This window comes from Actinobacillus vicugnae, from assembly GCF_901687125.1.
Taxonomy (GTDB): Bacteria; Pseudomonadota; Gammaproteobacteria; order Enterobacterales; family Pasteurellaceae; genus Actinobacillus; species Actinobacillus vicugnae.
The window spans coordinates 1-57,671 of sequence record NZ_CABFJY010000004.1; the positions used below are offsets into that span (position 1 = coordinate 1).

General features: G+C 38.5%; 45 protein-coding genes and 2 riboswitches (1 of these 47 running past the window's edge). Of the genes, 24 read left to right on the forward strand and 21 right to left on the reverse strand.

Going from position 1 to position 57,671, the window contains the following annotated elements:
- Positions 1-368: 368 nt before the first annotated feature.
- Together recB and F8M47_RS01150 are read right to left on the reverse strand one after the other, a co-directional pair.
- The gene (gene recB, locus F8M47_RS01145; RefSeq protein WP_150538444.1) at positions 369-3,968 is read right to left on the reverse strand and encodes an exodeoxyribonuclease V subunit beta; all 3,600 of its coding nucleotides are present in this window, start codon (positions 3,966-3,968) and stop codon (positions 369-371) included.
- An 11-nt stretch (positions 3,969-3,979) separates the two neighbouring features.
- Entirely contained in the window at positions 3,980-5,371 is a 1,392-nt protein-coding gene (locus F8M47_RS01150) for an MATE family efflux transporter (protein WP_150538389.1), read from the reverse strand.
- A 359-nt stretch (positions 5,372-5,730) separates the two neighbouring features.
- Between F8M47_RS01150 and F8M47_RS12170 the strand changes: the two genes are divergently transcribed.
- Complete coding sequence (locus F8M47_RS12170) at positions 5,731-6,195, forward strand: HAD family hydrolase (RefSeq protein ID WP_244298027.1); 465 nt, start codon at positions 5,731-5,733, stop codon at positions 6,193-6,195.
- A gap of 8 nt (positions 6,196-6,203) precedes the next feature.
- Entirely contained in the window at positions 6,204-6,560 is a 357-nt protein-coding gene (locus F8M47_RS12175) for an HAD family hydrolase (RefSeq protein ID WP_244298029.1), read from the forward strand.
- Between the two features lie 275 nt (positions 6,561-6,835).
- Here F8M47_RS12175 and F8M47_RS01160 read toward each other — a convergent pair whose 3' ends face one another.
- Positions 6,836-8,344 carry a Na+/H+ antiporter NhaC family protein gene (locus tag F8M47_RS01160; RefSeq protein WP_150538390.1) on the reverse strand — a complete coding sequence of 503 codons (1,509 nt, stop codon included), beginning with the start codon at positions 8,342-8,344 and terminating at the stop codon, positions 6,836-6,838.
- A 132-nt stretch (positions 8,345-8,476) separates the two neighbouring features.
- A riboswitch (Lysine riboswitch) is annotated at positions 8,477-8,649 on the reverse strand.
- 257 nt (positions 8,650-8,906) lie between these two features.
- On the opposite strand from F8M47_RS01160, the gene F8M47_RS01165 reads away from it, so the two are divergent.
- The 5 genes from F8M47_RS01165 to F8M47_RS01185 all read left to right on the forward strand — a co-directional run bounded on the left by F8M47_RS01165 (position 8,907) and on the right by F8M47_RS01185 (position 14,554).
- Positions 8,907-9,314 (forward strand): H-NS family histone-like protein, encoded by a 408-nt coding sequence (locus tag F8M47_RS01165; protein WP_150538391.1) that lies wholly within the window; start codon positions 8,907-8,909, stop codon positions 9,312-9,314.
- A gap of 486 nt (positions 9,315-9,800) precedes the next feature.
- Positions 9,801-11,393, forward strand: a complete 1,593-nt coding sequence (locus F8M47_RS01170; RefSeq protein WP_150538392.1) for an L-lactate permease — start codon at positions 9,801-9,803, stop codon at positions 11,391-11,393.
- A 175-nt stretch (positions 11,394-11,568) separates the two neighbouring features.
- Positions 11,569-12,294 (forward strand): (Fe-S)-binding protein, encoded by a 726-nt coding sequence (locus tag F8M47_RS01175; RefSeq protein WP_150538393.1) that lies wholly within the window; start codon positions 11,569-11,571, stop codon positions 12,292-12,294.
- Between the two features lie 13 nt (positions 12,295-12,307).
- Positions 12,308-13,717: a LutB/LldF family L-lactate oxidation iron-sulfur protein gene (locus F8M47_RS01180; RefSeq protein WP_150538394.1), complete on the forward strand. Its 1,410-nt coding sequence runs from the start codon at positions 12,308-12,310 to the stop codon at positions 13,715-13,717.
- Positions 13,718-13,852: 135 nt separating this feature from the next.
- Positions 13,853-14,554: a LutC/YkgG family protein gene (locus F8M47_RS01185; protein ID WP_150538395.1), complete on the forward strand. Its 702-nt coding sequence runs from the start codon at positions 13,853-13,855 to the stop codon at positions 14,552-14,554.
- Positions 14,555-14,620: 66 nt separating this feature from the next.
- On the opposite strand, the gene F8M47_RS01190 is transcribed toward F8M47_RS01185, so the two are convergent.
- From F8M47_RS01190 to folA, 3 genes are all read right to left on the reverse strand, one after another.
- Positions 14,621-15,826: a VasL domain-containing protein gene (locus tag F8M47_RS01190; protein ID WP_167509587.1), complete on the reverse strand. Its 1,206-nt coding sequence runs from the start codon at positions 15,824-15,826 to the stop codon at positions 14,621-14,623.
- 152 nt (positions 15,827-15,978) lie between these two features.
- On the reverse strand, positions 15,979-16,200 hold the full coding sequence (locus tag F8M47_RS01195; protein WP_150538397.1) for a YgjV family protein: 222 nt from the start codon (positions 16,198-16,200) through the stop codon (positions 15,979-15,981).
- Between the two features lie 125 nt (positions 16,201-16,325).
- Positions 16,326-16,814 (reverse strand): type 3 dihydrofolate reductase, encoded by a 489-nt coding sequence (gene folA, locus F8M47_RS01200; protein WP_150538398.1) that lies wholly within the window; start codon positions 16,812-16,814, stop codon positions 16,326-16,328.
- A gap of 124 nt (positions 16,815-16,938) precedes the next feature.
- On the opposite strand from folA, the gene proB reads away from it, so the two are divergent.
- The 6 genes from proB to F8M47_RS01230 all read left to right on the forward strand — a co-directional run bounded on the left by proB (position 16,939) and on the right by F8M47_RS01230 (position 24,566).
- On the forward strand, positions 16,939-18,030 hold the full coding sequence (gene proB / locus F8M47_RS01205; RefSeq protein ID WP_150538399.1) for a glutamate 5-kinase: 1,092 nt from the start codon (positions 16,939-16,941) through the stop codon (positions 18,028-18,030).
- Positions 18,031-18,085: 55 nt separating this feature from the next.
- Entirely contained in the window at positions 18,086-18,862 is a 777-nt protein-coding gene (locus F8M47_RS01210; RefSeq protein WP_150538400.1) for a TSUP family transporter, read from the forward strand.
- Positions 18,863-19,498 (forward strand): endonuclease III, encoded by a 636-nt coding sequence (gene nth, locus F8M47_RS01215; RefSeq protein ID WP_150538401.1) that lies wholly within the window; start codon positions 18,863-18,865, stop codon positions 19,496-19,498.
- 196 nt (positions 19,499-19,694) lie between these two features.
- A complete protein-coding gene (locus F8M47_RS01220; protein WP_150538402.1) occupies positions 19,695-20,999 on the forward strand; it encodes an acetyl-CoA C-acyltransferase in 1,305 nt (434 codons plus the stop codon).
- Positions 21,000-21,009: 10 nt separating this feature from the next.
- Positions 21,010-23,130, forward strand: a complete 2,121-nt coding sequence (locus tag F8M47_RS01225) for a 3-hydroxyacyl-CoA dehydrogenase NAD-binding domain-containing protein (RefSeq protein ID WP_150538403.1) — start codon at positions 21,010-21,012, stop codon at positions 23,128-23,130.
- Between the two features lie 23 nt (positions 23,131-23,153).
- Positions 23,154-24,566, forward strand: a complete 1,413-nt coding sequence (locus tag F8M47_RS01230; RefSeq protein WP_150538404.1) for a YdgA family protein — start codon at positions 23,154-23,156, stop codon at positions 24,564-24,566.
- Positions 24,567-24,655: 89 nt separating this feature from the next.
- Here the strand turns inward: F8M47_RS01230 and ribH are convergent, their stop codons facing one another.
- From ribH to glpA, 7 genes are all read right to left on the reverse strand, one after another.
- Entirely contained in the window at positions 24,656-25,117 is a 462-nt protein-coding gene (gene ribH, locus F8M47_RS01235) for a 6,7-dimethyl-8-ribityllumazine synthase (protein WP_150538405.1), read from the reverse strand.
- A gap of 131 nt (positions 25,118-25,248) precedes the next feature.
- Positions 25,249-26,454: a bifunctional 3,4-dihydroxy-2-butanone-4-phosphate synthase/GTP cyclohydrolase II gene (locus F8M47_RS01240; protein ID WP_150538406.1), complete on the reverse strand. Its 1,206-nt coding sequence runs from the start codon at positions 26,452-26,454 to the stop codon at positions 25,249-25,251.
- Positions 26,455-26,508: 54 nt separating this feature from the next.
- Positions 26,509-27,156 carry a riboflavin synthase gene (gene ribE / locus F8M47_RS01245; protein WP_150538407.1) on the reverse strand — a complete coding sequence of 216 codons (648 nt, stop codon included), beginning with the start codon at positions 27,154-27,156 and terminating at the stop codon, positions 26,509-26,511.
- 16 nt (positions 27,157-27,172) lie between these two features.
- A complete protein-coding gene (ribD, locus tag F8M47_RS01250) occupies positions 27,173-28,258 on the reverse strand; it encodes a bifunctional diaminohydroxyphosphoribosylaminopyrimidine deaminase/5-amino-6-(5-phosphoribosylamino)uracil reductase RibD (RefSeq protein ID WP_150538445.1) in 1,086 nt (361 codons plus the stop codon).
- Positions 28,259-28,409: 151 nt separating this feature from the next.
- Positions 28,410-28,535, reverse strand: a riboswitch (FMN riboswitch).
- 51 nt (positions 28,536-28,586) lie between these two features.
- A complete protein-coding gene (gene glpC / locus F8M47_RS01255) occupies positions 28,587-29,861 on the reverse strand; it encodes an anaerobic glycerol-3-phosphate dehydrogenase subunit GlpC (protein ID WP_150538408.1) in 1,275 nt (424 codons plus the stop codon).
- A complete protein-coding gene (gene glpB, locus F8M47_RS01260; protein WP_150538409.1) occupies positions 29,858-31,144 on the reverse strand; it encodes a glycerol-3-phosphate dehydrogenase subunit GlpB in 1,287 nt (428 codons plus the stop codon). The genes glpC and glpB overlap by 4 nt, the downstream gene beginning before the upstream one ends.
- Positions 31,134-32,819, reverse strand: a complete 1,686-nt coding sequence (gene glpA / locus F8M47_RS01265) for an anaerobic glycerol-3-phosphate dehydrogenase subunit A (RefSeq protein ID WP_150538410.1) — start codon at positions 32,817-32,819, stop codon at positions 31,134-31,136. Before glpA ends, glpB begins: the two co-directional genes overlap by 11 nt.
- A gap of 273 nt (positions 32,820-33,092) precedes the next feature.
- Here glpA and glpQ point away from each other — a divergent pair, with 273 nt between their 5' ends.
- The 3 genes from glpQ to lon all read left to right on the forward strand — a co-directional run bounded on the left by glpQ (position 33,093) and on the right by lon (position 38,388).
- A complete protein-coding gene (gene glpQ, locus F8M47_RS01270) occupies positions 33,093-34,181 on the forward strand; it encodes a glycerophosphodiester phosphodiesterase (protein WP_150538411.1) in 1,089 nt (362 codons plus the stop codon).
- A gap of 201 nt (positions 34,182-34,382) precedes the next feature.
- Positions 34,383-35,828, forward strand: a complete 1,446-nt coding sequence (gene glpT / locus F8M47_RS01275) for a glycerol-3-phosphate transporter (RefSeq protein WP_150538412.1) — start codon at positions 34,383-34,385, stop codon at positions 35,826-35,828.
- Between the two features lie 151 nt (positions 35,829-35,979).
- Positions 35,980-38,388, forward strand: coding sequence for an endopeptidase La (gene lon, locus F8M47_RS01280; protein ID WP_150538413.1), 2,409 nt, complete (start codon positions 35,980-35,982; stop codon positions 38,386-38,388).
- Between the two features lie 52 nt (positions 38,389-38,440).
- On the opposite strand, the gene ispC is transcribed toward lon, so the two are convergent.
- Together ispC and relA are read right to left on the reverse strand one after the other, a co-directional pair.
- Positions 38,441-39,631 carry a 1-deoxy-D-xylulose-5-phosphate reductoisomerase gene (gene ispC, locus F8M47_RS01285; RefSeq protein ID WP_150538414.1) on the reverse strand — a complete coding sequence of 397 codons (1,191 nt, stop codon included), beginning with the start codon at positions 39,629-39,631 and terminating at the stop codon, positions 38,441-38,443.
- Between the two features lie 65 nt (positions 39,632-39,696).
- Positions 39,697-41,904 (reverse strand): GTP diphosphokinase, encoded by a 2,208-nt coding sequence (relA, locus tag F8M47_RS01290; protein ID WP_150538415.1) that lies wholly within the window; start codon positions 41,902-41,904, stop codon positions 39,697-39,699.
- A 275-nt stretch (positions 41,905-42,179) separates the two neighbouring features.
- On the opposite strand from relA, the gene hemA reads away from it, so the two are divergent.
- The 6 genes from hemA (at position 42,180) to rsmA (ending at position 49,228) form a co-directional block, all read left to right on the forward strand.
- Positions 42,180-43,490, forward strand: coding sequence for a glutamyl-tRNA reductase (hemA, locus tag F8M47_RS01295; RefSeq protein WP_150538416.1), 1,311 nt, complete (start codon positions 42,180-42,182; stop codon positions 43,488-43,490).
- Between the two features lie 156 nt (positions 43,491-43,646).
- The gene (gene der, locus F8M47_RS01300; RefSeq protein ID WP_150538417.1) at positions 43,647-45,164 is read left to right on the forward strand and encodes a ribosome biogenesis GTPase Der; all 1,518 of its coding nucleotides are present in this window, start codon (positions 43,647-43,649) and stop codon (positions 45,162-45,164) included.
- A 134-nt stretch (positions 45,165-45,298) separates the two neighbouring features.
- Positions 45,299-46,729 carry a bifunctional D-glycero-beta-D-manno-heptose-7-phosphate kinase/D-glycero-beta-D-manno-heptose 1-phosphate adenylyltransferase HldE gene (gene hldE, locus F8M47_RS01305; RefSeq protein WP_150538418.1) on the forward strand — a complete coding sequence of 477 codons (1,431 nt, stop codon included), beginning with the start codon at positions 45,299-45,301 and terminating at the stop codon, positions 46,727-46,729.
- An 8-nt stretch (positions 46,730-46,737) separates the two neighbouring features.
- Positions 46,738-47,277 carry a bifunctional pyr operon transcriptional regulator/uracil phosphoribosyltransferase PyrR gene (pyrR, locus tag F8M47_RS01310; RefSeq protein ID WP_150538419.1) on the forward strand — a complete coding sequence of 180 codons (540 nt, stop codon included), beginning with the start codon at positions 46,738-46,740 and terminating at the stop codon, positions 47,275-47,277.
- An 83-nt stretch (positions 47,278-47,360) separates the two neighbouring features.
- On the forward strand, positions 47,361-48,305 hold the full coding sequence (locus F8M47_RS01315) for a peptidylprolyl isomerase (protein WP_150538420.1): 945 nt from the start codon (positions 47,361-47,363) through the stop codon (positions 48,303-48,305).
- A gap of 53 nt (positions 48,306-48,358) precedes the next feature.
- Positions 48,359-49,228, forward strand: a complete 870-nt coding sequence (gene rsmA / locus F8M47_RS01320; RefSeq protein ID WP_150538421.1) for a 16S rRNA (adenine(1518)-N(6)/adenine(1519)-N(6))-dimethyltransferase RsmA — start codon at positions 48,359-48,361, stop codon at positions 49,226-49,228.
- Positions 49,229-49,323: 95 nt separating this feature from the next.
- Here the strand turns inward: rsmA and upp are convergent, their stop codons facing one another.
- The 6 genes from upp to leuA form a co-directional block, all read right to left on the reverse strand.
- A complete protein-coding gene (upp, locus tag F8M47_RS01325; RefSeq protein ID WP_150538422.1) occupies positions 49,324-49,950 on the reverse strand; it encodes a uracil phosphoribosyltransferase in 627 nt (208 codons plus the stop codon).
- Between the two features lie 78 nt (positions 49,951-50,028).
- A complete protein-coding gene (fadD, locus tag F8M47_RS01330) occupies positions 50,029-51,714 on the reverse strand; it encodes a long-chain-fatty-acid--CoA ligase FadD (RefSeq protein WP_150538423.1) in 1,686 nt (561 codons plus the stop codon).
- A 10-nt stretch (positions 51,715-51,724) separates the two neighbouring features.
- A complete protein-coding gene (locus F8M47_RS01335; protein ID WP_150538424.1) occupies positions 51,725-52,153 on the reverse strand; it encodes a SoxR reducing system RseC family protein in 429 nt (142 codons plus the stop codon).
- A gap of 209 nt (positions 52,154-52,362) precedes the next feature.
- Positions 52,363-52,992 carry a sigma-E factor negative regulatory protein gene (locus F8M47_RS01340; RefSeq protein WP_150538425.1) on the reverse strand — a complete coding sequence of 210 codons (630 nt, stop codon included), beginning with the start codon at positions 52,990-52,992 and terminating at the stop codon, positions 52,363-52,365.
- Between the two features lie 19 nt (positions 52,993-53,011).
- Positions 53,012-53,590: an RNA polymerase sigma factor RpoE gene (gene rpoE / locus F8M47_RS01345; protein WP_150538426.1), complete on the reverse strand. Its 579-nt coding sequence runs from the start codon at positions 53,588-53,590 to the stop codon at positions 53,012-53,014.
- A 353-nt stretch (positions 53,591-53,943) separates the two neighbouring features.
- Positions 53,944-55,491 (reverse strand): 2-isopropylmalate synthase, encoded by a 1,548-nt coding sequence (gene leuA / locus F8M47_RS01350; RefSeq protein WP_150538427.1) that lies wholly within the window; start codon positions 55,489-55,491, stop codon positions 53,944-53,946.
- A gap of 595 nt (positions 55,492-56,086) precedes the next feature.
- Here leuA and F8M47_RS01355 point away from each other — a divergent pair.
- Positions 56,087-56,902 carry a Cof-type HAD-IIB family hydrolase gene (locus F8M47_RS01355; protein WP_150538428.1) on the forward strand — a complete coding sequence of 272 codons (816 nt, stop codon included), beginning with the start codon at positions 56,087-56,089 and terminating at the stop codon, positions 56,900-56,902.
- 101 nt (positions 56,903-57,003) lie between these two features.
- Positions 57,004-57,671, forward strand: partial view of an efflux RND transporter periplasmic adaptor subunit gene (locus F8M47_RS01360; RefSeq protein WP_150538429.1) — the 5' portion only. The gene runs 514 nt beyond the window's last position; only the first 668 of its 1,182 coding nucleotides appear in the window; its start codon is at positions 57,004-57,006; its stop codon lies off the right edge, out of view.

A 57,671-nucleotide genomic window follows, 5' to 3' on the forward strand; every position in this document is an offset into this window, starting at 1 on the left:
AACTCGCCAGCTCTAATTCTAAACGAAATAACTGTGAAAGCCCTTCTTTTAACACAAAACTCACTACATCAAATTCCGTCTCGCCATTGACCTTGAGGCTGTAGCGGTAATTGGATTGTACTGTCATATTTTTACCTCCTAGAATCAAATTTTAAAGATCCCCCTTGTTTATTGAATATAAACAACAAAATTAAAAATGCAAGCAAATTATATACCTCTCCATGGTTATCATAATTACATTTATATCGCTAAACATTATTTTGAAAACCATACTTATTAATATCCACATTTAAGCAACAAGAGAAGTTTTACTTTCAAAAAAAGAGCGACCAAATGGTAGCCCTTTTAATTAAACAAATCATGAAATGTTAGCCAAATAATTCATTCATTCCATCAATTAATTCCTTGCGAGGTTTATCGAAAAACACACCGCTATTTGGCGTGCCATTCATACCTCGTAAAAATAAATATGCCACGCCCCCAAAATCACGTTCATATTTATATTGCTCACCTAAACGCACTTGTAAATAACGATGTAGCGCTAAAGTATAAAGTAGATATTGTAAATCGTATCGATATTGCCCTATCGCTTTAGCAAGATTTTGTTGGCTGTAATCTTGAGGTAAATAACCTAAGAAATTCGATTTGTAGTCGATCACATAATATTTATCGTCCATTTGCACAATACAATCGACAAAACCACGCACATAGCCTTCTAATTGTGGCAAGTGTAAATCTGCTAATGAGGCAGAAACTGTACCATATTGCTTTAATAGCTTATTTAGGCTTTTCAAACCGCGCTCATTTTTCAAGCGCAAATAAAATTGCCATTCATTTAAACGCTTACTCATCGGAATATCTTTAAGCACAAATTCAGCCTCACCAAATGGGGTAGCAAGTACTTGTTCAAACCATTTTTGTAACGGTTGTTGCCATTGCTCATCTAAATTTAGCTGTTCGCAAATGGCTAAAATTTGCTGAAAATCAACTGCTTGTTGGAAGTCACAATGTTCAAAAAAGTTATGCAAAATATTCCCAACTTTAGTGCTATGTGGGAATTGGTAAGGTGAATAAGCATCTACCTCTTCTGTATTCAATCCAAGAGAATCATCCGCTTCAACAATCATTATTTGTTGATCATAATCTTGTCCCGCATTCTCCAAATTTTTGGGTAAATGGTGTTCCGCATAATTTTGCGCCGCCCATTCGTGCTGTTGATGTAACGTACTAAAACTCGTCACTAAGCCTAGTTGATGAATTTCGCCACTAAAATGACGTGCAGATAACACTTTTAGGCTAACGAGTGTTGGGCGCCAGCTATCATTTGCAATATTTTCGTCTAATTCGACCGCTTGGCATTCAATACCTTTTTGTCGTAAATAAGTTTGGCTATCCCACTCCGCCTTAACCACTTTATCTAAACCAATTTCACCATTACTCAACAAATAATGTAATGCATTCCAACCGCTTTCAAACCATTTTGGCAAAATCAAATTAATTTGAGATTCTGCACGAGTCATTGCGACATAAAGCAAACGCAGATCTTCTGCTAATTCTTCACGATCTAACAAGGTCTGAATCGCTTCCGTTGGCTTACCAAAATACCAATGTGATTGCCCTTGCTCATCACGATAAATTGTTAAATGATTCGCTTTCGCACCTTGGCTTTTTTTGGCAACAAACGGTAACCACACAATCGGATACTGCAAGCCTTTTGAGCCGTGAATGGTTACGATCTTAATCAGTTCTTCTTCGCTTTCTAAGCGCAAAATATGCTCTTCTGCCTGATCGATTTGGCCAAGTTGGCGCTCGTACCAACGCACCAATGCTGACTCATTTTCTAAGCTAGGCATTGCATTTTGCAATAGTTCAGTTAAATGCAATAAATCAGTTAAATGGCGGTCACTTTCCGTTGGATGAGATCGTAAGCGCTCAATAATGCCTTCTTGCATAAACAATTTATGCAACATTGGTAAAATCCCTTGTTGTTGCCAAATTTGTTGATAAGCAATAAATCGCCCAACCTGTTCATCCCATTGCAATTCACTGTTTTTCAGTTGATGGATTTCTGCTGCAGAAAGCCCCCAAAGTGTAGAGCCTAACGCACTCAACAAATAACTTTGATGATAAGGATTCAAACAAGCATACAACACCCATAATAGCTCCTGTGCCATTTCTGATTGATAAACACTTTGCTTTTCAGATAAAAACACCGAACGAATCCCCAGCTCCGCCAAGCTATTTTTGATTAAGGCGGCTTGAGTATGGCTACGCACTAGAATCGCCATATCTTTTGCTTGAAAAGCCTTAACTTCTCCATTTGCTTTTTTTAGGCCAAATTTGACCGCTTCCATCTGTTTAAGCTGTTGCTGAATTTGGTAAGCGCACTGTTTAGCCGCCAAATTTTCATCAAATTTTTCTTGCAAATAGCAATTCACATAATCCGATCCGATTAATGTTGTATCGTTTTGCTTAGATTGCACTGGCTGAAACTGAATGCCATCATACAAGAAAGGGCTGTTTTTGCTATCTGCTGGAAATGCAAATAAACGGTTAGTCGCCTCTACAATCGGGGGCAACGAACGCCAGTTTTTCGCCAATGTACGCTTTTCTTGCGCCTGTTGAGAAGCGGTCAAATAAGTGAAAATATCTGCACCACGGAATTTATAGATCGATTGTTTTGGGTCGCCAATCATAATAAATCCTTGATTGTTATGCGCTTGCTGCATAAAAATCTTTTCAAAGATTTCGTATTGCTCTTTATCGGTATCTTGGAATTCATCAATCATCGCAAATGGAAATTGCGCACGAATCTGTTCTGCAAGTGCATCGCCTCGTTCCGCTTTTAAAGCCTGATTTAAAAACGTCAGCATATCGTTAAAGCTTTTTTCACTGTGGGTTGCTTTATAGTCTGCCAGCTTTTCTCTTAGCGATAACAAAAATTGATAAAGCAATAATGGCTTTTGTTTGTCCGCAAATTGTTGTTGATAAGCGGTCAAAATTTGCTGGTTTTTTGCAAAATGTGAGTGTGTTAAAGGCTCTGCGCCCTCTTCGGCTTTTTCAATTAAAAAGTCCTGACAAAAACGCTCAAACTGATCCGCAGGCAAATAGCACAGCGAACTGTTTGCCCATTCATCTACTGCCTCTCGCCATTTCACTAAATAGCGCGTTTGATACGAACGGCGATTTAGTGCTTTTTTCTCGCCTGTTTTATATTTTTTTGCTAATTCTGCTTCAATTAAACCAAGTACTTCTTCACCAGCGACAAGCCAATGCTGTTTAGCTTCGGTTAAAAATTGTTGCAATGCGGCTAAATGTGAAGCGAGATCATTTGTCAGCCAATTTTGTTCTGCCGATAACGTAGGCAATTCTGCCGCAATAAAAGCACGAACCGCACTTAATGCATTTTCAGGTGTATGGAGATATTCTGCGACTGAAGCCGTTTCAGACAACCCCATTGGGTAAAACATTTCACGCCAAACTTCTTCGCTTAAACAACGTAATAACTCATTTTCATCTGGCTGTAAATCGCTATCAAAACGCACGCCTGAATCAAACGCAAACTGAAACAGCATTTTTTGGCAAAAACTATGAATAGTAAAAATACTGGCGAGATCAATTTCTCGTTCTGCAATGCGTAATCGTAAAACCGCTTCTTCTACACTTTGAATCTGTTGCTGTAACTGGCAGAAAAAATCGTTCGGATCATAAGTTTGTTGCGCATCAAAATGTTGTAAAAAGGTTCGAAACGCTTTGATATTTTTACGAATACGATCTCGAAGCTCTTCAGTTGCAGCTTTGGTAAAAGTTACCACCAAAATTTGTTCTACCGTTAAAGGTGCACAGCCAATACCCAATAGCAAACGCAAATATAAATTCGCCATAGTAAAGGTTTTGCCCGTGCCTGCGGAAGCTTCAATTAAAGCAGTACAATTTAGCGGTAGCTCAATTGGAGAAAGCGTTTTCATCATGTTATTCATTATTTAATTCGTTCTAATTTTGCTAATAATTGCTCTGCAGGCATTTGTTGAATTTTGCGCATTTGGTAAATCAATAAACCAGCGGCAATACTTAAACTCACACAGAATACAAACCAAAAGCCAGCAGCTGCCATTGGCTCAACGATCCAATTTGTTCTCGCTAAAATATAGCCGAGAGGAATACCAATCACCCAATAGCAGAACATAGTGACATATAAAATCGGTTTGGTATGTTTATAGCCACGCAAAATACCATTTGTGACCGCTTGTAGCGAATCAGGAATTTGATACACCGCAGCAAAAAGCAATAAATGTGCCGCAATTGCAATCGAAACAGGATCACTGGTAAAAGCAAGCGGAATAATTTCATCCAATACCACCACCACAATCGCTGCTAATAGCGCAAACAACGCTCCATTAAACAGGGCGTGATAGCTAATGATTTTTGCTTGCTCCACTTGTTTTTGCCCAAGCGTTTTGCCCACGACAATCGTCGTTGCAATACTAAACGACATCGGGATCATAAACAGCAACGAGCTTGTTTGGAGTGCAGCTTGATGACTTGCCACCACTTGCGATCCTAATGGCGAAAGTAATAGCGCAGAAGTCGAAAACAACATCACTTCGGTAAAAGTCGCAAAGCCAATCGGTAAGCCTAATTTGCAAATTTGCAGTAAAGTTTGACCGCTTGGCATTTCAAACCAACGGCTAAATAAGCCAATATCTTTTTGCGGTTTATTGGTATAACTGTAATGGAAAAGCAACAAGAACATCACCCAGTTCACCATTGCAGTCGCGACACCACAACCCACTGCCCCCATTGCAGGCAAACCAAACTTACCAAAAATAAAAATATAGTTAAGTAGAATATTAATTAACAAACCGAAGAAAGTAATGCGCATTGCAGGTTTTGGATTAAAAAGCCCATCATTCATACAGCGTAAATTCACCGCCATTAACGCAGGGATCACGCCAATTGCCATAATGGCCAAATATTGTTGCGATTTAACTGAAAACGCTTGTGGTGTGTTCATATAATCCAAAATCCAATGACTATTTAAAAAGATAACAATCAATGGAATCGACAATACCCAAACCAGCCAAAATCCTTGGCGAATTTGATGCGCAATCAAATGACGTTGATTTGAACCATTTAGATACGAAACTGTGGGGGTAATCGCATTCAGCAACCCCAACACAAATAAAAAGAGTGGGAAATAGATAGAGTTACTTACCGCAATTGCTGATACATCATCATCACTCACTAACCCCGCCATAACAATATCAGCAAGCCCCATTCCCGCCACTGAAAGCTGAGAAATAAAAATCGGGAGAGTCAATTTAAACAATTTGCGCGTGTTCTCAGGATACTTTTGCCATTGCAGATTCATAATTACCTCATTTAAAAATACCTCGCTATTATACGGCAACAAGTGGTCATTTTTCGCAAAATTTTTGCCAAAATGACAGTTTATGGACGGAAACCCTGCTCTTCTAATATCTTAAACTACAGAAACCATTCATATAAATATGATATCTATTTTCTATTAAGCTCACTAAGCTTTAAACTTTAAAGAATCCAAATTCAAACATTTTGATAACTAATTAATTATCAGAATATAGCTTAAAATAAATAATATAAGAAAATATTGAGATAAAAATCACATTTTTTAAATTAAAACAATTACACAAAATTATTTTAATTATTAAATAGCAATTTAATAACAAAACAGCATGATTGAGGTACTGTATGGCTTTTTCAAAAAATAACTTACCACTAGAATTTCCCCGCCCTACCAAAGTAAAATTTTTAGCTTGCTGTGATTTAGATGAAACTTATATTCCTTATGCAAAAGAAAATAAACATAAAGGAGGCATAGAACATTTAGAAAAATTTATGATTGAACATGCGATTGCTAAAGGTATTATGCTTGGTTGGATTACTAGAACAAACTTAAATTCAGCACTACGAAAAGCATATAACTATATATCACATAGCCCACACTTTTTATGCTGTAGTTTAGGTACAGAATTTTATTGGATTAGAGACGGAGTATTAGTTCCATCAAAATCTTGGGAGCAAAGAATTATTAAATCAGGTTATTCTCATGAAAATGTAAATAAGATTATTAAAGAGATTGAAAGAAATCATATTTCAATAGAAAAACAACCAAAAGACTATCAAGGAGCTTATAAAATAAGTTTCTATTATTAAGAGAAAGCATGGAATCTGATTTCAATTTAATCAAAGCATTAGCCGATAAATATCATATTCGTGTGATGTTTACTAAATGTAATCCTGCTGCTGGCGATCCTGAAAACTGTTATGATATAGAATTTATTCCTACATGCTGTGGAAAAGATCAAGCAGTATTATTTTTACTGGAAGAATTAAATATTTCTCAAAATAACGTGTTGGCATTTGGCGATAGTGCAAATGACGTTACAATGTTTAGTAAAGCAGGAAAAGGCTATCTTGTTTCAAATGCAGACAAAACAGCAATAAAAACTTATGGAAGTAGCCTTAATCTACCATATTGCCATGGAATTCTTAATATTCTAAAGGAAATCTCGTTATGATTATTGAATGTAGTGAAATAAAATAGTTCACAGCGAATTCACTGCATAAAGATTGGATAAATTTGAGCCGTCATGGAATTTTCTTACCATGACGTTCTTCCTATATATTGAATGTTAATTGTCCGTCCCATCCATTGTTTTTTATTCCGCTTACCACTTAATCTTTTGATTCTATACGCATATCGTACGCATTTTTATTATAGATAGACGATATAATAAAAAATGAGCTAAAGCTTTAAATATCGCTTTAGCCCATTTAAGATTTTAGATATGAATTATTTCGTTAATTTCTTCGAAACTAAAATTAGTGCAATCATCACAGCACCTGTTGCGAAGAATCCAAACAATGCTGATTTGGTGAAACCAACCACTAAATAACCAACAATTGCCGCCACAGCTACTAATAACGCATAAGGTAATTGTGAAGTCACGTGATCTATATGATTACACTGTGCGCCTGTTGAAGATAAAATTGTCGTATCTGAAATCGGTGAACAGTGGTCGCCACAAACAGCTCCCGCCATTACCGCTGACATACATGGAATTAATAAACTTACATCTACATTAACTGCCATGCCTGCGGATATCGGCAACATAATACCGAAAGTCCCCCAACTTGTTCCCGTTGCGAATGCCATTACTGTTGCTAACACAAATAAAATAGCGGGTAAAAATGCTGGATCAATATTGCCTGCAACTAATGTCGAAAGATAATCACCCGTATGCATATCTTTCACAACACTACTGATTAACCACGCGAGTACTAAAATCGCAATAGCGCCAAACATTGAGTGACAGCCATTCCAAATCGCTTTTGGATAATCTGCAACATTAATTAAACCAAGCGTACAAACTACTACTGCGAATACCCCAGCTGAGCCACCAATTACTAAAGAAAGGTTCACATTGGTATTTTCAAATGCGCCAAGTAAGCTAAATGTGTCGAGTGCTTGTGCGCCTGTATAAATCATTGAAGTCACAGTAGTAACAATAAGTACTAAAATTGGAATAATTAATGCATACACTCTGCCTTTGGTGTCAATATTTTCATCTTGTGTATGGTGTTCAACCGCTTGCGCTAAGCGTTCAAAACGTGCCATTGAACCAATATCAAATGAGCTATAAGAAACAAAAAATACAAATAACAATGCAAAAATCGCATAGAAGTTCATCGCACTCATTGAAATAAATGCACTCATTGCCGTGTATTCAGCAACATTATAAGTCACTAATAAACCGCCAATGGTGGCAATAATTGAGGCCCCCCAACTTGAAACAGGCATTAATACACACATTGGAGCTGCGGTAGAATCTAAAATATATGCCAATTTAGCACGCGATACTTTAAATTTATCAGTAACAGGACGAGCAATTGCCCCCACAGCTAAACTATGGAAATAGTCATCAATAAAGGTTACGAAAACCAAACATGCTGTAAGTAATTTTGCACCACGTCTATCTTTAATATGTTTTCTCGCCCAATTAGCAAAAGCTTGATTACTTCCTGAATAAGTCAGTAAGGAAGTAAATACGCCTAATAAAAGTAAGAAAATAAGAATTTGTAATTTACCGAATGACCACTCGCCTTCCGAATATACCAAGCCAACTGCGATATTCTTTAAATAAGTAGAACCATCCATAAATTGTGGTGCTAACATAAATGCACCAACTAAAATGCCAACGCCTAACGAAAGTAAAACTTTACGCGTAGCAATTGCTAAAATTAGCGCAAGTGCGGCTGGTGCAATCGACCATAACGAACTTGAATAATCAACTAGATTCATAAAACCTCTAAAAAATATAACTTTGTAATGAAATTGAAAGCCAAACAAAGAAGAGGATCTACTGAGATATTTTATGCGAATTGCATAATGAATAAAGGTGGACAATATGAAATAAGAAAAATATGAACCAACCCTAACAGTAGCACTCCGTAACAATAGATGTTACGACAGTGTCGTCCCTTTCGGTAACGACCCCAACCAATTAAGATGACGCTTAACTGATTTCGGCAAATACGCCTTTCCTTCTTCCTCATCGTTTTCCACTCAGAAAAAATACTTATCGGATTTGCACCTCTACAATTTGTAGGACGGCGTAAGATTACCTTAATATTGAAGGTTTGCCAATAGCTAATTTCAACTATTTAAGCAAGATTAATAGATAAATCATTCCTATACAGGTCTTATCTCAATCAATTAGATTATATTCAATAAATTATTTGTTTACCTCAAATATATATTCCGTTAATATAGGTTTAGTTCTGGAGTATTTCTTCTTTTCTAGAATTAAACACAATAATGAAATTATTATATTTTAAATATGGTCTTTATTTGGAGATGAAAAATGTCTGATATCTTAAAAACATTATCTAATATTCGTAGCTTACGAGTAATCGCACGCGAAACCTCTCTAGAACAATTAGAGATTTTACTTGAAAAAGTATCTATTGTTGTAGAAGAAAAGCGTCAAGCAGTACGCGCTCAGGAGTTAGAGCAAGCTAAATTTATGGAAGGTTTAAACAAGTATAAAGAATTACTTGAAAAAGATGGAATTTCTGCTGAAGAACTTGCAGTTTTACTTGGTAGCGTATCAGATCGTAAAAAACGTGAACCACGTGCACCGCGTCCTGCAAAATATAAATTTATTGATGAAAATGGCAATGAAAAAACTTGGACAGGTCAAGGTCGTACACCTCGTCCAATCCAAAAAGCATTAAATGCTGGTAAATCTTTAGAAGATTTTGAAATCTAATCAATGCCATCAATAGGGAGTAATATCACTCCCTATTTTTATTATCTAAAAATAATTACCCCCGCCACTTTAAATTTCGATTCGAAACACATTTCATCAACTTTAAAACTTAATTTTTATAAATCGAAATACATATAACTTTTGATTAATAATACAAATTATTCCCTATTAGTACACTCATTCTCTTTCAAGGGGTAAAGCACTTGGCAAACGTTTGCCAAAGTAAAAAAGTTGTAATCTATTTAAGATTGAACGATAAACCGTCCTCCTATCAGTACTAACTCATGAACGTTACATTTAAAAAAATGTTAAATTTTATGGTTTTTTGTTGATTTTTTTTTAAGCAAACAAACAATAAAAGTGTGATCATGGTCATAATTTGAAACAAACCCCCTATTTTTTTAAAAAATCTCACATAAAATGCACCTATCCAAAAGTTAACATTTTTTTAACTTAAAACATTATAGTCTCTTTGCGAGGTTTTTTATGGCTCTCTTTCTTAGTATATTCCCAATTGTTTTACTCATTTACTTAATGGTAAAACGTAATGCTCTACCATCTTATGTGGCGCTCCCTTGGGTTGCTGTAGTGGTATTAATTATTCACCTACTTTTCTTTGCAACAGATATCACTATTGTTAGTGCAAATATCGCTTCAGCGATTATCTCGGTATTAACGCCGATCACTGTTATCTTTGGTGCAATCTTGTTTAACCGTTTCTCAGAAGCGTCTGGCGTAACCAATACGTTACGTAAATGGTTAGGAACAATCAATCCAAACCCTATTGCTCAGTTAATGATCATCGGTTGGGCATTCGCATTTATGATCGAAGGTGCAAGTGGTTTTGGTACACCAGCCGCTATCGCAGCACCAATTCTTGTTGGTTTAGGTTTCAACCCAATTAAAGTCGCCATTCTTGCTTTAGTAATGAACTCTGTACCAGTTTCATTTGGTGCAGTAGGTACACCAACTTGGTTCGGTTTTGGTTCATTAAATTTAGTGGAATCACAAATTCTTGAAATCGGCTCAATGACAGCGCTTATTCATGCATTCGCTGCATTAGTGATCCCTGTAATGGCATTAAGCTTTATCGCAACTTGGAAAGAAATTCGTCAAAATATCGTATTCATTTATTTAAGCGTATTCTCTTGCATAATTCCTTACTTCTTCCTTGCGCAAGTAAACTATGAATTCCCATCATTAGTAGGCGGCGCAATTGGTTTATTTATTTCAATCTTCCTTGCCAATAAAGGTGTTGGTTTAGCAAAAGTTGAAAATACTTTAGATAGTGTAGTAACGGGTAAAGAAGTTGCAAAAGCATTACTTCCAACAGGTTTATTAATTGCGTTCTTAATTGTAACTCGTATCCAACAATTACCATTCAAAGCAATGATGAATAATGCGACAATATGGATTGGTACACAATTAGGCTCACTAGGTCAATTTGAAATTAGTCAAGGCTTAGTATTCAGCTTGAAAAATATTTTTGGTACATCGGTAAATGCAAGCTATAAATTACTTTACGTACCCGCATTAATCCCATTTGTAGTAACCGTATTAATCTGTATTCCACTTTTCGCTTTAAGTGGTTCAAAAGTAAAAGAAGTATTTGCAGGTAGTTTCAAACAAACTAAAAACCCATTCATCGCATTAATCGGTGCATTAATTATGGTGAACTTAATGTTAGTGGGTAATGATGGTTCAATGGTAAAAATTATCGGTAAAAGCTTTGCAGCAGCAACAGGTGAATACTGGACAATCTTTGCTTCATACTTAGGTGCGGTAGGTGCGTTCTTCTCAGGCTCTAACACAGTATCTAATTTAACCTTCGGTAGCGTACAGTTATCAACTGCAGAAATTACAGGTTTATCTACTTCACTAGTACTTGCATTACAATCTGTAGGTGGTGCAATGGGTAACATGGTATGTATTAACAACATCGTGGCAGTAAACTCTGTACTTAATATTCAAAACCAAGAAGGTGCGATTATTAAGAAAACTGTAGTGCCAATGTTTATCTACGGCGTGATTGCTGCAATCGTTGCACTTGCAGTAATTCCACTCTTCTTTAATGTTTAACATTAAAGGAGTAGATGAATAGCGAACAAGGCGTGTTAAACTACGCTTTGTTCAAGCGGTTAAATTTAATCACTTTTTTACATTTTAAACAAAAGGAAGTCATTTGGCTTCCTTTTGTCATTTATAACTTTCTAAATACGATTATTTCTTATTTTTATTTAAGTGGGAGTTCTTTATGAACGTAAATTTCTATGTCACTTGCATTGCGGATATCGTAAAAGCGGGCGTGGCAAAAAACAGTGTGTTATTACTAGAAAAGCTCGGTTGTAATGTCATTTTCTTAGAAAAACAAGGTTGTTGTGGTCAGCCAGCAATTAATAGTGGTTACGCAAAAGATGCAGTAGCTGGTATGAAAACCTTAGTCGAAACATTTGAAGTGAATGATTACCCTATTGTAGCACCAGCAGGTTCTTGTGTTTATGCTATTAAAAACTACCCTGAATATTTCAACCGTTTTGGTGAAACCGAATGGGCAAAACGTGCAGAAAAAGTTGCAGCACGTTTTTACGATCTAACCGATTTTATCGTTAATGTTTTAAAAGTAGAAAACGTTGGCGCTCGTCTTACTGGTAAAGCAGTTTACCACCCTTCTTGTAGCTTAACGCGTAAACTTGGTGTTGTGAATGAGCCTCTCACGCTATTACAAAATGTTAAAGGTTTAGAGCTTCTACCTATCCACAACCAACAAACTTGCTGTGGTTTCGGTGGTACTTTCTCGGTGAAAATGGCAGAGATTTCTGGCGAAATGGTAACGGAAAAAGTTATAAATATTACCGAAGTAGAACCTGAATATTTAGTAGGGGCAGATGTAAGTTGCCTGATAAATATTGCTGGTCGTCTAAACCGTGAAGGTAAAAACGTTAAAGTAATGCATATCGCAGAAGTGTTAATGCAAGAGTAAAGAGGGGAATGAGATGTCACATTTACAAACAAGTACACTACCGTTTAAACAACGTGTTGAACAACAAGTACATAATGAAGTAATGCGTAAAGCGGTAGTTAAAGCACAAGAAACTATCGGCGCTAACCGCCAAAAAATGGTGGATGAACTTGGTAACTGGGAAGAATGGCGTGATCTTTCAAAACAATTTCGTAACCACGTATTAGCAAACCTTGATGCTTACTTATATCAATTAAGTGAAAAAGTAACACAAAATGGCGGTCATGTTTTTTTTGCAGAAACCGCTGAAGAAGCCACCGCTTATATTCGTAAAGTTGCGCTAGAGAAAAAGGCAAAAACCATTGTTAAATCAAAATCAATGGTAACCGAAGAAATCGGCTTAAATCACGTTTTAGAAGCTGAAGGTATGAAAGTGGTTGAAACCGACTTAGGTGAATATTTACTCCAAATCGTAGGCGATAAACCCTCTCATATCGTAGTGCCTGCGATCCATAAAGATCGCCACCGTATCCGTAAAGAATTACATGAAGTGCTTGGCTACCAAGGCTCTGAACAACCAGAAGAAATGAATGCTTTTGTTCGCCAAACTTTACGTAAAGACTTTTTAGAAGCCGATATCGGTATTTCAGGCTGTAACTTTGCTGTACCAGAAACAGGTTCAGTTTGTTTAGTAACCAATGAAGGTAACTTACGTTTAGCGACTACATTACCAAAAACACATATTGCAGTAATGGGTATGGAACGTTTAGCACCAACTTTTAAAGAAGTAGATGCGTTAATTACGATGTTATGTCGCAGTGCTGTGGGTGCAAAATTAACCGCTTACAACACTTGGCTAACAGGACCTCGCCTTGAAGGTGAAACCGATGGTCCTGAAGATTTTCACCTTGTGATTGTCGATAACGGTCGTTCAAAAATCTTAGAAAGTGAGTTCCAAGAAGTTTTACGTTGTATCCGTTGTGGTGCTTGTTTAAATACTTGCCCTGCATATCGCCAAATTGGCGGCCACGGTTACGGCTCAATCTATCCAGGTCCAATTGGTGCAGTAATTTCACCATTATTGGGCGGATACGATGAATTTAAAGAGCTACCGTATGCTTGTTCACTCTGTACTGCGTGTAATAGCGTTTGCCCAGTAAAAATTCCACTTGCGCAATTAATCCTTAAACACCGTGAAAAAATTGCTGATGCGGGGTTAACGCCACTTACCGAGCGTCTTTCAATAAAAGGCTTTACTTTCGCTAACTCAAATCCAACTGTTTGGAATATGGGGGTGAAAGTAGGTGCGAAAATTGCAGGTAAATTTATCAAAAATGGTAAAGCGCCAATTAACGTTGGTGCATTAGCAGAATGGACTAAAGCGCGTGATTTACCAAAAGCTGAAGGTGAAAGCTTCCGTGAATGGTTTGCAAACCGTAAATAATTTAACTTTAACCATATATAATCGATAACAATTAACTCAACAAGCGGTCATTTTTGGCTAAACATTTGCAAACAATCAGCAAAACCCGACCGCTTGTGCTTGTAATCACTAACGTGATAAACACAGGACAAAGCAATGGATTTACAAAATCGTGAAAACTTTTTAAATAAATTGGCGCAACGTATGGGCAGAGCGCGCAAACTCGTGCCAGATCAAATGGAAGCGCCAGTAAATAATCACCCAACCACACGTTTAACTAATCTTTCTCAACAAGAACTTTGCCAAGAATTTATCAATTTTGCCAAAGTATTATTAGTTGATGTAGTAGAAACTAAAGAAGCAGAGGTTGCACAAGCGGTATTAGACGTCTGTGAAAAATATGGCGGTGGCAACATCGTATTAAACAACGACAACCGTCTAGCATCACTGGGGATCACCGATGCTGTTAAAGCAAAATTTGATAGCTATATTTGGGATTTTACCAACCGTGAAGCCAATATTTCACACTCAGAAAAAGCTAATATTGGTATCGTATATGGTGAATATGGCTTAGCTGAATCTGGCGGTATCGTGTTATTCGCCTCTAAAGATAACGGTCGTTCAACCAGTTTATTACCTACAACTTCGATTGTCGTAGTGCGCAAAAGCACTGTGTTACCTCGTGTTGCACAACTTGCACAAATTCTGCATGAAAAAGCACAAGCAGGCGAACGAATGCCATCTTGTGTAAATATTATTTCGGGCCCAAGTGCCACGGCGGATATTGAATTAATCAAAGTTGTCGGCGTACACGGCCCTGTATCAAAAATCTATATCGTGATTGATGATTTAGCCTAACTTTACGTCTAATGCAAAAAGGCTAGAGATAATCTCTAGCCTTTTGTCTATCTACATTACCCTCATTTATTGCTGTTCAGCTTGATATTGCATATATACTGCGAGTAATACTGAAAACTGCTGCTCTATTTCAGCTTGTAATACGCTATCATGCGGATTTTGAGAAAGTTTAAATAAATTATGTTCTAGCAATGGTGATTTATTTAATTCCTTTTCAATCTCGTAAAGCGCTGTTTTTAAACGAGAAATAGTAATACTCCCTTTATGCTTTTCAGCCTCTAATAACTCAGCCTGTAGTGCGCTCACTTTAGCTTTAACCAAATTTGGTTGAATCGTTTGCTGTCCAATCGTTTGTCTTTGGCGCTGTTGTGCTTGCCAGGTTGCTATCGCATTTCGATTTTCTTCGGTTTCCGAAAGTTTGGCCTGCTCAATTAATTTTTCAGCCAAATTTAATCCATAAATAGGCGATGAACTTGCTTTTAATTGCACAGCAAGAGGGGGTTCAGGTTGTTTTTCATAGATAAATAGCACACTTGCCACAATCAAACCCAATATAAAGCTAGCGACTGAAAAAAGTGGCAATTTATACGACTTTTTCTTTTCAACAATATGCTGGCTGATGGTTGGCGTAAGCTGTTCTTGTACTTTAACTTGGGGTTTTACTTGAACTTTAGACACATTCGGTTTAGGCGTTAGCTCATTTAATTTATGTGGTGAGTCAAGTAAAGCGTGATTTAATAAAGGGATCGAGATTTCTATTTTTTCGCTTTGTTGTCTTTGGGCTAATTTTTCTCGAATAAGGGTAAGCAAATTAATAAATCGGCAATCTGGATAATCTGTTAAAAAATCTACAATCGTTATTGTAGTATGTTCCAATAATTCAATCTCTTTTAGCGGAACAGCAATAAAATCAACCTGTTCAAATTTTCTAACCAATTTAGATGCCAGCCAATTTAAAGCGGTAATACGTGCTTGCGTCCCATAAGGCCAAATCTCTTTCCAATATGAGGGTAACACCATTGCTAGCAATTCAATATGTTTAAAAAGCGTTTGGTAATCTGTATTTATTGTTGTTTTTGCGACCACATAATAAGCTAATGTTTGTAAATCTACCCCATTCTCGGCGAGCAATTGCGCAGAAAGCGTCTCTACTTTGTGCCAATCGGTACTTTTATCAGGTCTATTCGCAAAATTAATTTGCTCTCTAATCGCCATAAATTTATCTGAATCTGCGGGCGACCCACCTAAATATAGATTTTTAATTAACTGCATTACTTTATCCTTTCTATACAATGATGATTTATAAAAATATTTTGATATACGTTGCTTATTATAGCGCTGAATTTTGCTGGTAAGGAAACAAAAAAGACCGCTTGTCGATTGAATAACAAGCGGCCTCTTTTTTATCATTTTAACAAAATGAATTACGCTTTTTCACGTAAATGTTTTACGAAGAAATAGAGATTGGTGCAAGTAACAAAAAAGTTTAAACCTGCAACAGGTAATGAGCCGATCATTAAGCCATACAAGGTGAAACACGCACAACCTAGCGCATTCACAAGGCGTAATTTAATCACGTCTTTTAATAAAAAAGAGACACCAACCAAAAACATTGCAAAATAACCAAATAGTTCTACATAATCCATAAGAAGATCTCCTAAAATTAATATCTACAACTATTTTACTGAGTATTTTGTGCTTGTGTTGAACTTTAAAAAAAGCAAAGGATTGCGTTCACATTTTTATGTTTTAATTGCTGATAAAATCAACATCAACTACGTTCAAGTAGCATAAAACGACATTGATAAGGATTTTGTTCATCAATGTCTGACCACTTTTCTTCGACTAGCTGCCAGTTCTGCTCATCAAATTCAAAGAACGTATCCCCCTCAATTTCCGCTTGAATCTCCGTTAAGTACAGTTTATCAGCCAAAGGAATCGCCTGTTTAAACAGTTCACCACCACCAATCAGCATTATTTCATCTACATTTGTAAAAGTTTTGGCTAATTCAATCGCTTGTTCAAGGCTTGTTGCTGAATACGCCCCTTCAACCGCAAATGCAGAGCGCGATAAAATAATATTTGCTCGTTTTGGCAATAAACGCCCAATAGATTCGTAGGTTTTACGCCCCATAATCACAGGTTTACCCACCGTATTTTGACGAAACCACGCCAAATCTACTGGTAAATGCCATGGCATTTGATTATTTTGCCCGATCACATGATTCTGCGTACGTGCCACAATTAAACTGATTTTCATCGATTTGCTACCCTTATGCATTTTAGTTTAATTTAAGTTGAAATTAAACGTGATTTTATCAAACAAAAGTGCTACTTTTCACATAATTTCTTTTTTCTTTAACCAACCTACCAAAACAGACATTATGAGCAAGACTATTGTTATCAAATTTGGGACAAGCACCCTCACCCACGGCGGTCAAAGTCTAAGCCGTCCTTATATGTTGGAACTTGTAAAACAAATCGCTGAACTGCATAAACACCACCGTGTGATTGTGGTTACTTCTGGCGCAGCCGCCGCTGGACGTGATTATTTAGGTCATCCCGAACTGCCCAAAACACTTGCTTATAAACAAATGCTCGCTGCGGTCGGTCAAAGCCAGCTAATTCGCACTTGGGAAAATTTATTCGATATTTATGGCATTCATATCGGACAGATTTTATTGACCCGTGCAGATATTGACGATCGTGAGCGTTTTTTGAATGCACGAGATACACTAAATGCGTTATTAGAACAAAAAATCATTCCTGTCATTAACGAAAATGACACAGTCGCAACTGAAGAATTTAAAGTAGGTGACAACGATAATTTATCAGCCTTAGTCGCAATTCTGGCGCACGCTGATCAGCTCTATTTATTAACCGATCAAGAAGGCTTATTTAGTGCTGATCCTCGTAAAGATCCAAACGCAACTTTACTTTCTGTTGTTGAAAAAATTACCCCAGAAATCCGTCAGATTGCAGGTGGTAGTTCTACAGGGCTTGGCACAGGTGGAATGAGCACCAAAATTACCGCTGCGGATATTGCAACCCGTTCTGGAGTGGAAACCATTATTGCTTCTGGCGCTCGTGAAAATGTGTTGGTTGATTTAGCCAACGACATAGCAATTGGTAGCAAATTCTTAGTCCAATCTGACCGTTTAGAAGGCAGAAAACAATGGCTATTTGCCGCACCGCAGGTTGGTTCATTAACCGTAGATAAAGGTGCCGAAGTAGCATTATTGCAACATAAATCGCTTCTTCCAGTTGGGGTATCAAATATTAGTGGGGTGTTCAGCCGCGGTGAAGTGGTTAAAATTTTTAATCAGGAAGGCAAAGCACTAGCGCTGGGGTTAGCTCGTTACAGTAGCGAAGCATTAGCACGTATTAAAGGCAAAAAATCAGCAGAAATTGAGTCGCTACTCGGTTACGAATTTGGTTCAGTTGCCGTACATATTGATGAAATGGTTATCTATTAAGCAAAGCAAGCGGTTAAATTTACTAAAAATTTGACCGCTTATAAAAGGAGAATAAATGGAACTTGGCATAGATATTTTAGCCATCTTATTTAGCGTTGCCGTGCTTGCAGGTTTTATTGATGCGATTGCTGGTGGCGGTGGATTACTTACCATTCCTGCGCTATTGACTGTTGGCGTTCCACCTGCGATGGCATTAGGCACAAATAAATTACAAGCCTGTGGTGGTTCGTTTTCTGCCTCACTTTATTTTGTGCGTAAAAAAGCGGTCGATGTCAAACAGATTTTCCTATTGATCTTATTGACTTTTATTGGTGCTGCTTGCGGTACAATCTTCGTGCAAACCATTGATGTAAATGCACTTAAAGCCTTGCTACCGTTTTTAGTGTTACTGATTGGTTTCTATTTTTTATTTAGCCCGAATATTGGCGATGAAGATCGAAAACAACGCATTAGCTTGCCACTGTTTGCGTTTACTGCAGCAGCTGGTGTTGGCTTTTATGACGGAATGTTTGGACCAGCCACAGGTTCATTTTTTACCCTAGCGTTTATTTTATTGCTCGGTTTTAATTTACCTAAAGCGGTAGCACATGCCAAAGTATTGAATTTCACCTCAAATTTTGCCTCATTGATTTTCTTTATTTTAGGCGGTGCAGTGTTATGGAAAATTGGCTTTATTATGATGATTGGGCAATTTATCGGCGGTACACTCGGGGCAAGAATGGTGGTAACCAAAGGCAAAAAACTGGTGCGCCCGATGTTAGTCAGTATGTCTTTTATTATGGTAATTAAAATGTTATACGACCAAGGACTGTTATCTTTTTTAGGAATTTAGATGAATCAAGCAAAACGAATTGAAATTTTAACCCGTTTACGCAACGAAAATCCTCACCCAACTACAGAACTTAATTACAGCAATCCGTTTGAATTACTGATTGCTGTAATTCTTTCTGCGCAAGCTACTGACAAAGGGGTAAATAAAGCAACGGATAAATTATTTCCCGTGGCGAATACGCCACAGGCGATTTTAGCTTTAGGCATTGATGGGCTAAAAGAATATATTAAAACGATTGGGCTATTTAATAGCAAAGCGGAAAATATTATTAAAACCTGCCGAGATCTCATCGAAAAACATAACGGTGAAGTGCCTGAAAATCGAGAAGCATTGGAAGCACTTGCGGGTGTTGGACGTAAAACCGCCAATGTAGTGTTAAACACCGCTTTTGGTCATCCAACCATTGCGGTAGATACACATATTTTCCGTGTAGCTAATCGCACAGGTTTTGCTCCTGGTAAAGACGTAGTAAAAGTCGAAGAGAAGTTATTGAAAGTAGTGCCCGCTGAATTTAAAGTGGATGTGCATCACTGGCTGATTCTGCATGGGCGCTATACCTGTGTTGCTCGTAAGCCTCGTTGTGGCTCATGCATTATTGAAGATTTGTGCGAGTTTAAAGATAAAACCGATTACTAATCAGTGCTCATAAGCGGTCAAATGCTGTGAATTTTTTGCAAAAATTTAACCAAATTTGGCCGCTTGTTTTTTCCACTTTTTCTCTAAATTTAACATTTCCAACATAACTTTTAACATTGATGATTTCTTTTCTATTTCAGGGTGTTACAATAACAACTTTACTACTCGATTCCCTCCTCCCGATAAAGGAAAAATCATGCCGACTCAGAATTTACTGACAGCTAAAGATGAACGTATTGCGATTGTATCTGGGCTTAGAACGCCATTTGCTCGCCAAGACACAGGCTTTAAAGATGCGTATGCCACCAGCCTTGGTACAATGGTGACCAATGAATTACTTAGCCGTACCTCCATTGAACGAAATGAAATTGAGCAACTGGTTTTTGGTCAAGTCATCCAACAACCTGATATTCCCAATCCTGCTCGAGAAATTGCAATCGCATTAAATATGTCTCATATGCAATCTTATAGTATTAGTAGTTCTTGTTTATCTGGCTTACAGGCAATCGCCAATGTAGCGGGTAGTATTGTAAGCGGTTCGATTTCTGCGGGAATAGCAGGAGGTGCCGACTCCATTTCAAACGCACCATTAAGTATTAGCCCACGTGTTATCTATAATTTCAAATCTATTTTTGCAGCGGAGACACTGGACGAAAAATATCGTCGTTTTCGCCAATTCTCTTGGCGTGATTTCAAACCACATAGTGTAAACCTGAAAGATTTCACCACCCAAATGTCAGTGGCAGAAGTTTCAGAACAAATGGCACAACAATACAATATTAGCCGATCGGATCAAGATGAATACGCTCGCCTTTCCAACCGAAAAGCTGCCGATGCGTGGAAAATCGGTTTGTTAAAAGAAGAAGTGATGCCTTCTTTCCCTAGCCCGTATAAGGACTTTGTCGTTTCTGACACGCTGATATCTGCGGCTACTCGTTCACGTTATTACCAACGTTTCTCCCCTATTGTCAATAAAGAGTATGCCACCGTAACAGAAGCGAATATGCCACAACCTGTAGATGGTGCGGCTGCGGTATTACTGATGAATGAAAGTAAAGCAAAAGCACTTGGGCTTGCACCGCTTGGCTATATTCGTAGTTATTCAATTACAGGTAATGATATTTGGCAAGATATGTTTGCAGGTGCAACCATTGCGAGTGCGCAAGCGCTCGACCGTGCAGAACTGCAATTACAAGATATGAGCTTTATTGATATTCATGAATCATCCGCCAGCCAAATGCTCGCTAATATTCAATTTTTTGAATCCAATGAATTTGCAAAAAAATATCTAAACCGCACCGCTTGTTTGGGCAAAATTGATGTAGATAAATTGAATCATTTAGGGGGTTCTATTGCATTTGGCAACCCACGTGCGGTCACCAGTTTGCGTACGATTATCCAATCACTTTATGCCCTAAAACGTCAAGGTGGCGGATTAGCGTTGGTTGCGTCCAGTGGTTTAGGTGGCTTAGGTGCTGCAATGGTTTTAGAAAGCGAATAAGGAATTGAGGATGATTGAACAACAAGCACAAACACCTGCATTTCAAGTAGAAATTGATGAAAATCGTATTGCGATTATTCGTATTCAAACCACCGATCAAGATGCCAACTGGCTACCTGAAACTTTTGTGAGTGAACTGCGTAGCGTAATTGGTAGTGTGATCTATCAACAAGCACGTGGCGTCATTTTCACTTCTGCGCGCACTCGTAATTTTATTCAGGGCTTCAAACCTAGTCTGTTAAAAGCGCAATCTCCTGAACAGCTCAAAGCCTTTTCGCAAGAAGCACAAGCTGTGATGCGAGAAATTAACACGCTCAAAATGCCTGTTATTGCTGCTATTGACGGTAATTGTTTCGGAATTGGTTTAGAGCTTGCCTTAGCCTGTGATTACCGTGTCGCAAGCGATGAAAACTATACACAATTTGCAATGCCACAAGTTCGTTCTGGTTTATTGCCATTTGCTGGTGGAACACAACGTTTACCACGTTTAATCGGCTTGCAAAACGCTACTCCACTTTTACTGTTTGGTAACAAAATTACTGCAGAACAAGCACATAAGTTTGCATTAATTGATAAATTAGTGCCAGCCGCTCGTCTTTTTGATACGGCTTATCAGCTGTTGTTGAATAATAAAGTGCAAAAAATTGATCATAAACGACCGCTTACCTTATTCAAAAAGCTTCGCAAACAGTTAGAAGGCAATACGCTCTTCCGTAATAAATTTTTAGATCGTACTGAAAATTTGGTGTGGCTAAAAACCTTTGGTAACTACCCTGCGGTCGCTCGCTTAATTGAATTGCTAAAAGAACCGCATTTCAAAGCAGGCTTAACATTAGAACAAGCTGCATTTGCAGAGCTATTCCATACTGAAACTTCTAAAGTGCTAATCGAGTTGAAAAAAACTGAGCGTGCGATGAAAAATAAATATCGCATTCGTGGTAATGTACGCGATGTGTCTCAAGTGAGCGTGCTTGGCTCAGGCTATATGGGCGCAGGAATCGCCTATTTAACTGCAAATAATGCGCAAATTCCTGTTCGTATTAAAGATATTCATCCATCTGAAATTCGTAAAGCATTACGTACGAGTTTTGAACTGATGCAAAAAGCCGTAGATACAAAGCGACTAAATCACGGTGAAATGATCCAACGGATGAATTTGATCACGGGTGGCGAACGCTTAGTTGCTGCAAAATCAACTGATTTTATTATTGAAGCGGTCTATGAAGATCTCAAACTTAAACAACGTATGTTGCAAGAAAGCGAGCAGTATTATGACGAACACGCTATTTTCGCAACCAATACTTCTACTTTTGCGATTAAAGATATCGCCTCTGTAGCACAACGCCCTGAAAATGTGATTGGTTTCCACTATTTTAGCCCTGTGGTAAAACAAAAAATGGTCGAAATCATTCCGCATGAAACGACTTGTGAACACACTATCGCTACCGCAATCCATTTTGCGATTCAGCAAGGCAAAGTACCATTATTAGTGGCAGATAAACAAGGATTCTTTATCAATCGAATCCTAACCCCACTTTTACTAGAAGCAATTCAATGTTTGATTGATGGTGAAGCAATTGAATTTATCGACCGCTCATTACAAGAATTTGGCTTCCAATTAGGCCCACTGGCGATGATTGATGAAATGGGGCTAGATGTGATTGCAAAATCAAACCCTGCGCTGGTACGTGAGTTAGGACAGCGTTTTATGTTGCCTGAAAGGGTTGATTTGTTGATCCGCAATGAACGCAAAGGTTGTAAAAATAAACGTGGTTTCTATATGTATGATCGTTTCGGTGAACGTCTACAAGAAGATAAAAGTATCTATCATGTAATGGAAACTATTGCGCATAATGATCTTGAATCAGAACAAATCGCTCGCCGTTGTATTTTACGTATGATCAACGAAGCTGCATGGTGCTTACAAGACAATGTGATTCAATCAATCGACGAGGGTAATGTTGCCTCAGTACTCGGTGCAGGATTCCCTGAATTTAGAGGTGGGATTTACGCTTATATAGAGAAAATCGGTGCGAAAAAAATTGTTAAACAGCTACTCCTACATTCAAAATTATATGGTGCACGCTTTGAGCCATGTGAATGGTTAGTACAACAAGCAGAACAAGTTTAATTTATACAAAAAGGAGATAGCCAATGAAAAAATCAACCATTGCACTTTCAGTGGTTGCCGTATTAGCAGCAATCACCACGGGTGGCGCCTATTACACAGGCAATCAAATTGAACAACGTTACCCTGAACTGATTGCAAAAGCTAATACGGGTTTAAAAGTATTAAATGCCTATGATGTCAATGCACAAATTGAGGAAATAAAACTTACTAAAGGGTTATTTAGCTCAGATGTGGAATATGATTTAAAAGTGCAAACCAAAGAGCAAACTTTCACGCTAAAAGGTCATGATAAACTTTATCATGGTCCATTACCGCTCAATCGCTTAATCAAAGGCAATTTAGCACCTATGTTATTAAGCGCTGAAACGCAAATTTCGACACTTGATGAAAAAGTGAAAGCTTACTTTACCGATAGCAATGTGCTTTCAGCAACCACTCATACCAGTTATCGTGGTGATGTGTTAGGTAATGTTACGATTAACCCATTTAAATCGAAAACGATCGAAGCCTCAAAAATTTATTTTGAAGGCGACTACACTGGCTTAGGTAAACAAAAGCTACAAACAGACTCGCTTAAATTACAAAATGGTAACGAGACGATTGCGCTAACAGGTTTAAATTACCAAGCTAATTACCAAACCAATCAAAATTACCCTGCAATAAAAGGCCTTGGCGATTATCAATTTGCACTGAAAAAACTCACCATTACCTCTGAGAATTGCCCTATTTTCAATTTAAATGAACTACGTTCTAAAGGTAACAGCAACATTGCCAACGACCGTGTGCTTAGTAGCACCGATTTAACCTTTAAAATGGACGGTAACAACGGTAGCGCAAATGCAAAACTTGGCCAAATGCATTTTGATATGCAGGCAGATCTGGATGCCAAATCGTTTAATGAATTCATGGTGTTATCTGAAAATTTTGATGAAAAAAATCCAGAATTTGAGCAACAACTTCATACTGCTTTAACTCGCTTGCTGACCCAATCTGCTCAGTTAAAAGTGAAGGAATTATCACTAGAAAATAGTAAAGGGAAAAATCGTTTTGCGCTCAACTTAGATTTGAATAAGTTTGATATTGCACAGGTTTCACAATTAAGCTCAGTCGAACAAGTGCTGAAAATCTTTAAGCCCTCTAGTCTAAATTTAGATTTAAATTTAGCCACAACTGAAGAGTTTATCGCAAAATGGTTAACGATTGTGCCAGACCAAAATTATTTGGGTAACCCTGAAGAAAATGCCAAAAGAATTGTGCAACAACTTGCGTCCATTGCAAAACAATCTCAACTTGCTAGCGTAGATGCGGAAAATGTGAAACTGGCATTAAATATTGAGAATGGAAAAGTCAATTTAAATGGCAGAACACTTTCTGAATCTGAACTACAAATGATACTTTGGGCACTTGTACTCAGTATAAGTGGTTTAGTCAGATAAGTCATAAATACAAGCGGTCTATTTTGCTGGGAATTTTGCAAATTCCTTTCAAAAATAGACCGCTTGTTTATAAATCTAACAACCAGAAATTAAATCGCTTTTAATACGTTTACCATTTCGATTGCGCCTAATGCACATTCTGAGCCTTTGTTACCCGCTTTAGTACCCGCACGCTCAATTGCTTGTTCAATGTTTTCTGTAGTTAATACACCGAAAATCACTGGAATACCTGTTTCTAACGCAACTGCACCAATACCTTTTGCTGCTTCATTACATACATAATCATAGTGCGTTGTTGAACCACGAATTACAGTACCTAAACAGATTACTGCATCATACTTACCGCTGGTTGCCATTTTTTTCGCAACGAGTGGAATTTCAAATGCACCAGGTACCCACACTGTATCGATCTGATGTTCATCCGCACCGTGACGCACTAATGTATCAATTGCACCGCTTAATAATTTATCGTTGATAAAATCGTTAAAACGTGCCGTTACGATACCGAATTTTAAACCTGTTGCAACTAAGTTGCCTGTAATTTTTGCCATTTTTTTGTCCTCTGAAATTATGCAAAATTGCTTGAAAATTTGACCGCTTGTGAGCGGTAGGGACACGATGCTTCGTGTCCTTATTATTCATCATATGGACGCCAAGCGTGGCGTCCCTACTCATTATTCCACTAAAAATTAAACATATGTCCCATTTTTACCTGTTTTACTTTTAGGTAATCAATGTCGTTTTTATTTGGTTCTACAATAATTGGCTCACGTGCAATAATATTTAAGCCCTGCTCTTTTAAGCCATCAATTTTAGCGGGATTGTTGGTTAATAAGCGGATAGATTTCACGCCCAACATTTGGAACATTTGTGCACCAATATAATATTCACGCTCATCTTCTTTGAAGCCTAATGCCACATTTGCTTCTACTGTATCCATACCTTTATCTTGTAATTCATAAGCACGTAACTTATTAATTAAACCAATACCACGTCCTTCTTGGCGTAAATAGAGAATCACCCCCCTGCCTTCTTTCTCAATTTGGGTCATCGCTGCCGCAAATTGCTGACCGCAGTCACAGCGCTGAGAACCGAAAGCATCGCCTGTTAAACATTCTGAATGAATACGCGCTAGCACTCGTTCGCCGTCGGTTAAATCACCTTTGACTAATGCAACGTGTTCTTTACCAGAAATCACTTCCACAAAGCTATGCGCCATAAATTCACCATATTTGGTTGGCATTTTTACCACAGAAATTTGTTTCACTAAGCTATCGTGCTTACGGCGATATTCTTGTAATTGCTGAATAGTGATAAATGGCATATTGTGCTCAATCGCAAATTTTTGCAAATCTGGCATAGTCATCATCGAGCCATCTTCTGCCATAATTTCACAACATAAACCTGCGTGTTTTAAACCTGCAAGGCGAGCTAAATCCACCGTTGCTTCAGTGTGGCCATTACGCACTAATACCCCACCGTCTTTTGCAACTAACGGGAACATATGACCAGGGCGACGGAAATCGCTTGCTTTCGCATTGTCTTCAACTAATTTTAGTGCAGTTAAAGAACGCTCAAAAGCAGAAATCCCCGTGCCTGTTTCGATATGATCAATCGCAACCGTAAATGCAGTTTCATGGTTGTCAGTATTTTTCGCCACCATGGGATGAAGCTCTAATTTTTCTGCAATTTCACGAGAAATTGGCATACAGATCAAGCCTTTACCGTAAGTTGCCATAAAATTGATATTTTCTGGTGTAGCAAATTCTGCTGCACAAATAAAATCGCCTTCATTTTCACGATCTGCATCATCAGTCACCAAAATAATCTGACCTTGACGAATCGCTTCAATTGCTTCTTCTACTTTTGAAAATTGGAAATTACTCATTTTATTTTCCTAGAATATAAATTATGTTGATTGGCAAGACTCTACAAATAGTCTTTAAAATCCTGCTTGTTTTAAAAAGTCGAAACTTAACTTGCTTTGTGGCTTACTCGCTGGCTTTTTGAGCAAAAATTGTTCGATGTATTTGCCGACAATATCGTTTTCTAAATTTACTGTACTACCGATATTTTTTGCACCTAAATTCGTTTCTTTAATGGTATGAGGAATAATCGAAACACGGAAACTATCTTCTGTGGTATCCACAACAGTTAAGCTAATGCCATCAATAGTAATTGAGCCTTTTTCGATAATATAGCGCATTAATTTTGGTGCAGTTTTAATACGATACCAAGTTGAGTTATGTGCTGGAATAATTTCGGTAATTTCACCTGTGCCATCAATATGACCTGATACAATATGCCCACCAAAACGTCCGTTTGCTGCCATTGCTCGCTCTAGATTCACTGGGCTATTTGACTTTAGTTCGCCTAATGAAGTACGTTTTAAAGTTTCTGACATGACATCTGCAGTAAATTGATTACTCGAAAAAGAGGTAACCGTTAAACAGACGCCATTTACCGCAATGCTATCGCCTAAATGCACATCTTGTAATACTTTGTTTGCATTAATAGTGACGACTGCAAATTCGCCCTGTTTATGAATTTGAGCAATTTTGCCAACTTCTTCAATAATACCTGTGAACATTTTGTTTTTCCTATCGTTAAATGACTTCATAATCCAACAAAATATCTTCGCCAATTAATTCGGTTGATTTCAGTTGTAATTTGACCGCCTGTGCAATTTGTTGAATCCCTTCGCCACCAATGGGCGTTTTTGCTTGTTTACCACCGACTAGCTTTGGTGCGATATAGCAATGTACTCGATTCACAATACCATTTTGCAACGCACTGAAATTTAAATTTGCCCCTCCTTCCAGTAGGAGGCTATCAATTTGCATTTCCCCAAGCTTTTGCAAAAGATCTTGCAAATCTACCCGCTTATTAGCTGCTTTACAGACTAATACCTCTACCCCAAGCGGTCGGAATTGCGCAATTTTTTGCAAATCATCACTGACTGTGGCAATAATGGTGCGATAAGTTTTTGCGGTTTGTACAAGTTGGCAATCCAAAGGGGTACGCAACTGGCTATCACACACAATACGAACAGGCTGTTTAGCGTTTGGCATTCGGCTATTTAGCATCGGATTGTCCGCTAATACAGTGTCCACCCCTACCATAATTGCACTGTATTGATGACGCGTTTCTTGCACTTTTGCGCGCGCTAATTCACCAGTGATCCATTTTGATTCACCTGTACTGGTTGCTATTTTACCGTCGGCGGTCATCGCGTATTTCATCAACACATATGGGCGTTTGGTTTGAATATAGTGGAAAAATATCGGATTCAGCGCATCACATTCCGTTTTTAGTAAACCTTCCACTACTTCCACGCCTGCTTGGCGCAATTGCGTTGCGCCTTTACCAGCTACCAGTGGATTAGGATCACTTGAGCCAATCACGACTTTTTTAATGCCTCGCTCAATCAATAAATCTGAACAAGGAGGGGTGCGCCCGTGATGACAACAAGGTTCAAGTGTTACATAAGCGGTCGCACCAGTAAGATCTTCCTTACAGTGCAAAATCGCATTACGCTCTGCATGCCAGCCACCCAGCTTTTCATGATAGCCTTCAGCAACGATTTCACCGTTTTTAACGATCACACAGCCAACCAGCGGATTAGGATTTGTCCAGCCTAAACCTTGTTTTGCTAAAGCAATCGCTCGGCGCATATAGTCTAAATCAGTCATATATTTAATTGGGATTTTCAAGGCAGGAATGAGAAGGGTAAGCACACAACATTTCGTGCCTATTTCCCTTCCCTAAAAGTCAAAAAGCCTTGAAATCTTTCGATCTCAAGGCTTGTAAAAAAGATAGGAAAAACCACCGCTTACACGGTTATTTCATCTTCTTCCATCCAGACTATACTGTCGGTACTGGAATTTCACCAGTTCCTGCCAAACCGTTTCCGTTCAGCTCGCGGACTTTACCGCCGATCGGGAATTTCACCCTGCCCTGAAGATTATTAAAAAATTGTTACAAATTTTGCGACTTTTGATTGTCAATGTCAAGTAGCAATTAATGTTTAGCTAATGCCATAGACAACAGAGTAATTGGGTGTAAACAAGTTACATTACTCGACATATCAATCTGCCATTTACAGGTTTCACATTCTGAAATCACATAGTCGAAGCCACCTTCATTGATATGCTCAAATAAAGTACGTCCAATCGCTTGTGAAGTTTCATAGTTTTCTGCTTTAAAACCGTAAGTACCTGCGATACCACAACATTGTGAAGGTAACATCACTACTTCTAATTCTGGAATTTGTTTTAACAAGTCCAAAGTATAAGGCGCCCAACCTGCTTTTTCTACATGGCAAGCAGTGTGATATGCCACCCGTAACCGCATCGGTTTAAGCGGTAATTTTTTGCCTGATTTTTGCAATTTATACAAATAGCGAGTCACAATATCAATATGCGATTTCACTTTGGTGTTCGGCATACCAAGTACATGACTATACTCTTCTTTAATATTAGCCGTACAACTTGAAGAAGTACCAATCACTTCTAGCTGTTTATCAACAGTCTTTTCAAGATATTTGAGATTAAACTCCGCTTGTTTTTTGGCTCGTTCAGGAAAACCATTGACCATTAGTGGCAATCCGCAACATTTTTCTTTTTCAAGTAACACCACACCAATATCTAGCGCATTCATCACATCAATAACTTCTTTACCTAATTGCGGATTATTGTAGTTCACATAACAACCGTGATAATAAGCAACTTGTTGTTTGAATTGTGCTTGGCGTTTAGCTTCTTTTTTCATATACCAGTTACGGAACGAACCAAACGAATATTTCGGTAAGGTTCGATGTTGGCTGACTTTCAAAGTTTTCTCTAACAAGAAACGCGTTGCTTTTAAACCTGTGATCGTATTAACAATTGGTGCAAATGGCGTATTGAGCGTTCCCATAATATCGGTATTACTTAACACCGCATCACGCAATTTATGGACAAGCGGTTTATTTTGACGCTCAACATGACGATTTCTTGCACGTACGATAATATCGCCAATTTTCACATCTGATGGACAGGCAATTTCACAGCGCTTGCAGTTGGTGCAATATTTCAATGCCTCATCATAGAAATCAGGGCTTTTTAAACGTAAACGTTCACCATCAGGGCCCGACTGTTTCGGACCTGGGTAAAACGGATTATTGCGTGAAACAGGACAAACAGCGGTACAAGCGGTGCATTTTAAACAGCTTTCAAAACTTGGATCAAAATGTTGATGAACCACAGGAGATTGTGCATTGTGTCGTGCGTTTTCAATCAATTGCTGAATATTCATTTTGCACCTCCTATTTGTTCTGCAACGGTTAATGCGGTTACAATCGAAACACCTGAACCACAGCCTTGCTCAATACCTTGAAAACCACCAATTACATTACCAATCGCATATAAATTTGGCACAACAGCACCCTTTTTTTGTACTTGGCAAGCCGAGTTAATCACTACTCCCGCTGATTGATAAGGCTGAGGCGCTGCAAAGCGGTTGTTTGTCCAACTGAAGCGGTCGGAATAATCAAAATTTTTACTACCGCAAATATCTAAATCAAACACTGGCTCTTTTACATGCTCAAACTCCGCCACCAGCCCATTACTAAAGAAACTACCTGAAGCTAGCACAAAATGATCGGCACTAATTGGCTCCTCTTGGTGTGAGCTGGTAAAAATACGTGCGACCTTATCACCTTCAAATTCAGCTTTAACCGCACGGTCACCATTCATCATCATTCCGCCTAATTGTTCAAAACGCAGACGCAATTGACGATGCTGACGAATACCTAACAAAGACGGTGGCAACGTTGGTAATTCGAATAACATTAGTCCTGTTGCCTGTTGCAAACTGTTGAAAAAATCTTGATTGTCTAAACCAAAACAAGCGGGTAAAAATACCGCTTTAGCGCTACCTGCAGCTTGTTGAATTTCTTCTACCAAATCTTCAAACGACAATTTATGTTCCAGCAGTTGAGCAATATTCACACTACGGAACTCGCGTGAGTTTTGGCGTAGATAATCCAATTCAGGAATATTTAGATAACCGATTGTAAATTCGTAATCTGTGAATTGACTATGCTGTTTTAGGTTTTCGACCAATAATTGCGGTTGGAAATCGTGATAGCCTTCAATACCTAAAATTGCTATCTGTTTTTCCACTAACGAACTTAAACTTTCAACCGTTGGCACGCTATTTGGCGATAACCAAGTTGCACGAATGCCACCAAGCGGTGTGATTCGATCGTGATTTTGCAGTGTAGAACCTTCTAGATCTAAGTTAAGTGATTGAGCTAATTGCTCGAATTGTTGTGCTTTCGCAATCACTTGTTGTTTCCCTACAATGCTATAGGGATGTTCAGGTGCTTGTTCTGCCAATATATCTAACGCTTGGTAAACATGTTGGATTTTTTGACCGCTTGGTAAACGAGAAAGCAAATCCATTGAGCCAGAAGAAAAATCAATCGCTGCTTGTCCGTTATTAATAATCGCACAGCGTTTGCCTTGTTGTTGGAGCGCAATTCCACAAGTTAAACCTGCTAAGCCGCCACCAATAATCACCACATCAAAATTCATTGCTATTCACTCCTTGATCTTCTGCTCTTGACACATCATTCAAGCCAAGCAAGCTATAGTAAATCCAGCTAGTAAATTCAGCTTCTCGCATCGCATCGCCCCATGCAATCGGCTGAATACCACGCCAACGTTCTTCCATAAATGAAGCTAATTGAGTGGTGGATTCTTTCGGGGTAGCGACTTTGAATCGGCTCATCAACCCTGCGGCACGGCAAGCACAAAGCTCTGCTTGGCAAGTTCCCATACCAACACGGGTGCGGCGGCGTAAATCGACTAAATTACTGACATTCAACTCATCAACAGCATAACGCACTTCGCCCGCTGTCACAGCTTCGCATTCGCAGACTAAAGTTTTATCTAAACGCTCGCTTTCAAGCAAACGCAATGCTCTTGAACCATGACGATATACCGCAGAATGGCGAATCGTATTCGGCAATGAAATTATTTTTTTACTGGTTTCTTCACGACTTTCATTTGAACCTGGTAAAGGACGTTCAGCGGTACTACACAAGCGGTCAGATTTATTCAATTTTTTGCAAACTAAATCGGTCGCCCATTCCGCCATTAAACGGTAAGTCATTAATTTACCGCCCGTAATCGTGATAAAACCGTCTAATCCATCACGTTCAGCATGATCGAGCAATACAATGCCACGACTCACATTACGACCAGACGGGTCATCATCTGTTGCCACCAAAGGACGAACACCTGCGTAAGCACGCAATACACGGGTGTGACGTAAACTTGGTGCAAGTTTTTCCCCTTCACGGAATAAAATATCTACTTCTTCAGGGGTCACCACCATATTATCGATTTGATCATAAGGAATGCGGTCAGAGGTAGTTCCGATCACACAAATAGTATCACCTGGCACCAAAATATCGGCATCAGCTGGCTTACGGCAACGGTTGATCACCATATTGTTAATTCTATGCCCCATAACCAATAATGCACCTTTAGCTGGGAACATTCGAATTTGAAGATCAGCATATTCAGCAATACCCTGCCCCCAAATACCACCCGCATTGACTACCACAGGGGCAAAAAATTGGCGATTGACTTGATTGCGATGATCGAACACATTCACCCCAATCACAGTACTACCTTCACGAATCAGACCTTTGACCTCACAGTAGGTAAAGATCTTCGCACCATTTTCGGTAGCATCTAACATATTGGAAGCGGTTAAACGAAATGGGTCTATAGAACCATCTGGCACCACTACCGCACCAACAAGTTCAGGGTTTACTGATGGTTCCATATATTTTGCAAGATCTGGCTCAATTTCAACCGCTTCTATCCCAGATGCTGTACAAGCTTGGATAAAGTTTTTCTGGTAATTAAGATCGTCTTCGGGAAGCGTGATAAAAAGCCCTTTGGTGTCATCTACACAATGACGAGCGATTTGTTTTAAGATTAGATTTTCTTTAATGCACTCTTCTGCTGACTCTCGATCATTAACCGCATAACGTGCACCACTATGCAATAAGCCATGGTTACGACCTGTCGCGCCAGTGGCAATATCTCTACGTTCTAACAATACGCATTTTAAGCCTCTTAGCGCACAGTCTCTGGCGATCCCAGCACCTGTGGCACCGCCACCAATAATAATGACATCAGTGCTTATTGGCGAAAAATCAGCAACATTTTGATACATCTGAGGTGAAATGTTCATACTCGACCTCTCCCACATTTGAAATGAAATAAAACGAAACAATAAAAACAAAGTTATTGTATAAAAATGAGCGTTTTTGAACAAGAGAATGAGCATAAAAGAAATCAAAAATGTGAATGACATCACAAATTGTTTAAATTTGTTAAATTCTTTGTGGAATAGATCACAAATTCAGACAAATCTGCTTTTCTATTCATTTGGTTCCGCTATGCTGTGCGCGGTTTTGTTGATAAATAAACATCAACAAACGCTAAGCTAATCAAGGAGAAAATAATGAAACTAAAAACATTAGCAATGAGCTTACTTGCAACTGCGGTTTTAGTTGGCTGTAGCGCACAACAATCAACTAAAGCAACGGTTCAATCAGACAAATTAATCATTGCACATCGTGGGGCAAGTGGTTATCTACCAGAACATACATTGGAATCTAAAGCACTCGCTTTTGCTCAACAAGCGGATTATTTAGAACAAGATCTTGCAATGACAAAGGACAATCGTTTAATTGTAATTCATGACCACTTTTTAGATGGCTTAACCGATGTAGCAAAAAAATTCCCAAAACGTGCACGTAAAGATGGGCGTTTCTATGTTGCAGATTTCACGTTAAAAGAAATCCAAACCCTTGAAATGACTGAAAATTTCAAAACCGAAAATGGTCAACAAGTACAAGTTTATCCAAACCGTTTCCCTATCTGGAAATCTCATTTCAAAATTCATACCTTTGAAGACGAACTTGAATTTATTCAAGGCTTAGAAAAATCAACGGGTAAGAAAATTGGTATTTACCCAGAAATTAAAGCACCATGGCTTCACCACCAAGAAGGTAAAGATATCGCTTTAGAAACACTTAAAGTACTGAAAAAATATGGCTACGATCAAAAATCAGATCTAGTTTATTTACAAACCTTTGATTTTAATGAATTAAAACGCATTAAAACCGAATTGTTACCAAAACTCGGTATGGATATAAAGCTAGTACAGTTAGTAGCATACACCGATTGGCATGAAACCGAAGAAAAAGACGCGTCTGGCAAATGGGTTAATTACAACTATGACTGGATGTTTAAAGACGGTGCAATGGCAGAAGTGGCTAAATATGCCGATGGCGTAGGTCCTGGCTGGTATATGTTAGTGGACGATAAAAATTCAAAATTAGGTGATATTAAATATACGCCAATGGTGAAAGATATTGCCAAAACCAAAATGGAATTACATCCGTACACAGTACGTAAAGATGCACTTCCAGAATTTTTTAGCGATGTCAATCAAATGTACGATGCACTATTAAATAAAGCTGGCGCAACAGGTGTATTTACCGACTTCCCAGACACTGGCGTTCAATTTCTTAAAGCAACAAAATAAGCTTTTTTGAGCGAAAATGAAGAATAAATTTGTGAAATGCTCACATTTTTACCAAAAATGTTGAAATATTTTCATAAAAATGTGAGTAATTTCACAAATTTAGATAATTAATATGGAGTATTACTCTTTTTTCGCTAAAATAGTGCCGATTGTTCGTAATCGAACGTTTTATCAATAAGTATCATTTTTTGGAGTGTTTCTATGTTTGGTCCGTTTAAACCGGCTCCGCATATTGCGGAACTACCGGCAGATAAAATAGATGCAAGATATAAATTCTTACGTTGGCAAGTTTTTGCAGGCATCTTCTTTGGATACGCTGCATATTATTTTGTACGTGCAAATTTTGACCTTGCACAAAAAGGGTTAATTGAAGCTGGTTTATATAATAAAGCTGAGTTAGGTATTATCGGTACTGGTGCAGGCCTTGCTTATGGTCTTTCTAAATTCGTGATGGCGTGGATGTCAGACCGCTCAAATCCAAAAGTATTTTTACCATTCGGTTTATTATTATCTGGTCTTTGTATGACCATGATGGGCTTAATGCCGTGGGCAACCTCGGGCATTTTGGTTATGTTTATTATGATTTTCTTGAATGGTTGGTTCCAAGGTATGGGCTGGCCACCATGTGGCCGAACCATGGTTCACTGGTGGTCTAAATCTGAACGTGGTTCTATCGTATCTATTTGGAACTGTGCACATAATGTGGGCGGTATGGTTCCTGGCTTAATGGTTTTCTTAGCAGGTGCGGTTTATTTTAATGCCACAGGTGTAGAAGCAACCGCTAAAGATGTATGGCAACAAGCACTCTACTACCCTGGTATTGCTGCAATGATCGCTGCGGTTCCAATCTACTTTATAATGAAAGATACGCCACAATCTTGCGGTTTACCACCTGTTGAAAAATGGCGTAATGATTATCCTGATAACTATGATGCAACCAAGTCGGAACAAGAATTAACCACAAAAGAAATTTTAGTGACTTATGTTCTGAAAAATAAATTGTTATGGTATATCGCAATTGCGAACGTATTTGTTTATTTAATTCGTTATGGTGTATTGAAATGGTCACCAGTGTATTTAGGTGAGGTAAAACACTTTAATATTAAAGGTACAGCTTCTGCATACATTATTTATGAACTAGCAGCGATTCCTGGCACATTATTATGCGGTTGGGCATCGGATAAGATCTTTAAAGGTAAACGGGGTTTAACTGGCTTTATCTTTATGATCTTAACAACATTAGCTGTAGTAGCATTATGGATGAACCCAGCAACACCAGAAGCAGAGCTTGCTCAATATGCAAATCAAGCATGGTATAAAAACCCATATCAATTAACAGATTTTATTTTAATGACTACGATCGGTTTCTTAATTTATGGTCCTGTAATGTTAATTGGTTTACATGCACTTGAACTTGCACCGAAAAAGGCAGCAGGAACATCAGCAGGTTTTACAGGTTTATTTGGTTACTTAGGTGGTACAGTTTCAGCTTCTGCAGTTGTAGGTTGGGCAGCGGAACATTATGGCTGGGACGGTGGCTTCTACGTTATGATTACAGGCGGTGTGTTAGCTGTTCTATTAATGCTTATCGTGATGCTTGAAGAAGGCAAACATAAAGCAAAATTAGGTGATCACTACGGTAAATAATCAACTTATCCTACCTTTTACTAACAAGGGAAATATCGAAAGGTATTTCCCTTCTTTTTAATTTTAATCAAAGTTTTGCTTGTTTTTCCAAATTTCACCCCCATAATGGAGAAATTCGTATTTTGATAGAACAGAAAAAGAGAGCAAATTCATGGCACCAAGAAAAAAGAAAGCAATTGAGTTACCACTACTTCCATTACGCGATGTAGTGGTATTTCCTTATATGGTTATGCCGTTATTTGTAGGACGTGAAAAATCAATTCAAGCCCTACGGGTAGCGATGGATGGCAATAAACAATTATTCCTTGTAACACAGCAAGATCCTAATAAAGAAGAACCAATCACTGAAGATGTTTATCAAGTTGGTGTAATTGCGAATATTATCCAAATGCTCAACCTTCCAGATGGCACAGTAAAAGTGTTAGTTGAAGGTCAGCAACGTGCCAAAATCGAACATATTCACGATGATGAAAATGGATTCTGGGCTGGTGTTCAAGTTATTGCTTCAGAATTTGATGAAGAAGATAACGAGTTACAAGCAATTGCAAAAGCAACTCTCAGTGAATTTGAAAATTATGTAAAAAATAACAAAAAAATTCCTGCTGAAATTCTGCCTAAATTACAAAAAATCGTTTCAGAAGATCGTTTAGCTGATACGATTTCATCCAATTTAATTGCACCAGTGAAGAAAAAACAAGCGTTATTAGAAGAAGCGAATCTAATTGCACGTTTTGAAGCATTACTTGTTGCAATGGCAACCGAAATGGATTCATTAGAAACCGAAAGTCGTATTCGTAATCGCGTTAAACAACAAATGGAAAAAAACCAACGTGATTATTATTTGAATGAGCAAATCAAGGCAATTCAAAAAGAATTAGGTAATGGTGAAGATGCAGAACAAAGCGAATTAGATAAGCTAAAAGAAAAAATTGATGCGGCTAAATTACCTGTTGAAGTAAAAGAAAAACTAGACAGTGAATTTAAAAAGCTCAAAGCGATGCCACAAAGTTCTTCTGAAGCAACGGTAGTACGTAGTTATATTGACTGGGTTTTACAAATGCCATGGCATAAAAAATCTGTTGTCAAAAAAGATCTAGCTAAAGCACAAGCGGTGTTAGATCAAGATCATTACGGTTTAGAAAAAGTCAAAGAACGTATTGTTGAATATCTAGCAGTACAAAGCCGCTTAAATAAATTGAAAGGTCCTATTCTTTGCTTAGTTGGACCTCCTGGTGTGGGTAAAACTTCGCTTGGTCAATCTATTGCTAATGCCACAGGGCGTAAATACGTACGTATGGCATTAGGTGGTGTGCGTGATGAAGCAGAAATTCGAGGTCACCGCCGTACTTATATCGGTTCGATGCCAGGTTCATTAATGATGAAAATGGCGAAAGTTGGCGTAAAAAACCCGCTCTTCTTACTCGATGAAATTGATAAAATGGCACAAGATATGCGTGGTGATCCTGCATCAGCTTTACTTGAAGTGTTAGATCCAGAGCAAAACAAGGCATTTAATGACCACTATTTAGAAGTGGATTACGATCTTTCAGACGTAATGTTTGTGGCAACATCAAATTCGATGAACATCCCACCTGCATTACTTGACCGTATGGAAGTGATTCGTCTTTCTGGTTATACCGAAGATGAAAAAATGCATATTGCACGTGATCATTTAATTGCGAAACAGCAAGAAAATAATGGTTTAAAAGCGGGCGAATTAACGATCGAAGACAATGCAATTTTAAGCATAATTCGTTATTACACCCGTGAAGCTGGTGTACGCGGTCTTGAGCGTGAAATTGCTAAAATCTGCCGTAAAGCGGTAAAAACATTAGTATTAGATAAAAAGCTGAAATCACTCATCGTAAATGAAGGCAACATAGCAGATTACTTAGGTGTAAAACGTTTTGACTACGGAAAAATGGATAATCAAAACCGTGTTGGTGAGGTAACTGGCTTAGCGTGGACAGAAGTTGGTGGCGATTTACTCACTATTGAAACCGCTTCAGTAAGCGGTAAAGGTAAATTCTCATTTACTGGTTCATTAGGTGATGTGATGAAAGAATCTATCCAAGCGGCAATGATGGTAGTGCGAGCAAGAGCCTCTCAATTAGGGATTGCGGAAGACTTCCATGAAAAACGAGATATTCACGTTCATGTACCAGATGGAGCAACACCAAAAGATGGTCCAAGTGCAGGTATCGCAATGTGTACCGCATTAATCTCTAGCTTAACAGGCAACCCTGTTCGCAAAGAAGTCGCAATGACAGGTGAAATTAGCTTACGTGGCAAAGTGTTACCGATTGGCGGTTTAAAAGAGAAATTGCTTGCAGCACACCGTGGAGGTATTACGACTGTGATTATTCCAAAAGACAACGAGAAAGATTTGGAAGAAATCCCAGAAAATGCCAAAGCAGCACTCTCTATCCATGCAGTTGAAACAATTGACGAAGTGTTATCTATTGCATTAGAAAATCCACCAATGGGCATTGAGATCATTCCAGCTAAATCTCAAACGATTAAAGTGAAAAAAACTCGCTCAAAAGCAGCAATTCAGTAACACTAAACTGAAATAAAAAACCTCGAATATGTAATGTATTCGAGGTTTTATTTTATAGATTAATGACCGCTTGTTCTGCTAATTCTCTTGCTAATTTATCAATATGCAATACATCTGCGATTTCTCTGACTTGAATCGGTGCAATATTTTCTACTACAGTTCGATTCACATGCACAATATCCATAAAACCAATACGCTCATTTAAAAAAGCTTCTACTGCCACTTCATTTGCCGCATTCATTGCAGTTGTCGCATATTGCCCTTGTTCAAACGCATCAATTGCTAATTTCAAATTCGGATAGCGGGCAAAGTCTGGCTCAATAAAAGTAAGCTCTTTCAATTTAAAGAAATCTAACGGCGCAACACCTGCGTTAATACGATTTGGATAAGCCATCGTATGCGCAATCGGTGTACACATATCTGGGTTTCCCATTTGGGCAATTACCGAACCATCAATGTAACGCACCATGGAATGAATAATAGATTGCGGGTGAATAATAATTTCCATTTCATCAGCGCTTGCATTAAATAACCAACGCGCTTCAATATATTCCAACCCTTTATTCATCATGGTTGCGCTATCTACTGAGATTTTTTTGCCCATAGACCAATTAGGATGCGCTACTGCTTGAGCGGGCGTAATAGTTGCAAACTCATCCAATGGTTTGGTGCGGAATGGGCCCCCCGATCCTGTTAAAACAATTTTGCTGATACCTAATTCTGCAAGCGGACAAAAACCGATTTTTTGTTGCGCTTCTGGTGGTATAGATTGGAAAATCGCATTGTGTTCGCTATCAACAGGCAATAATTGTGCACCAGATTTTCGAGCTTCATCAATAAAAATTTGCCCGCAAGTTACCAATGACTCTTTATTTGCCAATAAAACTTTTTTACCCGCTTGTATCGCTGAAAGTGTTGGCAATAAACCTGCTGCTCCCACAATTGCCGCCATGACCATATCCACTTCTGGGTGTGCGCTCAGTTCGCAAATCGCTTTTTGGCCGCTTAATACTTCAGTATTTAAATTGAATTGTTTGAGCTGTTCAGCTAATGCTTTAGCCGCTTTCTCATCATCTAAAGCAGCAAATTTAGGCTGGAATAACAAACATTGCGCAGCCATAAGCTCAACATTTTTACCGCCAACTAAACCAAAGACTTCATATTCAGTTTTGTTTTGCTCCACGACAGATAACGTGCTTTTACCAATTGAGCCTGTAGAACCTAAAATAACGAGTTTTTTCATATGTATTCCTAATTGCCAAAATATACAAGCGGTCGTTTTTGCAAATTTGACCGCTTGTTTTCATCCTAATTTGATAAACGTTTTGCTTCAATTACATCGTCTAATTGCGCAATACGAGCCAAAAGTTTGCCCAGTAATTCAACATTGCTTAATTCAATGTCCATATCCATAATAGCTAACCCTCGTTTCGCATCAATACGGCTTGAAACGCTTAATACGTTTACTTTTTCATTTGCCATCACCGCACTCACATCACGCAACAAACCATTGCGGTCATTTGCTGTAACACGCACCGCCAGGCTGAAACCACTCGCATAGTGGGTTCCCCATTCCGCCTCCACGATACGTTCTGGATTCACACTACGCAATTCGAATAATTGTTCGCAATCTGCTCGGTGAATCGAAATGCCTCGCCCTTGAGTAATATAGCCAACAATTTTATCGCCTGGAATTGGCTGGCAACAACGAGCAATGGTGTGCATTAAATTCCCTACACCATCAATAATAATCTGCCCATTTTTACCTTTGTACTGCTGTGCATTATTAGCGTGCTTATTAACTTGCTTGAGCACCGCTTCATCTTCTTGTTCAGCCGTTGGTTTGATTAATTTACTTTGCAAATAGTGGCTTAGCTGATTGAGACGAATATCGCCCCCTCCGATCCCTGCATATAAATCATCAAATTGTTTTAGGTTGTAACGAGGTAACGCATATTGTTCAATTTGTTTGAGCGTAAGCCCCAAACGTACCATTTCTGCTTCTAGTGCTTCTTTACCGATTGGAATATTTTTCTCTCGGTCGAGCTTTTTAAACCATGCAATAATTTTAGCGCGAGCTTTAGATGTGTTCACAAAGCCTAAATTTGGGTTCAACCAATCTCGGCTTGGGTTTGGATTTTTCTGGGTGATAATTTCCACCTGATCACCCATTTGTAATAAATAGGTAAACGGCACGATTCGCCCTGCAACTTTCGCCCCAATACAGCGATGTCCTACTTCACTATGAATTGCATAAGCAAAATCTAATGGTGTTGCGTTTTTCGGTAGATCAATTACTTCGCCTCGAGGAGTAAATACATAAACACGATCATCAAAGACTTGTGAACGCATTTCTGCCACCACATCGCCTGAGTCTGCAATATCATTCTGCCAAGCTAGTAATTTACGTAGCCATACAATTTTTTCTTCATAGCCTGAACGCCCCGCTGTTGCACCTTCTTTATATTTCCAGTGAGCAGCCACGCCAAGCTCTGCATCTTCATGCATTTTGCGAGTACGAATTTGAACTTCAATCGTTTTATCGCCTTCGCCTAACACGACAGTATGGATGGATTGATAGCCATTTGGTTTTGGATGCGCAATATAATCATCAAAATGTTCTGGCAAGTGTTTATATTGGGTGTGAATAATGCCCAATGCAGTGTAGCAATCTTGCAAATTCGGTACAATTACACGCACGGCTCGCACGTCAAATAGCTGTTCAAAACGCAGATTTTTCTTCTGCATTTTTTTCCAAATACTATAAATATGTTTTGGACGTCCATACACTTCAAGATCGTTAATTTGTTCGCTTAAAGAAGCGGTCAAATTTGCCACGAAATCTGCAATATAACTCTCACGTTCAAGACGGCGTTCGCCAAGCTGTAACGCAATCACTCGATAGCATTGCGGATGTAACGCACGGAAGCAATAATCTTCTAATTCCCATTTTAGCTGACCAATCCCTAGACGATTCGCCAAGGGGGCGTAAACGTGTGAACATTCTTTAGCAGCTAACACGAGATCTTCTTCCGTATGGCGGTGTTTATCTCGCAAATAGGCGATACGTTCAGCTAATTTAATAACTACGCAACGGAAATCATCCACCATCGCAAGTAGCATACGACGAATATTGTCGATTTGTAGATCAGAGGCGCTATTGGCGCTTAGTTGACGAATATTATCCATTTCAAGTACGCCTTTAACCAAGTTTTTCACTTGATTGCCAAAGCGCTCTTTTACTTGAACAAGATCGATAATATGGTGTTTAACGAGAGGAAATAACAGCGCTGCTACCAGAGAATCATCATCCATATTCAAGCCGTGTAAAATCTCGACCATCTCAATGCCGTCCCACAATAAATGATAGGTATCGGTATCTAATTTCTCTTGGGCATAACGCCACACAATTTGTAACTCTTCAAAGGTTATGGGCGACATTTGCAAAGCAGCGCTCCAACTTGCCAACTCAAATGTACTAGGGTTTAGCTCGTGTGAACGGCGAATCGCTACCATAAATCCTCCTCTTGTAAAATTTTGCGGAAATTTAACCGCTTAGCGGTTAGAAATTACCTAGCATTATACTTGGATTTAGCCATGATTGTTAGTGTTGATAAAACAATAAAAACGCAATTGGCGATTTTCTAAAAATCCCCAACCACCTCTTTCGAGTTATATAAATTGTGATAAATCAAACCAATCTCTACAATTAATTGCGCTACGCTAGCTGATTCGCTAGAATGGAAACGTTTTAAGCGGCATTTTGCCGTTTTCTTTTTGTGTGGGATTCAATGACAATTTTAGCTTTAGGTATTAACCATAAAACAGCCTCCGTGAATTTGCGCGGCAAAGTGGCGTTTGATGAAATCAAACGTCAGCTTGCGTTCGAGCAAATTCAACAGCAGGGTTTAGCTGAAAGCGTCGTGATTCTATCCACCTGTAACCGCACAGAGCTTTATCTACACAATGCGGAAATTACGCCCCAAGAAGAGCATCCAGACAACATCGCTTGGCGTGAACAATGCTTTAATTGGTTTGCCGAAATTCATCAACTCAATCATGCTGAGTTGCGTGAATGTATCTACTTCAAACAAAATTTTGAAGCTGCTCGCCATTTAATGCAAGTCGCTTGCGGATTAGACTCATTAATCTTAGGTGAACCGCAAATTTTAGGGCAAGTAAAACAAGCATATCAAGATTGCGAACACTTTTATCAATCACAAGGCACTCAAGTTTCAACCAAACTTTCTCGTTTATTCCAACGTACCTTTGCTACGGCTAAACGTGTTAGATCTGAAACAGAAATCGGCGCAAGTGCCGTTTCGGTTGCTTATGCAGCTTGTGGCTTAGCTCGCCAAATTTTTGATAATTTCGGCAAATTGCGTTTCTTATTAGTCGGCGCAGGCGAAACTATCGAATTAGTGGCAAGATATTTAATTCAGCATGGTGCAACCAATCTTATGGTTGCCAACCGTACTCATGTGCGAGCTGAAATGTTGGCTGAACGCTTAGGCACACCAATGCAAATCCTTTCGTTAAGTGCCCTACAAATTGGTTTAAATCAAGCGGATGTAGTGATTAGTTCAACAGGAAGCCCTGATATGTTAATTAGCAAAGAAATGGTTGCGATTGCGCAAAAACAACGCCAATTTGACCCGATGTTGTTAATTGATATTGCCGTGCCTCGTGATATTGATGAAAAAGCGGGCGAATTAGATGCCGTCTATTCTTACAGCGTAGATGATTTACAAAATATTATTCAACGTAATCTTGCTCAACGTCAACAAGCTGCAGAACAAGCAACTGAAATTGTAGAGCAAGAATGCAAAGCTTTCTTTGAATGGCTAAAACAGCAACAATCTAGCGATCTTATTAAACGCTATCGCCAAGATGCTGAACAAACCCGCCAAGAATTGCTTAATAAGGCAATGCAAGCCATTCACTCAGGTCAAGATCCCGAAAAAGTGCTAAATGAATTAAGTTATAAATTAACTAACAGCCTATTACACGCCCCAACCCAAGCACTACAAGCCATGGCAAAAAGCGGTAATTCAAAAGGCTTACAAAGTTTTTCTAAAGCACTCAAGCTAGAAGAATGCTAAACTTTCATCCCCCAATACAAGCGGTCTATTTTTTGTAAAATTTTGCAGAAAATAGACCGCTTTTTTTGATCCTTTTTCCGTTCTCAATGCTTTTAGTATATAATGTGGCAATTTTGCGACTCGCAAAGACTGAATTTTTAGAAGGACAGAATAATAATGACTCCAGTTGTTGCCCTTGTGGGCAGACCAAATGTGGGTAAATCCACGTTATTTAACCGCTTAACCCGCACTCGTGATGCATTGGTGGCAGATTTTCCAGGGCTTACTCGTGACCGTAAATATGGCCATGCCAATATTGCTGGTTATGATTTTATCGTGATCGATACAGGCGGTATTGATGGTACGGAAGAAGGCGTAGAAGAAAAAATGGCAGAACAATCGCTACTTGCGATTGAAGAAGCAGATGTAGTGCTTTTCTTAGTTGATGCTCGTGCGGGATTATTGCCTGCAGATATTGGTATTGCTCAATACTTACGCCAACGTGAAAAAACCACAGTGGTAGTAGCAAATAAAACTGACGGTATTGATGCAGATTCACACTGTGCCGAGTTTTATCAGCTTGGTTTAGGCGAGGTAGAACAAATCGCAGCGGCGCAAGGTCGTGGTGTAACGCAACTTATCGAACAAGTGCTAGCGCCATTAGGGGAGCAATTAAACGCTGAACAAGCGGTCGAAAATGATGAAAATGCTACAGAAGAAGCCGACGAATGGGATACCGATTTCGACTTTGATAATGAAGAAGATACGGCATTACTCGATGAAGCGCTTGAAGATGAAGCAGAAGAATCAATTGAAGATAAAAACATCAAGATTGCGATTGTTGGTCGCCCAAACGTAGGTAAATCGACGTTAACTAACCGTATCCTCGGCGAAGAGCGCGTGGTGGTTTACGATATGCCTGGTACGACGCGTGACTCAATCTATATCCCTATGGAACGTGATGGTCAGCACTACACGATTATTGACACCGCTGGCGTGCGTAAACGTGGTAAAGTGAATTTAGCGGTTGAAAAATTCTCAGTAATTAAAACATTACAAGCAATTCAAGATGCGAATGTGGTGCTACTCACCATTGATGCTCGTGAAGGCATCTCAGATCAAGATTTATCACTCCTCGGCTTTATTCTCAATGCAGGTCGCTCATTGGTGATCGTGGTAAATAAATGGGATGGTTTATCACAGGATATTAAAGATCAGGTGAAATCAGAATTAGACCGCCGTTTAGATTTTATTGATTTTGCGCGTGTGCATTTTATTTCAGCATTGCATGGTTCTGGTGTGGGTAACTTATTCGACTCGGTTAAAGAAGCCTACGCTTGTGCAACACAAAAAACTTCAACCTCAATGCTTACCCGTATTTTACGTATGGCAGCAGATGAGCATCAGCCACCATTAGTAAACGGTCGTCGTGTAAAACTCAAATATGCGCACCCAGGTGGCTACAATCCGCCAATTATCGTGATTCACGGTAACCAAGTAGAAAAATTAGCGGATTCTTATAAACGTTATTTAAGTAATTATTTCCGTAAGAGCTTGAAAATTATCGGTTCGCCGATTCGTATTCAGTTCCAAGAAGGGAACAATCCATTTGCAGGTAAGAAAAATAAACTCACACCAAATCAATTACGTAAGCGTAAACGTTTGATGAAGTTTATTAAGAAAAGCAAAAAATAATGATAAGAAATTCACATAAATAGTGAAACCAGCGGTCAAAAAAACCAAAAACTTGCAAATTTCTGGTAAAAAAATACCGCTTGTTTCTCCGTTGTCATTGCGGTGATTTTCGCAGTATTAAAAAGGATTAAAATATGATGATGCAATACTCTCCAAAATTTAATCATGCCAAAGTATTAGTACTTGGCGATGTCATGTTAGACCGCTATTGGTTTGGCGCAACAAATCGTATTTCCCCAGAAGCACCTGTGCCAGTTGTAAAAGTGCAAGAAATTGAAGAACGTGCAGGTGGTGCGGCAAACGTGGCAATGAATATTGCAAGCCTTGGCGTGCCTGTTGCACTACACGGCTTAATTGGGCAAGACGATGCAGGTCGTGCATTAGATAAATTGCTCAATTCGCATAATATCCAAAATCATTGTGTTGCATTAGATTCGCACCCAACCATTACTAAATTACGTATTCTTTCCCGTCATCAACAACTATTACGTTTAGATTTCGAAGAAGGTTTTCATCAGGTAGCAAGCGATTCTCTACTTGCAAAACTTGAACAAGAAATCACCGCTTATGGTGCATTAATACTGTCGGATTACGGCAAAGGTACATTAGAATCTGTACAACAAATGATTCAAATTGCCCGTAAAGCAGGTGTGCCGACACTCATCGATCCAAAAGGGACTGATTTCGAACGTTATCGTGGTGCAACATTATTAACGCCAAATATGTCTGAATTTGAGGCGGTGGTAGGTCACTGTAAAGATGATGATGAAATTGTCGCTAAAGGCTTAAAACTGATTGCTGAGTTTGAATTAGCTGCATTATTGGTTACTCGCTCAGAAAAAGGTATGACGTTATTGCGTCCAAATCAAGCTCCATTCCATCTACCAACTCAAGCTAAAGAAGTTTATGATGTAACAGGTGCGGGTGATACGGTAATTAGTGTGCTAGCAACCGCTATTGCAGACGGTCGTCCTTACGAAGAAGCATGCTATTTAGCTAATGCTGCAGCAGGCGTTGTAGTGGGTAAATTAGGTACTTCAACTGTTACCCCAACCGAATTGGAAAATGCGATTCACCACCGAGAAGAAACAGGCTTCGGCATTTTAACTGAAGATGAGCTAAAACGTGCAGTAGAGCAAGCTAAACTGCGTGGTGAGAAAATTGTGATGACGAACGGTTGTTTTGATATTTTACATCAAGGTCATGTTTCTTATTTAGAAAACGCGCGTAAATTAGGCGATCGCCTAATCGTTGCGGTAAATACGGATGGATCAGTTAAACGTTTAAAAGGCGAATCTCGTCCAATCAACAATTTGAACGCGCGCATGGCGGTGCTTGCTGGTTTAGCTTCTGTGGATTGGGTTGTGCCATTTGCTGAAGATACGCCACAACGCTTGATTGGCGAAATATTACCTAATTTATTGGTTAAAGGTGGTGATTACAAACCTGAAGAAATTGCAGGTAGTCAAGAAGTTTGGGCGAACGGCGGCGAAGTTAAAGTATTAAACTTTGAAAATGGCTGTTCCACCACCAATGTAATCAAAAAAATTCAGGCATCAAAATAACGTCAATAATGGAAAAAATTATTATTGATGCTGAACAATTTCAGCGCACAATTTCTCGCATATCTCATCAAATTATTGAGAAACACTCATCGTTAGATAATTTGGTATTAGTTGGAATAAAACGCCGTGGCGCTGAAATTGCAGCAATGTTGCAAAAAAGAATATCGGAACTTTCGCAAACAGAATTGCCATTAATGGCATTAGATATTACCTTCTACCGTGATGATTTAGATGTCATCAACCAAGATCCTGTTTATATAGGTGCTGAAGATCAAATTGATATCGAAGGTAAAAATGTGATTCTGATTGATGATGTACTCTTTACGGGGCGTACAATTCGTGCGGCGTTAGATGCTCTACTCGACTTTGGGCGTGCAACTCGAATAGAACTAGTTATTCTCGTCGATAGAGGGCATCGTGAATTACCGATTCGAGCTGACTATGTAGGTAAAAATATTCCAACAGCTCGTAATGAACAGGTTCAAGTAAGGACTCAACATTACGACGGTGTAAATCAAGTCGCTTTAATTCGAGCCAATAATGAATAAAATAATGTTCTGCTGAACCTTTTTTATCAATATTGCTCTAATAGGCTTTAGGGCTTATCTTTAATCTTTAAGGGAATTAACAAATGAAATTAATCTCTGCAAAATCATTATTACTCACATTAGTTGCAGCAGTTAGTGTTTCGCAATCTGCTATGGCTTGGGAAGAACGTGTAGTAGCAATGGTGGATGGCATTCCAGTAATGGAAAGCCAAGTACAACGCTTACTAGGCAAAAAATCAGGCGAAGCACAGCATAAAGCCGCTGTTGAACAAGTTATTGACGATATTCTCGTGCAAAAAGCAGTGAAAGAAGCGGGTGTAAAAGTAAATTATGCACATGTAGATCAAGTAATTGAGCAAATTGCAGCACGTAACGGCATTACTTACGGTCAACTGCTTGATGCATTAGATTATCAAGGTATCAGCTTAAACCAATACCGCCAGCAAATTGCACAGCAAATGGCAATGGAACAAGTACGTAATATCAGTATTGGTAAGTCAATTCAAGTTCAACCGCAAGATGTTCAAGCTCGTGCGCAAGAACTTTTAGCACAAGATAAAGCAAGTGGTAAATTAAAAACGGTGACAGGTAACCAATATCGCATTAGCCATATTCTGCTGAAAACTACACCAGTATTAAATGATGCTCAAGCTAAAGCAAAATTAGCACAAATTACTGCAGATATTAATGCAGGTAAAATAACCTTTGAACAAGCAGCAAAATCAAACTCTGTAGATTATGTTTCTGCAGCAGATGGCGGTGATTTAGGTTATAATTTCTTAGATATTTATGATCCAGCTTTCGCCAAAGCAGCAAGTACAGCGAAACAAGATAAAATCACTGCACCATTTAAATCTCAGTTTGGTTGGCATATTCTTAAAGTAACAGGCACACAACAAGGTGACCGTACTGAAGATGCATATCATCAGCGAGCCTACGAGCAATTAGTAGATAAGCAAGCACAAGAAGCTGCTCAAGACTGGGTTAAAGCATTAAGAAAAACAGCTGACGTTCAATACGTTAAATAATTTTGAGAACCTCGCGACTTGCGAGGTTCTTTCCTTATTTCTAAAGAGTAAAAATGAGTTCTACAAATTCTAAAAAACATTTAGGTCATACCGCGCGTAAGCGTTTTGGTCAAAACTTTTTACATGATATGAATGTGATTCATAACATTGTATCTGCTATCAATCCTAAAAACGGTCAGTTCTTATTAGAAATCGGCCCAGGTTTAGGCGCATTAACAGAACCTGTTGCAGAACAGGTTGATAAATTAACGGTCGTTGAACTAGACCGAGATCTTGCTGAACGCTTACGTCATCATCCATTCTTAAATCACAAATTAACTGTGATTGAACAAGATGCTTTGCGTTTTAACTTCCGTGAATATTTTGAAAACCTTGCATTAAAAGAAGGTGAGGGAGTACGTGTATTTGGTAACTTACCTTATAATATTTCAACACCATTAATGTTCCATTTATTTAAGTTTCACGATCTCATTCAAGATATGCATTTTATGTTGCAAAAAGAGGTGGTAAAACGCCTATGTGCAGCACCAAACAGCAAAGCTTATGGACGTTTAACCATTATGGCGCAATATTATTGCCAAGTAATGCCCGTGTTAGAAGTTCCACCTTCAGCATTTAAACCTGCACCAAAAGTAGATTCTGCGGTAGTACGTTTAATGCCACATAAAGTATTACCACATCCAGTAAAAGACGTATATTGGCTAAACCGAGTAACGACCCAAGCATTCAACCAACGTCGTAAAACATTACGCAATGCACTTTCAACCCTATTTAACCCAGAGCAATTAGAAGCGTTGAATATTGATTTAAATGCACGTGCAGAAAACCTTAGCATTGCAGACTATGCCCGTCTTGCTAACTGGTTATATGATAATCCTCCTGCAATAGATAACCGTGAAGAAATTATCAATGAGGATATTTAGTCTCTAAAAACAAGCGGCCGAGTTTGCAAAAAAATCTGCAAATTCGACCGCTTAGTTTAAGGAAAACTCAGAAAGCGCTTAACCTATTGAGCAAATTATTTAGTACCAAAAATTTTATCACCCGCATCGCCCAGACCAGGAATGATATAGCCATGTTCATTCAAGTGGCTATCAATTGAAGCAGTAAATAATTCAACATCAGGGTGAGCCTCTTCAAGTGCTTTAATCCCTTCAGGCGCAGCAACAAGCACCAACACTTTAATTTGTTTACAGCCTGCATTTTTTAGTAAATCAATGGTTGCGATCATTGAGCCACCTGTTGCTAACATTGGATCCACCACAATTGCTAAACGTTCTTCCACATCATTCGCTAATTTTGTGAAATAAGGTACTGGCTCTAAGGTTTCTTCGTTACGATAGATCCCAACCACACTAATTCGAGCACTTGGAATATGTTCTAACACCCCATCCATCATACCTAAACCAGCACGTAAAATAGGTACTACCGTTACTTTTTTCCCTTTGATTCGCTCAACTTCAACTTTGCCACACCAACCATCAATTTCTACTAATTCTGTTTCAAGATCGGTTGTTGCTTCGTATGTTAATAAACTGCCCACTTCTGTTGCTAATGCACGGAAATCTTTTGTATTAATATCCGCCGCTCGCATTAATCCTAATTTATGTTTTACTAATGGGTGTTTAACTTCTACAATTTTCATTTGTGGCTCCTCAGCATTAAAATGCTTACGTTATACATGATTAAAGCAGAGCGCTACACTCTGCTTTTCCTAAAAATTTTATGCGTTTTGTACTTTTGCTAACTCTTCATCTCGCAATACACGACGAAGAATTTTTCCGACATTACTCTTCGGCAATTCATCACGAAATTCAATTTCACGAGGAATTTTATAACCTGTCAAATATTGGCGACAATAATTACGTAACTCTTCACGCGTTAAGCTTTCATCTTTTTTAGTAACAAAAATTTTGATTGCTTCACCAGACGCTTTACTTGGTACCCCAATAGCAACAACTTCATTTACTTTTGGATTATGTGCAATTACGTCTTCAATTTCATTCGGGTAGACGTTAAATCCTGACACAATGATCATGTCTTTTTTACGATCAACAATACGTAAGTTAAGATCTTCGCCCATCACAACAATATCACCCGTTGCCATCCAGCCATCTTTCAACACTTCTGCGGTATCCTCTGGGCGCTGCCAATAACCTTTCATTACTTGCGGACCTTTTACCCACAATTCTCCACGCTCTCCTATTGGAACGTCATTACCTTCATCATCTACGATACGAATATCTGTATTTGGTACAGGAATGCCGATTGAACCTGAATATTCCGTTGAGTCCGAACGTGTTGCGGCAATTAAAGGCGAGCATTCTGTCATACCATAACCTTCAATAATATGGCTACCTGTTAATTCATGCCAACGTTTTGCAACCGCTGATTGGATCGCGGCTCCACCGCCAACACTCAATTTTAGATTTGAGAAATCAACATCTTTCAGATTTTCATTATTCAATAATGCATTAAACAATGTATTTACGCCAGTTAATGCAACAAAGCGATATTTTTTCAGTTCTTTAACAAAACCTGGAATATCACGAGGATTGGTAATTAATAACCCTGTTACACCAAGTTCAATAAATAGCAAACAGTTTACTGATAGCGCAAATACATGATAAAGCGGTAACGGAATCACTGCGATTCGTTCACGAGTACCACGCAATAAAGGCTCTGCAACCCATTTTGCTTGTAATACATTGGCAATCACGCTACCGTGCGTCAGCATTGCACCTTTTGCAACGCCCGTTGTACCACCTGTATATTGTAAAAATGCGAGATCGTCTTTATAAATGCTTGGTTTTACATATTGGCGCTGTTTACCAATACTCAACGCTTCACGGAAACTAACCGCGTGCGGTAATTTATATTTAGGCACCAGTTTTTTCACATATTTCACGATAAAGTTTACCAATGTGCGCTTACCAAAAGAAAGCTGATCTCCCATACGGGTTAAGATCACGTGCTTCACACTTGTATCAAACACGACTTTTTCTAGTGTTGCCGCAAAATTTGACACAACCACAATCGCTTTAGCACCACTATCATTTAATTGATGTTCCAGCTCTCTTGGCGTATAAAGTGGATTTACATTCACAACCACCAATCCTGCACGTAATGCACCGAATAATGCAATCGGATATTGCAATAAATTAGGCATCATCAAGGCAATTCGCTCGCCTTTTTCTAGGCGTAATTCATTCTGTAAATAAGCAGCAAATGCTCGGCTACGCTCTTCTAATTTACGAAATGTTAATACCTTGCCCATATTGATATAAGCAGGCATATCTGGATGTCTGCGAACAGCTGACTCTAACATTTCAAGTAAAGATTCATACTGATTAACATCAATGGTTTGAGCTGAACCTTCTGGGTAATTTTTTAGCCAAATTTTATCCATATTGTCTCCACTAAATCCGTCCTAAAAACACAGGGGTATATTCACTTTCCTGTATTGTATCCATCTTTCTTTTTATGCCGATAAAAGCTCCGCCTGTGCTGATACACATAGCGAGTACAACCCATAATTCATTTGCAAAAAGTTGAGAAAATCCGACCGCTGATAAAATCAATACGCATAACGGTATGACATAAATCCAAAACACACTACGTAAAAGCACCTGCTCCGCTAAACCAATGCGAATCTGCTCGCCCACAACTAACGGTTCGTCCACTTTTAGTTCAAATTGCGGAGCAAATTTCTCTCCTGCTAACGCAGATAATGATTTCGTCCCACAACTCATTTTTGCCGCACAGCCACCACACGCACTTTTAGCATTGCATTGTACAGTCGCTAAACCTGCTCGATAATCAATTACTGTCGCAGTTTCAATCATCATCGTTTATTTTCTCGCACTATTGTTCTTCTACCAGAACACATTCTGTTTCAATTTGCCAACTGCCTTATATGCTATTTACAGGACAGAGGTCTTAATAGCTAATAAAAAAAGCGGTAAGATTGTAGCAAATTTTTGCAAAGAATTCGCTAAATCTTACCGCTTATTCGGTTAATATATTTAATCTGTTCAATAATGAAACTAAATTAAACCTAATTAGTCTTTTGCGTTTCGCTATTTTGAGCGGGTTCTACCGAAGAAGTCTGCGCTTTCACCTTTTGCTCTTCGGTTAATGTTACTGTAGCTGCATTAGCATTACGTTGTAATTCGCTAGCTTGTAATAATACTTTAATTCTAGTTTGTTGTTGCTCTAATTGTGCCGCTGTAGGCACATCTTTCTCAGGTGCGTTATAGCTTACAGGTTGAACTGAATCACTAAATGGTTGCGTTTGTAATACTGGTTGATCAGCTTGTGCTACATCACTCGTTGCTCCCATCATATTCACACCTAATACCGCAACTAAACACACAGATGCAGCAATACCTGCCTGCATAAGTGGCGCTCCCCAACGTTTAAGTTTGAGTAACATCCCTTTTGGCTGAGCTTGAGGCTCTGTGCTTGCTACTGATGAAGATTCAATCTCTTCATTTTCAAGCAATGCTTCCATTTTTGCAGAGAAATCATCGCCAAGAATAATTTCATCACCATGCATAACACTGCTAATTGCATGATAGCTCGCCCATTTTTGCTTTAATTCAGGATCGTTACATAATTCGTTGATAAAAGCTTCATCAACATCATGCCCATCCATAAAAGCTGAAAGGGTTTCTCTTTGTTGCATAATAAACTCCGATTGAATCTTAAATCTGTTGCATAAGAGGATTGATTTTTGCATCAATTGCTTCTCTTGCCCTGAAAATACGAGAACGAACTGTACCTACTGGGCATTGCATCACTTCTGCAATTTCCTCATAGCTTAGCCCTTCTAACTCACGCAAAGTAATTGCAGTTTTTAGCTCATCAGGCAAGCTCTCAATTGTGTCAAAAACAACACGTTTTAATTCTTCGGATAACACCATATTTTCTGGTGTATCCCCCTCACGAAGTTGAACACCTGCATCAAAGCTTTCAGCATCTTCTGCTAAAATATCCTCTTTAGGCGGACGTCTTCCTAAGGCTGTTAAGTGATTCTTTGCTGTATTTACTGCAATTCGATAAAGCCACGTATAAAAAGCGCTTTCCCCTCGAAAAGACTCTAATGAACGATAAGCTTTAATAAATGACTCTTGCACAATATCTGGAATATCATCACGTGCGACGTAACGAGTTAATAACCCTGCTACTCTATTCTGATAACGCACGACGAGTAAATTAAACGCTTTTTTATCACCTTGCTGTGCTCGCTCAACCAATACTTGATCGGTTACTTGATCACTCATCTATCTGCGTTCTCCTAACGTTATTACGCGTATATTCTTTAGACACTTTCATATCATATGCTCCTTAGTATATAAAGCACTGAAAAAGTTCATCAAAGAATAAACGAATTAAAAAATTTACAAACCATTTTAATCAAATACATAAGAGGCTAGTCTGGACGCAACACGCACTGCTTACTAGACTACTTAGATATCAGAAAATTCCATGTTCAATTAACAAAAAACTCATGTGATTAATAAATCACCGATTTGATTTTATCCTATAAATAAAGCGGTCAGATTTTACTGGATTTTTGCAAAAAAACCACTTTATCTAACCGCTTCTTCAATTTTTTACGCTTTTTTCAATACTTTTATTTTTTTGCCTTTAAATCTGCAACTTTATGTGCACGATAAATTGCATTAATTGCATGAATCAACGCACGTGCTGACGATTCCACAATATCTGTAGCTAAACCAACACCGTGGAAACGACGTCTTTCGTGTTCAACTACAATATCGACTTGCCCTAATGCTTCAGCCCCCTCGCCTTTTGCTGTGAGATTGTAGTGCGACATTTTAATATCCATACCCACAATTTTAAGGATAGCATTATACACTGCATCAACAGGTCCATTACCGCCATTTGATACTTCGCTGATACGTTTACCATCTAATTCAACCTGAACAAAAGCAGAAGCAGGTAAACCACTGATCATTTGCGAGGTAATCACATCTAAGTGTAAACGATCTTCATCGCCTGCTTGCATATCGATAAAGGCAAGCGCTTCTAAGTCATAGTCAAATACTTGACCTTTCTTATCGGCTAAATTTAAAAAGGCTTCATACAATTTATCTAAATCATAATCGGTTTCTTGGTAACCCATGTCTGCCATATGATTTTTCACTGCTGCACGACCCGAACGTGCGGTTAAGTTTAATTTTTCCTTCTTCAAGCCAATTGTTTCTGGCGCCATAATTTCATAGGTATTTTTATTTTTTACCATTCCGTCTTGGTGAATACCTGATGAATGCGCAAAAGCGTTAGAGCCAACAATCGCTTTATTTGGCTGAATTGGCATATTACACAATTGACTTACCATTTGGCTGACACGGTGAATTTCTTGTGTATTAATGCGCGTATCTTTGCCGTTAAACATATCTTGGCGAGTTTTAATAGCCATGACCACTTCTTCTAAGGCTGTGTTACCCGCACGTTCACCGATACCATTAATCGTACACTCAATTTGTCTTGCACCATTTAATACAGCGGTTAATGAGTTTGCGGTTGCCATACCTAAATCATTATGGCAATGCACTGAAACTACTGCTTTATCAATATTCGGCACACGGTTCATCACATTTGCGATAATATCGCCATATTGTGTTGGTAAACAGTAACCTACTGTATCAGGAATATTAACGGTTGTTGCTCCAGCGTTAATCGCAGCCTCAACAATGCGACAAATATTATCAATGCCTGTACGTCCAGCATCTTCACACGAAAACTCAACATCATCGGTATAGCTTCTCGCGCGTTTTACAGCGTGTACCGCCATACCAATCACATCATCAAAACTTTTACGTAATTTTGATTCAACATGAATGGCTGAACTTGCAATAAAAGTATGAATACGGAATGCTTCTGCTACTCTTAATGCTTCTGCTGCAACATCAATATCTTTATCTACCGCACGAGATAACGCACATACACGGCTATTTTTAATATGTTGTGCAATGGTTTTTACTGATTCAAAATCACCTGCAGAAGACACAGGGAAACCAACTTCCATTACATCAACACCTAAACGTTCAAGTGCTAACGCGATTTGGAGTTTTTCTTTTACGGTTAAACTTGCTTTAAGTGCTTGTTCGCCATCACGTAACGTTGTATCAAAAATAATAATGTTGTTATTGCTCATGGGATTCTCCATTCGTGCCGAAGCACCGATTTAAATAAATAAGTTAAATACCTATAGTAAACACCCGTTTTTCTTTTTTATTATTTCTTTAAATCAAGAAAAAATAAAAAAAAACCCGCATTGGTATGCGGGTAAAGTGTGGATAGTGAACTATTTCTACTCAGCCAACCTTTATCCTCGCACAGAATGCGATAACAGAAGAAGTCGGAGAGAAAGTAGTTTTTCCATTGTGTTGTGTGTGTTTATGTTTGCATAGTTATTCAGAATACAAGAGCTATATTAGCCGTTAATAGAGTGAAGTCAATAGAATTTTTCACTTCTAGCAAACGTTTTCCTAACAATTTTAAAACACAAAAAAGTGATTAATTCTTTAATTGCTAAATTAATTAGCAATTAATCCCAAATTTACATTCTTACTCCAAATAAAAGCAATGCCTTTTTGTAAATGGCAAAGCCTTACACTTTTAATCTGTTTTGCGATTTTTTAAACGATTTTTGATTTATATAGCGTAAAATAGTGATTTATTTTGAAGCGGAAGCATAAATTTGCTAGCCTTTAAACCAATAGTTGCTAAAAAATATGTGAGGAATAACAATGAATCAACCATTTAAAGCCATCGTTTCTGATTTAGATGGCACATTATTAAATGCAGAACATAAAATTGGTCAATTTACGATTGAAACATTAAGCAAGCTCGCCGCACAAGGCGTAGATATTTTTTTGGCAACGGGGCGAAATTTACCCGACGTAAAACATATTATTAATAAAGTCGATTTAACAGAAGCAATGTTAATTACTTCAAATGGTGCAAGAGCAAACTTTTTATCAGGCAAAACCGTTCTCAATCGCTATATACCCGAAGATATCGCTTTCCAATTAATGCAAGTCCCTTTTGATCCAACCCGCGTTTGTCTAAACACTTATCAAGCTGATGATTGGTTTATCAATATTGATATTGAGCAACTCAAAAACTATCATAAAGATTCTGGATTTACTTACCAAGTTGCAGATTTTAGTAAACATCATGGCAGACAAACCGAAAAAGTTTTCTTTATTGGTAAAACCCCTGAAGATTTGGTTCCAGTTGAAAACTATCTTCGCCAACATTTTGCCGATCAAGTTTATATCACCTACTCCGCTATCGTTTGTCTAGAAGTGATGAATAAATCCGTTTGTAAAGCGAATGCTCTTGAAGAATTAGTTAAATTACGAGGCTATGAATTAAAAGATTGCCTTGCATTCGGTGATGGAATGAATGATTTTGAAATGCTTTCACGGGTGGGTAAAGGTTGCATTATGGAAAATGCAGATCCAAGACTAAAGCAAGCACTTCCACATAATGAGGTGATCGGTAATCACAAACATGAAGCGGTTGCCAGTTATATTCGAGCAATATTTGGCATTATCTAAGGCGAAAAGAAGCGGTCAACTTTCTGAACAATTTTGCAAAATTTAGGTCAAAAACGACCGCTTATTCTTTTATTATATTGATGACTTAAATCGGAAAACAAATGAAATTAAAAACTCTCATTAACACATTAGTCGTTGCAGGCGTTGTTACTGCAGGCTACTTTTATCTTTCCAACAGTGATGAATCACAAAAAGTCCACTATATTACTGAACCTGTTTCTCGTAGCACGATCAATAAAAGCGTATTAGCAACGGGTTCTGTTCGTGCAAGTAAACGTACCGAAGTCGGTGCACAGGTTTCAGGTAAGATTATTAATTTATATGTAAGCCTTGGGCAAACTGTCAAAAAAGGCGATTTAATTGCCGATATTGATTCAAGCAATCAAGCGAATAGCCTAAGCACTGCTGAAGCAAATCTTGCTTCTTATCAAGCTAAACTTTCATCAGCTCAAGTGGCTTTAGAAGTTGCACAAGCAAACTACACTCGTTTAAGCAAACTATACAAGCAATCAAGTGCATCACAAGCAGATTTAGAAACAGCAAAAAATACATTAGCGGCAGCTAAAGCAAGCGTTGATGAAGCTAAATCACAAATCAAATCGGCACAAATTTCTGTAGCTGATGCCAAAACAAACTTAAATTACACGCAAATTGTTTCACCAATGGATGGCACAATCGTGTCAATACCTGTTTCTGTTGGGCAAACTGTAAATTCGGCACAAACATCCCCAACCATTGTACACGTTGCTGATCTTTCAAAAATGCTAAT

Bases quoted from the DNA above. Each gene is read 5' to 3' on its own strand.
- recB (WP_150538444.1), bottom strand. From the start codon at position 3,968: ATGAAAACGCTTTCTCCAATTGAGCTACCGCTAAATTGTACTGCTTTA.
- F8M47_RS01150 (WP_150538389.1), bottom strand. From the start codon at position 5,371: ATGAATCTGCAATGGCAAAAGTATCCTGAGAACACGCGCAAATTGTTT.
- F8M47_RS12170 (WP_244298027.1), top strand. From the start codon at position 5,731: ATGGCTTTTTCAAAAAATAACTTACCACTAGAATTTCCCCGCCCTACC.
- F8M47_RS12175 (WP_244298029.1), top strand. From the start codon at position 6,204: ATGGAATCTGATTTCAATTTAATCAAAGCATTAGCCGATAAATATCAT.
- F8M47_RS01160 (WP_150538390.1), bottom strand. From the start codon at position 8,344: ATGAATCTAGTTGATTATTCAAGTTCGTTATGGTCGATTGCACCAGCC.
- F8M47_RS01165 (WP_150538391.1), top strand. From the start codon at position 8,907: ATGTCTGATATCTTAAAAACATTATCTAATATTCGTAGCTTACGAGTA.
- F8M47_RS01170 (WP_150538392.1), top strand. From the start codon at position 9,801: ATGGCTCTCTTTCTTAGTATATTCCCAATTGTTTTACTCATTTACTTA.
- F8M47_RS01175 (WP_150538393.1), top strand. From the start codon at position 11,569: ATGAACGTAAATTTCTATGTCACTTGCATTGCGGATATCGTAAAAGCG.
- F8M47_RS01180 (WP_150538394.1), top strand. From the start codon at position 12,308: ATGTCACATTTACAAACAAGTACACTACCGTTTAAACAACGTGTTGAA.
- F8M47_RS01185 (WP_150538395.1), top strand. From the start codon at position 13,853: ATGGATTTACAAAATCGTGAAAACTTTTTAAATAAATTGGCGCAACGT.
- F8M47_RS01190 (WP_167509587.1), bottom strand. From the start codon at position 15,826: ATGCAGTTAATTAAAAATCTATATTTAGGTGGGTCGCCCGCAGATTCA.
- F8M47_RS01195 (WP_150538397.1), bottom strand. From the start codon at position 16,200: ATGGATTATGTAGAACTATTTGGTTATTTTGCAATGTTTTTGGTTGGT.
- folA (WP_150538398.1), bottom strand. From the start codon at position 16,814: ATGAAAATCAGTTTAATTGTGGCACGTACGCAGAATCATGTGATCGGG.
- proB (WP_150538399.1), top strand. From the start codon at position 16,939: ATGAGCAAGACTATTGTTATCAAATTTGGGACAAGCACCCTCACCCAC.
- F8M47_RS01210 (WP_150538400.1), top strand. From the start codon at position 18,086: ATGGAACTTGGCATAGATATTTTAGCCATCTTATTTAGCGTTGCCGTG.
- nth (WP_150538401.1), top strand. From the start codon at position 18,863: ATGAATCAAGCAAAACGAATTGAAATTTTAACCCGTTTACGCAACGAA.
- F8M47_RS01220 (WP_150538402.1), top strand. From the start codon at position 19,695: ATGCCGACTCAGAATTTACTGACAGCTAAAGATGAACGTATTGCGATT.
- F8M47_RS01225 (WP_150538403.1), top strand. From the start codon at position 21,010: ATGATTGAACAACAAGCACAAACACCTGCATTTCAAGTAGAAATTGAT.
- F8M47_RS01230 (WP_150538404.1), top strand. From the start codon at position 23,154: ATGAAAAAATCAACCATTGCACTTTCAGTGGTTGCCGTATTAGCAGCA.
- ribH (WP_150538405.1), bottom strand. From the start codon at position 25,117: ATGGCAAAAATTACAGGCAACTTAGTTGCAACAGGTTTAAAATTCGGT.
- F8M47_RS01240 (WP_150538406.1), bottom strand. From the start codon at position 26,454: ATGAGTAATTTCCAATTTTCAAAAGTAGAAGAAGCAATTGAAGCGATT.
- ribE (WP_150538407.1), bottom strand. From the start codon at position 27,156: ATGTTCACAGGTATTATTGAAGAAGTTGGCAAAATTGCTCAAATTCAT.
- ribD (WP_150538445.1), bottom strand. From the start codon at position 28,258: ATGACTGATTTAGACTATATGCGCCGAGCGATTGCTTTAGCAAAACAA.
- glpC (WP_150538408.1), bottom strand. From the start codon at position 29,861: ATGAATATTCAGCAATTGATTGAAAACGCACGACACAATGCACAATCT.
- glpB (WP_150538409.1), bottom strand. From the start codon at position 31,144: ATGAATTTTGATGTGGTGATTATTGGTGGCGGCTTAGCAGGTTTAACT.
- glpA (WP_150538410.1), bottom strand. From the start codon at position 32,819: ATGAACATTTCACCTCAGATGTATCAAAATGTTGCTGATTTTTCGCCA.
- glpQ (WP_150538411.1), top strand. From the start codon at position 33,093: ATGAAACTAAAAACATTAGCAATGAGCTTACTTGCAACTGCGGTTTTA.
- glpT (WP_150538412.1), top strand. From the start codon at position 34,383: ATGTTTGGTCCGTTTAAACCGGCTCCGCATATTGCGGAACTACCGGCA.
- lon (WP_150538413.1), top strand. From the start codon at position 35,980: ATGGCACCAAGAAAAAAGAAAGCAATTGAGTTACCACTACTTCCATTA.
- ispC (WP_150538414.1), bottom strand. From the start codon at position 39,631: ATGAAAAAACTCGTTATTTTAGGTTCTACAGGCTCAATTGGTAAAAGC.
- relA (WP_150538415.1), bottom strand. From the start codon at position 41,904: ATGGTAGCGATTCGCCGTTCACACGAGCTAAACCCTAGTACATTTGAG.
- hemA (WP_150538416.1), top strand. From the start codon at position 42,180: ATGACAATTTTAGCTTTAGGTATTAACCATAAAACAGCCTCCGTGAAT.
- der (WP_150538417.1), top strand. From the start codon at position 43,647: ATGACTCCAGTTGTTGCCCTTGTGGGCAGACCAAATGTGGGTAAATCC.
- hldE (WP_150538418.1), top strand. From the start codon at position 45,299: ATGATGATGCAATACTCTCCAAAATTTAATCATGCCAAAGTATTAGTA.
- pyrR (WP_150538419.1), top strand. From the start codon at position 46,738: ATGGAAAAAATTATTATTGATGCTGAACAATTTCAGCGCACAATTTCT.
- F8M47_RS01315 (WP_150538420.1), top strand. From the start codon at position 47,361: ATGAAATTAATCTCTGCAAAATCATTATTACTCACATTAGTTGCAGCA.
- rsmA (WP_150538421.1), top strand. From the start codon at position 48,359: ATGAGTTCTACAAATTCTAAAAAACATTTAGGTCATACCGCGCGTAAG.
- upp (WP_150538422.1), bottom strand. From the start codon at position 49,950: ATGAAAATTGTAGAAGTTAAACACCCATTAGTAAAACATAAATTAGGA.
- fadD (WP_150538423.1), bottom strand. From the start codon at position 51,714: ATGGATAAAATTTGGCTAAAAAATTACCCAGAAGGTTCAGCTCAAACC.
- F8M47_RS01335 (WP_150538424.1), bottom strand. From the start codon at position 52,153: ATGATGATTGAAACTGCGACAGTAATTGATTATCGAGCAGGTTTAGCG.
- F8M47_RS01340 (WP_150538425.1), bottom strand. From the start codon at position 52,992: ATGCAACAAAGAGAAACCCTTTCAGCTTTTATGGATGGGCATGATGTT.
- rpoE (WP_150538426.1), bottom strand. From the start codon at position 53,590: ATGAGTGATCAAGTAACCGATCAAGTATTGGTTGAGCGAGCACAGCAA.
- leuA (WP_150538427.1), bottom strand. From the start codon at position 55,491: ATGAGCAATAACAACATTATTATTTTTGATACAACGTTACGTGATGGC.
- F8M47_RS01355 (WP_150538428.1), top strand. From the start codon at position 56,087: ATGAATCAACCATTTAAAGCCATCGTTTCTGATTTAGATGGCACATTA.